General features: G+C 60.3%; 49 protein-coding genes (1 of these 49 running past the window's edge). 19 read left to right on the top strand and 30 right to left on the bottom strand.

The window, feature by feature from the left end:
* Positions 1-77: 77 nt before the first annotated feature.
* On the bottom strand, positions 78-626 hold the full coding sequence (locus DWY03_RS01255) for a hypothetical protein (RefSeq protein ID WP_147330808.1): 549 nt from the start codon (positions 624-626) through the stop codon (positions 78-80).
* Positions 627-1281: 655 nt separating this feature from the next.
* Between DWY03_RS01255 and DWY03_RS01250 the strand changes: the two genes are divergently transcribed.
* Together DWY03_RS01250 and DWY03_RS01245 are read left to right on the top strand one after the other, a co-directional pair.
* Positions 1282-2502, top strand: a complete 1221-nt coding sequence (locus DWY03_RS01250; protein WP_117772996.1) for a M20 family metallopeptidase — start codon at positions 1282-1284, stop codon at positions 2500-2502.
* A gap of 39 nt (positions 2503-2541) precedes the next feature.
* Positions 2542-3231, top strand: coding sequence for a DUF1015 family protein (locus tag DWY03_RS01245; protein ID WP_117563978.1), 690 nt, complete (start codon positions 2542-2544; stop codon positions 3229-3231).
* 129 nt (positions 3232-3360) lie between these two features.
* Here the strand turns inward: DWY03_RS01245 and DWY03_RS01240 are convergent, their stop codons facing one another.
* From DWY03_RS01240 to DWY03_RS01230, 3 genes are all read right to left on the bottom strand, one after another.
* Complete coding sequence (locus DWY03_RS01240) at positions 3361-3996, bottom strand: histidine phosphatase family protein (RefSeq protein WP_117772998.1); 636 nt, start codon at positions 3994-3996, stop codon at positions 3361-3363.
* Between the two features lie 17 nt (positions 3997-4013).
* Complete coding sequence (locus DWY03_RS01235) at positions 4014-4556, bottom strand: histidine phosphatase family protein (RefSeq protein WP_055252053.1); 543 nt, start codon at positions 4554-4556, stop codon at positions 4014-4016.
* Between the two features lie 82 nt (positions 4557-4638).
* Positions 4639-5310 (bottom strand): nitroreductase family protein, encoded by a 672-nt coding sequence (locus DWY03_RS01230; RefSeq protein ID WP_158558592.1) that lies wholly within the window; start codon positions 5308-5310, stop codon positions 4639-4641.
* Positions 5311-5544: 234 nt separating this feature from the next.
* Here DWY03_RS01230 and DWY03_RS01225 point away from each other — a divergent pair, with 234 nt between their 5' ends.
* Both DWY03_RS01225 and DWY03_RS01220 read left to right on the top strand, forming a co-directional pair.
* Positions 5545-6147: an HdeD family acid-resistance protein gene (locus tag DWY03_RS01225; RefSeq protein WP_117839742.1), complete on the top strand. Its 603-nt coding sequence runs from the start codon at positions 5545-5547 to the stop codon at positions 6145-6147.
* Complete coding sequence (locus tag DWY03_RS01220; protein WP_117758351.1) at positions 6148-6630, top strand: DUF188 domain-containing protein; 483 nt, start codon at positions 6148-6150, stop codon at positions 6628-6630.
* Between the two features lie 132 nt (positions 6631-6762).
* On the opposite strand, the gene DWY03_RS01215 is transcribed toward DWY03_RS01220, so the two are convergent.
* Positions 6763-7851: a putative manganese transporter gene (locus DWY03_RS01215; protein ID WP_117759706.1), complete on the bottom strand. Its 1089-nt coding sequence runs from the start codon at positions 7849-7851 to the stop codon at positions 6763-6765.
* A gap of 171 nt (positions 7852-8022) precedes the next feature.
* On the opposite strand from DWY03_RS01215, the gene DWY03_RS01210 reads away from it, so the two are divergent.
* The 5 genes from DWY03_RS01210 (at position 8023) to DWY03_RS01190 (ending at position 13650) form a co-directional block, all read left to right on the top strand.
* Complete coding sequence (locus tag DWY03_RS01210; RefSeq protein ID WP_117786408.1) at positions 8023-8991, top strand: 3'-5' exonuclease; 969 nt, start codon at positions 8023-8025, stop codon at positions 8989-8991.
* A gap of 349 nt (positions 8992-9340) precedes the next feature.
* On the top strand, positions 9341-10531 hold the full coding sequence (locus DWY03_RS01205; RefSeq protein ID WP_147334488.1) for a hypothetical protein: 1191 nt from the start codon (positions 9341-9343) through the stop codon (positions 10529-10531).
* A gap of 419 nt (positions 10532-10950) precedes the next feature.
* Positions 10951-11316, top strand: a complete 366-nt coding sequence (locus DWY03_RS01200) for a helix-turn-helix transcriptional regulator (protein WP_117634970.1) — start codon at positions 10951-10953, stop codon at positions 11314-11316.
* 63 nt (positions 11317-11379) lie between these two features.
* Complete coding sequence (locus DWY03_RS01195; RefSeq protein WP_006235433.1) at positions 11380-11598, top strand: cation transporter; 219 nt, start codon at positions 11380-11382, stop codon at positions 11596-11598.
* Between the two features lie 99 nt (positions 11599-11697).
* Positions 11698-13650, top strand: a complete 1953-nt coding sequence (locus DWY03_RS01190) for a heavy metal translocating P-type ATPase (protein ID WP_055252068.1) — start codon at positions 11698-11700, stop codon at positions 13648-13650.
* A 279-nt stretch (positions 13651-13929) separates the two neighbouring features.
* Here the strand turns inward: DWY03_RS01190 and DWY03_RS01185 are convergent, their stop codons facing one another.
* From DWY03_RS01185 to DWY03_RS01145, 9 genes are all read right to left on the bottom strand, one after another.
* Positions 13930-14319, bottom strand: coding sequence for a metal-dependent transcriptional regulator (locus DWY03_RS01185; protein ID WP_055252669.1), 390 nt, complete (start codon positions 14317-14319; stop codon positions 13930-13932).
* A 209-nt stretch (positions 14320-14528) separates the two neighbouring features.
* Complete coding sequence (locus DWY03_RS01180; protein WP_117839740.1) at positions 14529-15299, bottom strand: Cof-type HAD-IIB family hydrolase; 771 nt, start codon at positions 15297-15299, stop codon at positions 14529-14531.
* A 6-nt stretch (positions 15300-15305) separates the two neighbouring features.
* A complete protein-coding gene (locus tag DWY03_RS01175) occupies positions 15306-17165 on the bottom strand; it encodes an ABC-F family ATP-binding cassette domain-containing protein (RefSeq protein ID WP_117839739.1) in 1860 nt (619 codons plus the stop codon).
* Positions 17166-17370: 205 nt separating this feature from the next.
* The gene (gene pstB / locus DWY03_RS01170) at positions 17371-18246 is read right to left on the bottom strand and encodes a phosphate ABC transporter ATP-binding protein PstB (protein ID WP_117564461.1); all 876 of its coding nucleotides are present in this window, start codon (positions 18244-18246) and stop codon (positions 17371-17373) included.
* Positions 18243-19169: a phosphate ABC transporter permease PstA gene (gene pstA / locus DWY03_RS01165; protein ID WP_117564462.1), complete on the bottom strand. Its 927-nt coding sequence runs from the start codon at positions 19167-19169 to the stop codon at positions 18243-18245. Before pstA ends, pstB begins: the two co-directional genes overlap by 4 nt.
* Positions 19162-20070, bottom strand: a complete 909-nt coding sequence (pstC, locus tag DWY03_RS01160) for a phosphate ABC transporter permease subunit PstC (RefSeq protein ID WP_117839738.1) — start codon at positions 20068-20070, stop codon at positions 19162-19164. Before pstC ends, pstA begins: the two co-directional genes overlap by 8 nt.
* Before the next feature lie 25 nt (positions 20071-20095).
* On the bottom strand, positions 20096-21034 hold the full coding sequence (locus tag DWY03_RS01155) for a phosphate ABC transporter substrate-binding protein (protein WP_117629065.1): 939 nt from the start codon (positions 21032-21034) through the stop codon (positions 20096-20098).
* 319 nt (positions 21035-21353) lie between these two features.
* Positions 21354-22790 (bottom strand): M20 family metallopeptidase, encoded by a 1437-nt coding sequence (locus tag DWY03_RS01150; RefSeq protein WP_117839737.1) that lies wholly within the window; start codon positions 22788-22790, stop codon positions 21354-21356.
* A 54-nt stretch (positions 22791-22844) separates the two neighbouring features.
* Positions 22845-23507, bottom strand: coding sequence for an HAD hydrolase-like protein (locus DWY03_RS01145; protein WP_231500724.1), 663 nt, complete (start codon positions 23505-23507; stop codon positions 22845-22847).
* 155 nt (positions 23508-23662) lie between these two features.
* Between DWY03_RS01145 and DWY03_RS01140 the strand changes: the two genes are divergently transcribed.
* From DWY03_RS01140 to DWY03_RS01130, 3 genes are all read left to right on the top strand, one after another.
* Positions 23663-24523, top strand: coding sequence for a DegV family protein (locus DWY03_RS01140; protein WP_158558591.1), 861 nt, complete (start codon positions 23663-23665; stop codon positions 24521-24523).
* A 375-nt stretch (positions 24524-24898) separates the two neighbouring features.
* A complete protein-coding gene (locus DWY03_RS01135) occupies positions 24899-26218 on the top strand; it encodes an IS256 family transposase (protein WP_231500725.1) in 1320 nt (439 codons plus the stop codon).
* A 560-nt stretch (positions 26219-26778) separates the two neighbouring features.
* Positions 26779-29763 (top strand): DEAD/DEAH box helicase family protein, encoded by a 2985-nt coding sequence (locus DWY03_RS01130; protein WP_158558590.1) that lies wholly within the window; start codon positions 26779-26781, stop codon positions 29761-29763.
* A gap of 64 nt (positions 29764-29827) precedes the next feature.
* On the opposite strand, the gene DWY03_RS01125 is transcribed toward DWY03_RS01130, so the two are convergent.
* The 5 genes from DWY03_RS01125 to DWY03_RS01105 form a co-directional block, all read right to left on the bottom strand.
* The gene (locus tag DWY03_RS01125) at positions 29828-30136 is read right to left on the bottom strand and encodes a type II toxin-antitoxin system YafQ family toxin (protein WP_117758774.1); all 309 of its coding nucleotides are present in this window, start codon (positions 30134-30136) and stop codon (positions 29828-29830) included.
* Positions 30137-30138: 2 nt separating this feature from the next.
* Positions 30139-30438 (bottom strand): type II toxin-antitoxin system RelB/DinJ family antitoxin, encoded by a 300-nt coding sequence (locus tag DWY03_RS01120; protein WP_117758773.1) that lies wholly within the window; start codon positions 30436-30438, stop codon positions 30139-30141.
* 113 nt (positions 30439-30551) lie between these two features.
* Positions 30552-31310 carry a TIGR00730 family Rossman fold protein gene (locus DWY03_RS01115; RefSeq protein ID WP_117839733.1) on the bottom strand — a complete coding sequence of 253 codons (759 nt, stop codon included), beginning with the start codon at positions 31308-31310 and terminating at the stop codon, positions 30552-30554.
* Positions 31311-31523: 213 nt separating this feature from the next.
* Positions 31524-32663, bottom strand: coding sequence for a tRNA guanosine(34) transglycosylase Tgt (gene tgt, locus DWY03_RS01110; RefSeq protein ID WP_055250876.1), 1140 nt, complete (start codon positions 32661-32663; stop codon positions 31524-31526).
* A gap of 436 nt (positions 32664-33099) precedes the next feature.
* Positions 33100-33900: an SDR family NAD(P)-dependent oxidoreductase gene (locus tag DWY03_RS01105; protein ID WP_117839732.1), complete on the bottom strand. Its 801-nt coding sequence runs from the start codon at positions 33898-33900 to the stop codon at positions 33100-33102.
* A gap of 294 nt (positions 33901-34194) precedes the next feature.
* On the opposite strand from DWY03_RS01105, the gene DWY03_RS01100 reads away from it, so the two are divergent.
* On the top strand, positions 34195-35958 hold the full coding sequence (locus DWY03_RS01100) for a hypothetical protein (RefSeq protein WP_117839731.1): 1764 nt from the start codon (positions 34195-34197) through the stop codon (positions 35956-35958).
* Positions 35959-36289: 331 nt separating this feature from the next.
* On the opposite strand, the gene queA is transcribed toward DWY03_RS01100, so the two are convergent.
* From queA to DWY03_RS01085, 3 genes are all read right to left on the bottom strand, one after another.
* On the bottom strand, positions 36290-37501 hold the full coding sequence (gene queA, locus DWY03_RS01095) for a tRNA preQ1(34) S-adenosylmethionine ribosyltransferase-isomerase QueA (RefSeq protein WP_117839730.1): 1212 nt from the start codon (positions 37499-37501) through the stop codon (positions 36290-36292).
* A gap of 70 nt (positions 37502-37571) precedes the next feature.
* Complete coding sequence (locus DWY03_RS01090; protein WP_117839729.1) at positions 37572-38147, bottom strand: epoxyqueuosine reductase QueH; 576 nt, start codon at positions 38145-38147, stop codon at positions 37572-37574.
* 62 nt (positions 38148-38209) lie between these two features.
* Positions 38210-38779, bottom strand: a complete 570-nt coding sequence (locus tag DWY03_RS01085) for a DUF3267 domain-containing protein (protein ID WP_117800466.1) — start codon at positions 38777-38779, stop codon at positions 38210-38212.
* A 132-nt stretch (positions 38780-38911) separates the two neighbouring features.
* Between DWY03_RS01085 and DWY03_RS01080 the strand changes: the two genes are divergently transcribed.
* Together DWY03_RS01080 and DWY03_RS01075 are read left to right on the top strand one after the other, a co-directional pair.
* Positions 38912-41062, top strand: a complete 2151-nt coding sequence (locus DWY03_RS01080) for a methionine--tRNA ligase (RefSeq protein WP_117839728.1) — start codon at positions 38912-38914, stop codon at positions 41060-41062.
* 59 nt (positions 41063-41121) lie between these two features.
* Positions 41122-42225: an RsmB/NOP family class I SAM-dependent RNA methyltransferase gene (locus DWY03_RS01075; protein ID WP_117839727.1), complete on the top strand. Its 1104-nt coding sequence runs from the start codon at positions 41122-41124 to the stop codon at positions 42223-42225.
* A gap of 24 nt (positions 42226-42249) precedes the next feature.
* Here DWY03_RS01075 and DWY03_RS10025 read toward each other — a convergent pair whose 3' ends face one another.
* Complete coding sequence (locus DWY03_RS10025) at positions 42250-42420, bottom strand: hypothetical protein (protein ID WP_156058414.1); 171 nt, start codon at positions 42418-42420, stop codon at positions 42250-42252.
* Between the two features lie 190 nt (positions 42421-42610).
* Between DWY03_RS10025 and DWY03_RS01070 the strand changes: the two genes are divergently transcribed.
* Entirely contained in the window at positions 42611-43702 is a 1092-nt protein-coding gene (locus DWY03_RS01070) for a hypothetical protein (protein WP_117839726.1), read from the top strand.
* An 80-nt stretch (positions 43703-43782) separates the two neighbouring features.
* On the opposite strand, the gene DWY03_RS01065 is transcribed toward DWY03_RS01070, so the two are convergent.
* The gene (locus DWY03_RS01065) at positions 43783-44673 is read right to left on the bottom strand and encodes a DegV family protein (protein WP_117839725.1); all 891 of its coding nucleotides are present in this window, start codon (positions 44671-44673) and stop codon (positions 43783-43785) included.
* Positions 44674-44993: 320 nt separating this feature from the next.
* On the opposite strand from DWY03_RS01065, the gene DWY03_RS01060 reads away from it, so the two are divergent.
* The 3 genes from DWY03_RS01060 (at position 44994) to DWY03_RS01050 (ending at position 48010) form a co-directional block, all read left to right on the top strand.
* Positions 44994-46910, top strand: coding sequence for a fructose-1,6-bisphosphatase (locus DWY03_RS01060; RefSeq protein WP_117839724.1), 1917 nt, complete (start codon positions 44994-44996; stop codon positions 46908-46910).
* Between the two features lie 78 nt (positions 46911-46988).
* Entirely contained in the window at positions 46989-47384 is a 396-nt protein-coding gene (locus DWY03_RS01055; RefSeq protein ID WP_055250892.1) for a GtrA family protein, read from the top strand.
* Between the two features lie 218 nt (positions 47385-47602).
* Positions 47603-48010, top strand: a complete 408-nt coding sequence (locus DWY03_RS01050) for a GtrA family protein (protein ID WP_055250894.1) — start codon at positions 47603-47605, stop codon at positions 48008-48010.
* A 159-nt stretch (positions 48011-48169) separates the two neighbouring features.
* Here the strand turns inward: DWY03_RS01050 and DWY03_RS01045 are convergent, their stop codons facing one another.
* From DWY03_RS01045 to DWY03_RS01000, 6 genes are all read right to left on the bottom strand, one after another.
* A complete protein-coding gene (locus tag DWY03_RS01045) occupies positions 48170-49078 on the bottom strand; it encodes a DUF4430 domain-containing protein (RefSeq protein ID WP_231500726.1) in 909 nt (302 codons plus the stop codon).
* A 9-nt stretch (positions 49079-49087) separates the two neighbouring features.
* On the bottom strand, positions 49088-52879 hold the full coding sequence (locus tag DWY03_RS10020; protein WP_156058416.1) for a DUF4430 domain-containing protein: 3792 nt from the start codon (positions 52877-52879) through the stop codon (positions 49088-49090).
* Between the two features lie 431 nt (positions 52880-53310).
* The gene (locus DWY03_RS01015; RefSeq protein ID WP_117639742.1) at positions 53311-55074 is read right to left on the bottom strand and encodes an AarF/ABC1/UbiB kinase family protein; all 1764 of its coding nucleotides are present in this window, start codon (positions 55072-55074) and stop codon (positions 53311-53313) included.
* Positions 55075-55082: 8 nt separating this feature from the next.
* Complete coding sequence (locus DWY03_RS01010; protein ID WP_117583986.1) at positions 55083-55499, bottom strand: hypothetical protein; 417 nt, start codon at positions 55497-55499, stop codon at positions 55083-55085.
* 99 nt (positions 55500-55598) lie between these two features.
* Positions 55599-57122, bottom strand: coding sequence for a C69 family dipeptidase (locus DWY03_RS01005; RefSeq protein WP_117839723.1), 1524 nt, complete (start codon positions 57120-57122; stop codon positions 55599-55601).
* A gap of 366 nt (positions 57123-57488) precedes the next feature.
* A protein-coding gene (locus tag DWY03_RS01000) for a bifunctional 5,10-methylenetetrahydrofolate dehydrogenase/5,10-methenyltetrahydrofolate cyclohydrolase (protein WP_117839722.1) crosses the window boundary here: on the bottom strand, positions 57489-57671 show its final stretch. It continues 672 nt past the right edge of the window; only the last 183 of its 855 coding nucleotides appear in the window; the start codon falls outside the window, past its right edge — the gene reads right to left on this strand; its stop codon occupies positions 57489-57491.

Raw genomic sequence — 57671 nt, 5'->3', positions numbered from 1 at the left:
AAGGCCCCTCCAAGGCGAAATATAAGTCTTTTTGTGACCAAAACTCTAGTCCGCGCGACCGTTTTCCACCCGCGCGGCTACATTCCTGCCCAATCGATAAAAATCTCCTCACGAAGCCGCCGTTCGAGCTCCTGCTGTCGCGGCGTCTTGTCTTTCAGCGGCACATCGAGATAGGACATGATGAGCTCCATCACCACGCGGAAGGCATCGGAGTCGGCCAGCTGACCATAGGTCATCAGAATGACGGGATATCCCATCGCTTGCAGCGCCGTCGTTCGATCGGAGTCCGAAATCTTGGATTCAATGGATCCGTGAATGGCTTTACCCTGGCATTCAACCAGACACTCTCGGCTGCCGTCCTTATTTGCCAGCAGGATATCGGCATAGCGCCTATCAAGCCCCGAAATCAGGCGGGCGCTGCGCGTCATACGAATCTCAACGTTATTGGTAAGGCTCAGCCCTTCGCCGCCGCGCAACCTCGTAAGGCCAAACAGCATCGAAGCCTGGACCTCGAGCGGCGATGCTGCCACCCCCGTAATGCATTTCGCGGCTCGTATGAACGATTTAGCGCCGCGGAGCCCCCGGACCTTATCGACGAACTCTGTAAGCTCAGAGAGCTCGATCAAGGGAGGTCGTTTCCACAAGTCCGTTGGATTCCCCGAGACATCCTTTACGTTTTCCCAGCCCGACCGTGCGTCACCCCACCGGCCCCCGTATGCCTGCTCAAGTGCCGACTTTACCTGAGGCGCAATCTTGCACACGGCAAAGGTGCCGCACATCTCATACATGCACATGATTAGACGCTCGTTTGAGACCGAGGAAGCCAGGGTCAGCAGGGTAAAGAGTGGGGACGCAACATCGAGGCCAAACTCCGTCTGCCGCACGGAATCAAACGGCCTCTCCCCGTTCCAAACATGCCTGACAATGCGATCGCCCTTACGTCCGCAGCTGCCCTGCGCCAACACGTGTAACGGGGTGCCCAGGAAATGCGTGACGAGCGGATGCTCACATAGGTGCTCCCTGCGCGGATCGTCCGCAGAATCGGGCAGGTCCGGCATTATTGCCAAGACCTGTGGAGGTATCCGGTGATACCGAAAGGCAGATATGTCGCACAGCATGTCGTCCATGAAGGGTACGTACCCGCTGCGTCGCTTGTGAACCCGCCCGGACGGCAAACGCGCTGGCTCGGCCTGCGAACGGTAAATACTGCCACGCCCACGTCGCGGATCTCTCAGGAGGCTTACAATCGGTTTGGAAAGCAAACTGATTGTGAGGTTGCATATGGTTGATGAGGATTTTGCCTGGCGGCTTGCGCAGGAGCTTGTGCGGATCGACAGCTCAGACCCGGGCGCGTATGAGGATGAAATTGAGCGCTTCATTAAGAGGCTCATTGAGCAGCAGCTGGCACAACTTGATAGTTCTGCGCTCGATGCCGTGCAGATTGAGGAGCTCGAAGTGCTGCCCGGGCGCCGCAACCTTAAAGTCACCGTGCCGGGCCAAAGCGACGAGCCGCGGCTGATCTATATCTGCCACATGGATACCGTCACCTTGGGCGATGGCTGGGACGCAGACATCGAACCGCTTGGGGCGGTTGTGCGCGACGATAAACTCTATGGCCGCGGTGCCTGCGATATGAAGGGTGGCCTGGCCTGCGCCATTGCCGCACTGGTCCATACGCTCGAGCGCGTGGCGGCGGATGGCGCGCTGCCACGCCGCGGCTTTTCGCTCATCTGCTCGGTCGACGAGGAAGACTTCATGCGCGGCTCAGAGGCCGCGATCGATGCTGGCTGGGTCAGCTCGCGCGAATGGGTGCTGGACACCGAGCCCACCGACGGACAGATCCAGGTGGCGCACAAGGGGCGTACGTGGTTCGAGATTGAAATGGCTGGCGTGACGGCGCATGCGAGCCAGCCTTGGAAGGGCGCGGATGCCGTCGCCGCCATGGCCGAGGTCGTGTGTTCGCTTCGTCGCGCGTTTGCGGCGCTGCCCGCGCACGATGAGCTGGGGCCTTCGACCATCACGTTTGGCCAAATCGAGGGCGGATATCGCCCCTACGTCGTACCCGACCGCGCCAAAGTCTGGGTCGACATGCGCCTGACCCCGCCGACCGATACGGCCGCCGCAATCAATATGGTCGAGCATGCCATCGCCGTCGCCGAAGCCGCCGTTCCCGGTTGCCATGGCAGCTACACCGTGACGGGCGACCGCCCCGCCATCGAGCGCGACCCGAACTCTCCCCTTCTAGCAGCGCTCAAGCGTGCCGCCGATGACGTAACGGACGCGGACACGACCGTCGGCTTCTTTACCGGCTACACCGATACCGCCGTCATTGCCGGCAAGACAGGCAACCGCAATTGTATGAGCTACGGCCCCGGCTCGTTGGCGCTCGCACACAAGCCCGACGAGTATGTGCCCCATGCCGATATCGTTCGCTGCCAAAACGTGCTCATCGCGCTTGCCGATAACACGCTCTGGGACGCAAGCGGCCAAGTTGGGGCATAATAAGCCGCGAACAAACCGACTCGCGCGTTAGGACCGCCCATGAAAGCACTTCCGTTTCCCTGCATCCGCCCGGCTCAGGACCGTGTGCTCGAGGCGCTGCCTGCGATGGGCGGTATCCTGAGCGGCAACGACGCCCTGCGCGGCGCCATTGCTGACGGCCTAATGCTCAAGGATCCAGGCGCGGCGTATTACGTGTACGAATGCTCGGGCGAGCCGGGTCGCGCGACGGGTGTCGTGGCGATTTGCCCGGTTAACGTACTGACGGGTAGCGACGAGGCTGCCGCCGAGAGCGTCGACGCACTCGCCGCCGCGCGCGCGATCGCCGAGCTTAAGGTGCAGCCGCGCCCCGTGTCGCTCGCCTACGAGGCGTCGCCCGTCATGGATATCATTTTGAGCGCTGCCAAAGAGGGCGCATCGCTCTACGCCGTCACCGATCCCGCGGGCGTCACACATCGCGTGTGGGAGGTCAAGCGCGAGGACGCCGTTGCCGCCATCCGTGCCATGCTCGATCAGGCGCCCGACCCGGTGTTCGCCGGTGACTCCGCCTATGTCGCCGCACTGGCTGGGGCATCGCAGATTCTGGCCGACGAGGCCCGCGCTGCCGGCGCCTACTCTGGCAAAGAGCCGTTCAACTTTGCTGTAGCCGTGCTGTTCCCCGCCGCGCAGGTCAGCGGCAGCGCGCCGCAGGTTCCGACGGGTCTGCTCACTCACCAGGTCTCACGGTTCTAGCGAACTCAAACGCTAAGCTGGAAAACCCAGCATCCAAACAAACAAGGGGCGGAGATGCAGCAAACGCATGCACCTCCGCCCTTTTCGCATCAAACAATTACGCCGGTAAACCGGGCCGCAACGTCAGCGTTATCCACGCTGCGGACCTGCCGCCGCCACGAGCGGCTCTAGCCCCAGCTCGCGCGCGTAGTCTTCCTGCGTAAAGACTTCGACCAGTTCAAACGTATCGGCCGCATCGTCAAACGCAAAATGCAGCACTGAGCAGTTGCCCGGCACGCGTTCGCGCTCGTCGGCCGCCGCGCCCCGCACGTGGTCCAAAAACTCCTTGATAGCTGAGCCATGACTTACCGCGAGCACGCACGTATGGTCCGGACGCCGCATAAGATCGGTCAGCGTCGCCACCATGCGCGTGCGCACCTGGATCTGGCCCTCGCCGCCAAACTGCCGATAGAAGTCGCGCCACGGGCGCTCGGGCATAAGCATCACGCGCTCGGCCTCAAAGTCGCCAAAGAACCACTCACGCAGGCCGTCCAGGCGCTCGTACGCCAAGCCCGGCCACAAGTTGGCGATAGTCTGCTCGGTGCGATGAAGCGTAGAGGTGTAGGCATGATCGGGCTCAATGCCGCGCGCACGTAAAAACATGCCGGCGCGCGCCGCCTGGTCGCAACCCAACTGCGTAAGCGGCGAGTCACTCCACCCCTGAATGATACGCTTAAGGTTGAATATCGTCTGTCCATGACGGACCAGATACAGATCTTTATTCATAGGGGTCCTTTCGTTCGTTACCAACCCAAGAGCGAAAACGCCCCGTCGCAATAGCCAAAATGAAGCACGGCACCGTTGTCGGGTAGCTCTCCCCCGCCAGTCACATACTCAAGAAACTCCTGGCAGGCTGAGCCGTGGGAAACCGCCAGCACGCAGTCGTGCTGCGGCCGGGCCATAATACGGGACAGCGCCGCGACCATGCGCGACTGAAGCTGCACTTCCGACTCGCCGCCAAAGGCCACCGGATAATCGCCCCAGGGCTGCGGCGGCATCTCGCGATTTGATGTGCCCTCCAGCGAGCCAAAATGCCACTCACGCAGGTCATCGACCAGCTCAATGGAACGGCCCTCGCCAACGATAAGCTCGGCCGTATGCCGCGCCCGGCCCAACGGCGAGGAATACACATGATCAAAGGCCACGCCACGCGCCGCAAACGCCGTACGCGCCGTCAGCGCCTGCTCGCGCCCGCGCGCCGTAAGCGGCGAATCGTGCCAGCCCTGCAAAATGCTCTGCACATTGAGCTCAGTCTGCCCATGCCGCACCAAATACAGATCTGCCACACGCTCTCCCCTCGTACCACCACAAAGGGGACAGGCACCTTTGTGGTGGTTTACCGTCTGATCACGCCGCGGTGACGCTCAGCTACACCAGCACGTCGGCGAGCGGGCGCTTGGGTACGTGGTGCACCTGCGCATCGTCACGCCAGTAATTAATTGAGCCGTCGGGGTTGGAATCGATCGCATCGATCATCTGCGTCTCGGCCGGCACGCCAAAAGCCATGATCAGCTTGAGCTCATACTTGTCGTTATCGAGCCCCATAGCATCGATCGCGCGGGGCGTAAAGGCCTTGAACATGCAGGCTGCCACCTCGGGCGTGGCGCTGCGAGCGGCGAGCATCATCGTCTGCGCGGCAATGCCCGTGTCGACCTCGGTGATGGGCGCGGCGGGCTTACCCGGAACAGCGCGCTCGGCAAGAATCGCGATGTAGCCGGTCGGACGCTCGCCCTCGGCAGGACCCGACCAATCCTTAAGCGCGCCGGCCCATGCAAGCTCATCAAATACACGCGCGCAATCCTCGGCACCGCTCACCACATGAAAACGCAGACGCTGAGCATTGGCGCCGCAGGGAGCCAGGTGCGCCAGTTCCGCCAGCTCGAGCAAAAACTCGCGCGGCACGCGCATGGACTCGTCAAAACGGCGGCACGTACGGGCGCGGCGGACCAGCGCGTCAAACGTGTCCAGGCCAAGCTTTTCGCAACCTTGCTTTGCCATCGATTCGACACTCGACGGTGCCTCGGGAACTGCTTCGTTCATAGGGACCCCCAATACAAGCCAATTGTCCTTAGGAAAATCTAACCTAAAACGTAGGCAATAACGAACAGGGCTGCAATGTTCTACACCTGTTGAATAGAAACTCGCGACGTGGGGAACAACGGAAACAATTCGGGGCCTTTGGGTTACGTTTCGCCCTCCCCGACCCATACGTCAGCGCCCTTAGGGGATACTGGTTGTAACGATCAAGGCTTACGCCGCACGGAAAGGAGACTTATGGGCATCTTTAAGAACGATGATCAAAAATCGAGCCAGTTTGGATTTGACGAGAAAAGCATGGCGGGCAAAGCCGTCAAGGCCGTACGCTGGATCTACGCCATCACGGGCGTCTTAGCACTCATTGCTGGTATCGCGCTGCTTTTTGCACCTGCCAAGTCCCTCGTCTTTTTGACGACTGTCCTGGGTTTTTACTTTGTAATCACTGCTGCCATCAGACTATTCACTGCCATTTTTGAGCCGCTGCTGCCCACCGGCTGGCGCGTGACGAGCATCATCTCCAACCTACTCATTATCTTGGGCGGCGTCATAATCCTGCGCAATCAGGCCTTCTCGACCGCGACGCTCACCACGCTTGTAGTGGTCGTCGCCGGCTTTGGCTGGATCGTCGAAGGCGTCATGTCGATTCTGGAATCCGAGCTTTCCGCCAACCGCGCCCTCGCCATCCTGAGCGGCGCACTCTCCATCATCGCGGGCATGTTCGTGTTTATCTATCCGCTGTGGTCGGCCAAGATGCTCGTCATCTTTAGCGGTGCCGCGCTGCTGGTGTTTGGCGTGACGCTCATTGTCCGCGCCATTCAGTTTGGCAAACTGGTGCGCTAGATGCCAAAGACGCTTTTTATTGATGCCGACGCCTGCCCGGTCACGCGCGAGTCGATTGACTGCGCGCGGCGGGCGGGCGTCGCCGTTGTTATCGCCGGCAACAGCACGCAAAACCTGGAACGGCACATTCGCCGCGACGACCCGCGCGATGCCGAGCACGCGCGACGCGGCTTTTGGATCACGACGCTCGACGTGAGCGTGGGCGCCGACAGCGCCGACTTTGCCATTGTCGAACGCCTGCAGGCGGGCGACGTGGTCGTGACGCAGGACATTGGCTTGGCGAGCATGGTGCTCGGGCGCGATGCCGCCGCTATCGGTGTGCGCGGGCGCGTCTACGACAAAGCAACCATCGACATGCAGCTGTTTATTCGCCACGAGGAAAAGAAGGTACGCCGCGCCGGCGGACGCACTCGCGGTCCGGCAGCATTTACCAGCGAAGACCGCGCCCGCTTTAAACGCAACCTCACCGAGTTGCTGCACTAACCAAGGTAGGTTTTTGGGACATGCCTAATAATCTACCTTTTTGTTTTGCCGATTGACGCGCATCCAACGCCCAGGTCATGGCGGTGGAATTTATGGCATGTCCTAGTTTTACGGCATGCCCCAAACATCCACTTAGAACCCAAAGGCGGAAAGGATAAGGCCCCAGCCAGCGCCGATGACGTACATCATGATCAGGAACACGGCATTTTCGCGGGCGCTGCGGTTGGTGCGGAACAGCACCAGATAACCCACGCCGGCGGAAATGAGCGTGCCGGCGAGCATCGGCGCCAGTTGCAGCGCGCCTTCCAGATACAGCTGTGTAATGACCACGCTCGCCGAGCAATTGGGAATCAGCCCGACAAGCGCCGAACCCAGGACAGCGAGTGTCTCGTTGCCGCGCAGGAACTGCTCGATCGCGGACTCGCCGAACGTCTCGAGCACGGCGACCAGAATCAGCGTCACCAGAAAAATGAATACCGAGACCTGCACGGTGTGCGAGATCGCACTGCGGATGATCGACAGGACAGGCGTCCCTTCGTGGGAGTGAGAGTGACCGTGACCATCATGGTGTTCATGTTCGCCCTCATGACCGTGATCGTGGCCATGTCCGTGTTCGTGCTCGTCTTCGTCTTCATCACATCCGCAATGGTCGCGCTCGCACAGCTCGTGGATGTGGTCGGCGCTCACGCCCGCCTCGGCCACCTCGTCGATGATGTCACCGCCGCTGTGGTCGTCGTGCGCGCAGTTCACGTGGGCCGGATTGGCCGCGGTTCCCAGCACGGTACGGCGAATCGCCGCGTGCGCGCGGGCGTTACGGCGCAGGCCGCGAATGGCAGCGTCCACGATAAAACCCGTGACCAGTGCGATAAGCGCTTTCGAAGCCAAAAGCATCGCCATAGTCTGCACGGGAACCTGCTCGGCAAGCAACAGCGGCAGCATCTCGTCGGAGGTCGAAAGGAACACCGCCACCAACGTGCCCAAGGTCACGACACGGCCGGCGTACAGCGTGGCCGCCATGGCCGAAAAGCCGCACTGCGGCACCATGCCCAGCAGCGAGCCAACCACGGGACCCGCAGCGCCGGCGCGCTTGATAGCGCCGTTGACGCGGTCGCCCGCAACGTGCTCAAGTGTCTCGAGAGCAAGATACGTCACCAACAAAAACGGCACCAGCGACAGCGTGTCCTTGCCGGCGTCGAGCAGAATATCAATCAGTAAATCCATGACGGATGGAACCTTTCGTGTCTTTCGGCAGCATTGTAAAAGTCCTAGCGGTCAACTAGGGTATTGTAGTTGTCCCGGGCGCGGTGCCAATAGTTGCCTATGGTAAACTATCATCTCGCCATAACTCAGTAACCTCGAGCCGCACAACGCGGCTCGTCCAAGGAGTAGCATATGAACGTATCGCAAGCACTCGAATACGAGCGCCAGCCGTTTATCCCCATGTTTATCTACGGCGACCACGGCGCCATGGAGTCCGAGCGCCAGAAGGGCGAGGAGGCCCTCAAGGTGCTCGAGACCGAGTACTTTACTGCCGAGGGCGACCCCGGCTTCGACTTTGCCACCGTGCGCGACCTGGCCGACCGCAACCGCGACCTGTGCGACCAGATTGGCGAGGCACGCCTGCGCAACGTGACGCCCGCGACGCTCTCGCGCGGCCTGTCCGACGCCGACACCTGCGCCGCCATCGGCAAGATGCAAAAGCGCACCGCCGCGTCCGTTATGCGCGAGATCCGCGGCGACCGCGACGCACTCGGCGTGGCCTATGCCCGCAAGCCCATCCAGGGCACCGTGCTCGGTATCGACATCGAGACCACCGGTCGCGCGCCCGAGCGCGGCTATATCATCAACGTCGGCTGGGAGATCATGGAACTCACCAGCGACGCCATCCCGCACGACGCCGAGGCGCACTACTGTGGCCTGCCCGACATCTACCGCGGCGAGGATGTGCCGCTGTCGAATATCCACCACATTACCTGGGACGACATCGACGGCAAAACGCCCTTCCGCGAGAACAAGGAGCTGCAAAAGCAGCTGCTCAAGCTTATGAAGAAGTACCCGTACATGGCACACAACGCCGCCTTTGAGGACAGCTGGTTCAAGATCCACCTGGACGGCTACGCCGAGGCACGCCGCGCCGGCAAGATCATCGTCATCGACTCGCGCCAGATCTGCCGCAGCCTGGACGCCGACGTGCGCTCGCTCCCCCGCGAGTCCGCCCCAGCCGCGCTCGAGAACTGGGCGCGCCGCCGTGGAACCCTCGCCGCCGACGCCAACGAGCAGCACCTGGGTCTGGATGACACCGACCTCATGCTCCGCACGGTACAGGCCGAGTTCAACCTCAAGAACCTATTCGCGAAATAGCAACGCCTGCGACAAACACTGCTTGCTCACGAGCGGCCTCGCAGCGGGAAACACCGCAGCGGGGCCGCCCTACGCTCCACAGATAGATCTGCCATCACAAATTCTGAACCCTCATTTTGAACGATTTCGGCCAATTCCCGACACGTAATTCGTTGTCGGATGGTGATGCATTGATATCAAATGTGCAGCAATTGAGTTTTTATATGCTATAGCTAAGCTGCGAGAACATTGATTTTAGGCGTGCCAGCCCATAATCGCGTCAAGCTTTTGGACAGCATTTGGTTAGGCCCCTAAAACGGCTTTCCCACTCAGCGCCATCAACACGGCATTAGCTGACACGATATATACCATGAGTATCGTATTGTCACATACCACTGCAAAAGCGGTCTACCAGGCCGCGCATTCGGCTTCTGCGAAAGACACCGAGCCCTGTAACCCTGCCGCGATTTACGGATCATGTCCCACCGGAACGCTCCTTGACGCAGCCGCAGAATGGCTCACCAAACACGATGTTTCCCTTGACGCAAATGATTGCCTCGAAGTAATGGTGTTTGATCGCAGGAATGCGCGCTATGCAATGAACTGTCAATGCCACGTTTCGTCAAAACGATTCTCGAGCTCACGCTTTATAGAGCTCAAAGATGGCATCTTCATTGTTGGCGTTGAGCTTTGCGCACTTCAGGCCGCCACCTATCTCCCTTTTCGCGAACTGGTGGAGTACTACTTTGAATTGTGCGGCGCTTACTCCCTTGGAACCGACTCTTCCACCTCGTATAACGAGCGTTTCGCGCTCACCTCGACCGAAAGGTTAAAACAGTTCTTTAATTCCATTACCAGATGCGACGGTCTGGCCCTTGCCCGAAAGGCGATCCAATGTGTGCGCGACGGATGCCGGTCTCCTATGGAAACGGCCTTTGTCATGATGCTAACGCTGCCTAAAAGCGAAGGAGGGCTTGGTATTAAGGGAATTGAGACCGATTACGAGGTGCAGGTCACCGCTGCCGCAAAGAATCTCACGAGACGCAAAAAGTTCTTTATGGATGCGTATCTAAAGAAATCTCGCACAGACATTGAATACAACGGGTTTTATCATGACGCGGAAGAAGACCGCGCCATCGATGAGGAGCGCAAGAATGCGCTTGCGTCCATGGGATACGGAATCATCACCGTCAGTCGTTATTCCTTTATGCATGCCAGCGCTTTCGTTAGGGTCATGGAGGCGATCCAACGGAAAGAGGGCATACGTCCCTCGCGTCTGCCAAAAGACTTTCAAATCATGCAAGAGAACCTGAGACAGTTTGTGCTCAGAAGGTTTATAGAAGAGAAAAAGCGAATTCAGAAGCAGCTTCGCCAGGATTCCGAAGATCGTCAACGAATCGACCTCGAAAAAGCAACACTCGAAGGCATCACGCTGGATGACCCGACAATAAATGAAGTTCCGGCAATCGATGACATGCAGACTGTCGAATCCGACAGCCCATCATTTGCCCAAATAAGCAGCCTCGCGCCCGAGGGCAGAATCTTCGGGGCCGGAAGCTAGACCGGCTAACAAGGTGGGTACCCTAGCGATGTGCAAAATTGCGAGTATTCAGCAGGGTCGGCCCTCCAGCACCCACAAGTTAATCCAAATGAAAAACAAAAACGCTATCGAACGGGAACGTTAGGCAACATTTGAGGAAGACCTTGTCTGTTTACCGCCCTTGGATAACTCTTGAGCGGCTTTATTTGGCCTGGAATAGATTAACGGACCCCCTATAGTTGCAGAATACTCCAATTTTTGCACGGCGCGGGGGCACCCACCCCGGCATCGGCTATCAAAACCGCTCAGTCCGGAATCTCGTCCACTATTCCCCATCATTTTATGCGACGAATTACCTGTACGTCATTGACATATGAACATGCGCTCATATAATCGGAAGTAAGTTATATGAGCGCATGTTCATATGAAAGGATATTGCAATGAGCATCCGCGTTGATGAAACGAAACCCGACATCGAGGCCACCGAGCCCGTGATTCCCACCAGCTGCTCGCCCGAGGACCTTCCCGACGAGGAGCTGTTGTACGACCTGGCCGACCTGTTCAAGGTCTTCAGCGACACCACACGCATCAAGATTCTCTATGCCCTCATGGGTCGCGAGCTCTGCGTGGCTGACATCGCCGAAGCGACCGCGACCTCGCAGTCTGCGGTGTCGCACCAGCTGCGCACGCTTAAGCAGTCGCACCTGGTCAAGTTCCGCCGCGACGGCCGCAACATTCTCTACTCGCTCGCCGACGATCATGTCTACACCATGCTCAACCAGGGCATGAGCCATATCTGCGAATAGCAATCAACCACGGTATCAGCGCGGCCGGCACCCAGACCGCTAACACAGGGAAAGGAACCCACCATGAAAAAGCAGTTTAAGCTCGACGAGATCGATTGCGCCAACTGCGCGCGTGAACTTCAGGACGAGCTGGCTAAGCTCGATGGCGTCAAGTCCGTTTCGGTCAACTTTATGACCCAGAAGCTGACGCTCGAGGCCGACGACGCCGAGTTCGACGAGGTCCTGGACCGCGTCGTTGAGTTCACCGCCGACGCCGAGCCGGACTGCGAGATCATTCTCTAACCCGCGCACACGTTGACCTGTAAGGCCGCGCTTGCCGCGGCCTTTGCTCGCGAAATTATATGAGCAAGTGTTCATACACTCAAATGGGAGGTTTGAATCATGGCAGCCGCCGACCCCAAAAAGAAAAAGAAGAAGCGCAAGAAGAAAGAGTCCCTTGAGCACAAGCGCAACCGCATCCTGGTAGCACTGGGCATTTTTGCCGTTGTTTATGCCCTCGACGAGCTCGGCGCCCTCACTATCGCATTTGGGGAGCCCGGCAACATCTACGCCAGCTTCGCGCTGTTCCTCGTGCCGTTTTTGATTGCCGGCTACGACGTACTGCAAAAGGCATTCAATAACATCCGCCGCGGCAAGGCCTTCGACGAGAGCTTCCTCATGGCCGTCGCGACCATCGGCGCGTTTGCCATGGTGCTCTTCCCCGACACCGACCCGCACATGGCCGAAGGCGCCGCCGTCATGCTGTTCTACCAGGTCGGCGAGTTGTTCCAGGCATACGCCGTGGGCAAGAGCCGCAAGTCGATCAGTGCCATGATGGACATCGCGCCCGACTACGCTAACGTCGAGCAAGCCGACGGCACACTCGAACAGGTCTTTCCCGATGACATCGCCGTCGGCACCGTGATCGTGGTCAAGCCCGGCGAGCGCGTGCCTATCGACGGCGTCATCGTCGAGGGCGAAACCCAGCTCGACACCGCCGCGCTCACGGGCGAGTCAGTCCCCCGCCCCGCCAAGACCGGCGACGATATCATCAGCGGCTGCATCAACATGACGGGCCTCATCCACGTGCGCACCACCAAGCCCTTTGGCGAGTCAACCGTCGCGCGTGTTCTGGAGCTCGTGGAGAATGCCAGCGAAAAGAAGGCGCGCACCGAGAACTTCATCACGCGCTTTGCCCGCGTCTACACCCCCGCCGTCACTGGCGCTGCCGCGGTGCTCGCGCTTGGCGGCGGCCTGGTGACTGGCGCTTGGTCCGATTGGATCCTGCGCGGCCTGACCTTCCTGGTCGTCAGCTGCCCGTGCGCCCTCGTGATCAGCGTACCGTTGAGTTTCTTTGGCGGCATCGGCGGCGCGTCCAAGCTGGGCGTTCTCATCAAGGGCTCCAACTACCTCGAGACGCTCGCCGACGTGGACACCATCGTCTTCGACAAAACGGGCACCCTCACCAACGGCACGTTCTCAGTCGTCGCGGTGCACCCCGAGGCTGGCTATACCGAGCAGTCGCTGCTCGAAGTCGCAGCCCTTGCTGAGTCGTTCTTCGATCACCCCATCGCGCAGTCCGTGCGCGACGCCTACCAGGGCGAGGTCGACCCCAAGCGCGTGAGCGACTCCGCCAACGACGCGGGCCACGGCGTGACGGCAACCATCGACGGCAAGCACGTCGTCGTTGGCAACGCCAAGATGCTCGCCGCGGCCGGCGTTGAAGCACCGGACTGTGAGGTTGTCGGCACGATCCTCCACGTGCTCGTTGACGGCGTGTACGCCGGCCACATCGTGATTGCAGACACCGTTAAGGCCGATGCGGAGCAAACGATTCGCGACCTGCATGCCGCCGGTATCAACCGCACCGTCATGCTCACGGGCGACCGCGAGGAGGTTGCAGCGTCTGTGGCCAAGCAACTCGGTCTCGACGAGTTCCACGCGCAGCTCCTGCCGGGCGACAAGGTCGAGCGCGTTGAGGCGCTACTCGCGGCCGAAAGTGGCAAGGGCAAGCTCGCCTTTGTCGGCGACGGTATCAACGACGCTCCTGTGCTTACGCGCGCCGATGTGGGCATTGCCATGGGCGCCATGGGCTCCGACGCCGCGATCGAGGCCGCCGACGTGGTGCTGATGGACGACAAGCCGTCCAACATTTCCCGCGCGATCCGCGTGGCGCGCAAGACCATGTCGATTGTTTGGCAGAACATAATCTTTGCGCTGGGCATTAAGCTGCTGATCCTTGTGCTGGCAGCGCTGGGTATCGCCAATATGTGGCTTGCCGTCTTTGGCGACGTAGGCGTGGCGATCATCGCCATCCTGAACGCCATGCGCGCGATGGGTGTCAAGAACCTGTAGCGCTCGTGGTCCCTCCGGCCGGGGCCGGGCTTGGTTTTGAAAACGTCCTCGCGCATGAGGCCCGTCTTTCTTGCTCCTGCGGAGCAACGGAAAGGCGGGCCTCGCGCTGCGGAGTGTTTTCAAAACCAAGCCCGGCCCCGGCCTGCATTGACACAGCTGGCGGTTCTTGGGCATCGCTTGCTGGCGGGGTTCCTTTGCTGAAATGGACTTGGCCGAAAGGGCCGCTGGTCCCGGTCGCTGGTTCGCGCTTTGCGTGAACTCCGCGCTACTGTGGGTCAGTTAGGCTTCTGTTGTTGGACCCGCTACATCTTCCCGTCTCAGCATCGATCTTAGCTTCTCGAAGCTCTCCTCGCTCAGGCAGTGCTCCATGTGGCAGCCCTCTTGCGACGCGACCTCGGGCGTTACGCCTGCGTCCTCTAGCAGACCTACAAAAAAGCAGTGGCGCTCCCACATTTGACGGGCAACCTCAAGACCGCGTTCCGTCAGATGCACGTCGCGTTTGCCCATCTCCACGTAGCCGGTGCTCTCCAAGGCCGCCATGGCTTTAGAGACGCTTGCTTTGGTTACGCCCAAGTATTCGGCAACGTCGATCGAGCGCACGATGCCCTGACGTTCCGATAGAACGTAGATCGATTCGAGATAGTCTTCTCCGGATTCACGCAGGGCCATGGGCCGCCTTTCGCGATGGCTTCTAGTTAGCCTTTGGATACTTTTGCTTGATTTACTTTACCGCAAAAGTTGCCCATGTCTTACTACTTTGCCTAAAAGTTAGCCGTGTTTCACAAAACATGCGGGACGAAAACAAAATGGGGACGCCCCGCAAGGAGTGTCCCCAACTGCCGGCAGAAAAGGAACGTCCCCAAGTGCCGAATCCGCAGCTACACCAGCCCGAAGTGCTTTGCGGCGTTGTAGATGCCGTCGTCGTCTACGGCGGTCGTTACGTAGGTCGCTGCGGCCTTCACAGTATCCTGCGCGTTGCCCATGGCAACACTGGTGCCCACGGCTCCAAACATCGACAGGTCGTTCTCGCCATCGCCAAAGGCAATCGCTTCGCTCACGTCGACGCCCAGGCGCTCCAGCGTCGCCGCAACGCCCAGATCCTTGCCGCCGTTGGCAGGGATAATGTCGCAGAACAGATCGCACCAGCGCGTCGTGAGCGAATGCGACACCGCATCGGTCACGATATGCTCGTCGGCCGGATCCACAAACGCGCAAAACTGGTAGACCGGCGCGTCGAAGGCGTGGTCAAACGGCTCCTCGTGGTAGACGATTCCCGCGTTGTTGCCGGCCGCCACCACGCGCTCGGACAGGCGGTTCACAAACGAGTTCTCGCCCTGCATGCACAGCGAGTCGTAGCGCCCCTGAGCCACCTGGTCCACGATCACCGCAACATCGTCCGGATCGATCGGGCAGCTGCGGTAAACACCACTGGCATCAAAGCAATGCTGACCCGAAAGCGTAATGTACGCATCCCAGCCAAGGTCGAACAGCCAGTCCGGCATCTGGTAGGTCGGACGGCCCGTAGCGATCACGCACGCAATCCCCTGCTCGTGAAAGCTGTCGAGCACCTGCTGCGCCGACGCCGGAATCCGGTGGGTCTTAAAGCTCAGCAGCGTGCCGTCGATATCGAAAAACGCGGCCCCGATCATCCTCGTCTACTCCTCGCCCTCGAGCTTTTCGCTCGCCTCGAGCCACGCCATCTCCAGCTCGTCCATGGCGGCGTGGGCCTCGTCGATCTTTGCCTGCTGCTCGCCCAGCGCCGTGTAGTTGGTGGGATCGACCTGGGCCATGGCGGCCTCGGCCTCCTCCACGCGAGCGCGCTGCGTCTCCATCTTGCGCTCGAGCGAACTCACCTCGCGGCGAAGCTTCTGGCGTTCGGCGTTGGAAAGGCCATTGGGCTGCCCGCTCGTCTTGGGCTTTTCGGCCGCAACCGCTGCGGCGCCGGTGTCGAACGTGCCGGTCTTGGCGCTCGGCGCGCCCACGGGCTCGCCTTCGGCGGTGGCGTTGCACAGGCGCAGGTACTGATCCACGCCGCCGGGCATATGCGTCAGGTGGCCGTCGAGCAGCGCCCACTGCTGGTCGGTCACGCGCTCCATGAGGAAACGGTCGTGCGTCACTAGGATCAGCGTGCCAGGCCAGCCGTCGAGCAGATCCTCGACAATCGCCAGCATGTCGGTATCGAGGTCGTTGCCGGGCTCGTCCAGGATGAGCACGTTGGGCTCGTCCAGGATTGTCAGCAGCAGCGACAGGCGACGGCGCTGGCCGCCCGAAAGATCGCCGATGCGGCTCCAGAGCTGCTGCGTCGTAAAGCCCAGACGCTCGCAGAGCTTCTCGGGCGAAGTCTCCTTGCCGTCGATGACGTAGTACTTCTTATAGTTGCTGAGCACCTCGCGGATCGTGTCGCCCATGTAGGGCTCGAGCTCTTCGAGCTGCTGCGACAGCACGCCAAAGCGCACCGTCTGGCCAATCTTCACGCGACCGCGCAGGGGCGCGATCTTGCCCTGGATCACGTCGAGCAGCGTCGACTTGCCGGCGCCGTTCTCGCCCAAAAGACCATAGCGGTCGCCCGCACCAATGAGCCAGGTCACGTCGGAGAGCACCTGCTTGGGCGCGCCGTCGGTATCCGCATAGCCGGCGTCCACGTCGACCACGTCGATAACCTGCTTGCCCAGACGGCTCACCGCCAGGCGCTTGAGCTCCAGCTCGTCGCGCACAGGCGGCACGTCGGCAATCAGCTCGCGAGCGGCATCCACGCGAAACTTGGGCTTGGTGGAACGCGCCTGGGCGCCGCGGCTCAGCCACGCGAGCTCCTTGCGCGCCATGTTGCGACGGCGCTCCTCGGTAACCGCGGCCATGCGATCGCGCTCCACGCGCTGCAGGATGTAGGCCGAGTAGCCGCCCTCGAAGGGGTCGACTTGGCCGTCGTGGACCTCCCACATGCTGGTGCAGACCTCGTCCAAGAACCAGCGGTCATGCGTGACCACGAGCATGGCGCCCTGACCGCGCTGCCAGCGGGCCTTTAAGTGACGCGCAAGCCAGTTGATGGTACGCATGTCCAGGTGGTTGGTGGGCTCGTCGAGCATGAGCACGTCGTAGTTGCCGATCAGCAGGCGCGCAAGGTCCACGCGACGGCGCTGACCGCCCGAAAGCTCGCCCACTGTGCCTTCCCAGGGCACATCGCTGATGAGGCCGGCCAGAATCTGGCGCGTACGCGGACTCGACGCCCACTCATACTCGGGCGCGTCGCCCACGACGGCATGATGCACGGTGTCGGTATCGACCAGGTTGTCCTTTTGGCCGAGCAGTCCGATCGTGGTGCCGCGGCGGTGCGTCACGCGTCCGTCGTCGGGTTCCAGCGTGCCGGCGAGCACGCTCAGCAGCGTCGACTTGCCGTCGCCGTTTTTACCGACAATACCAATGCGGTCGCCCTCGCCCACGCCGAGCGTCACGCTATCGAAAATATGCTTGGTGGGAAACTCTAGGCTGATGGAATCGCATCCCAAAAGAATCGCCATATGCCCTGCTCCTTCGTAGAAATTCAACGTTGTCCATGATAGCAGCGAGCCCCACCCCAAACCACCACGAAGGTGCCTGTCCCCTTTGTGGTGGTCGTTTCGGTCGCAGAGCAAAAAGGCGGGCCATCTCGCAAAAGAGATGACCCGCCTCTCCAATCAGTCCCGCGACAACCGTGGCCGCCGCGGGCCTCAAGCATGTCCCGGACTAGGAGAACATGCCGGTGAGGTAATCATTCAGCCGCTTATCCTTGGGCCGTTGGAAAATCTCGTCGGTCTCGTCGTACTCGACCATATCGCCCATGTAGAAGAACGCCGTGCGGTTGGACACGCGCGACGCCTGCTCCATGTTGTGCGTCACGATGACGATGGCACGGTCGGCAACGATCGACGACATCAGGTCCTCGATCGCCAACGTCGAGATGGGGTCGAGCGCCGAGCAGGGCTCGTCGAACAGGATCACGTCGGGGTTGAGCGCCAGCGTGCGCGCAATGCACAGACGCTGCTGCTGACCGCCCGAAAGCGCGTAGGCGCTCTTGTCGAGCTTGTCTTTGACCTCGTCCCACAGCGCGGCACCGCGCAGACTTTCCTCGACCATGCGGTCGAGCTCGTCACGGTCGGTGATGCCGTGGCGCTTGGGCGCAAAGGTGATGTTGTCGCGAATGGACTTGCGGAAGGGGTTGGGCTGCTGGAACACCATGCCGATGGAGCGACGCAGCTCGTACGTGTTCTCGGTCTTGGTGTTCACGTTGCGCCCGCGGTAGTTGATCTCGCCCTCCACGCGACAGCGGCGAATCTCGCGATTCATCAGGTTGAGGCTACGCAAGAAGGTCGACTTGCCGCAGCCCGAAGGCCCGATGAGCGCCGTGATCTCACCCTTGTGGAAGTCGAGCGACGTATTGTGCAGCGCATGGTGGTCGCCATAGTACACGTTGACGTCCTTGGCGGAGAGCACGACCTCGTCGCTCACGGCCTTGCCGCTCACGCGCACGCGCCTCTCGCTCTCCCCCACGCTCGACAGAAAGTCCTGGGGGGTGTCGGACGTGGCCGCCTCGGTTGCGGGCGTTGCATTCATATCGCTCATTCGGCCGTCATCTTCCTTGCCAGTTGCTTGCCCACGATACGGGCGACTACGTTAAACAGCAGCACGCAAATCATCAGCAGTGCCGCGGTGCCCCAGACGATCTGCTGGGCCTCGGGGCTGCCCTCGCCATAGATCTTGTAGATGTGCACGGCCAGCGACTCGCCGGGACGGAACACGTTCCAGGCGCAGGTGGGGCTCGACAGGTTAAAGCTCAAGAAGTTGAGGCGGACCGGCGAGCTCATGCCCGAGGTAAAGAGCAGCGCCGCGGCCTCGCCAAACACGCGGCCGGCCGAAAGCACGATGCCGGTCACGATGGCGGGCATGGCCTCGGGAATCAGGATGTGCAGTGTGGCCTCCCAGCGAGTGAGGCCCATGGCCAGGCACGCATCGCGCTGGGCCTGCGGCACGTCCTCGAGCGCCTGCTGAATCACGCGCACCAGGATGGGGATGTTGAACATGGTGAGCGCGACGGCGCCGGAGATGATGGAGTACTTCCAGCCCAGCTGCACCGAGAACACCAGAAAGCCGAACATGCCGACGACGATGGAGGGCAGCGAAGACAACGTCTCGATGGCGGTCGAGGCGATGTCGCGAATGGGACCGTCGGGCGCGTATTCAACTAGGAAGACCGCGCCGCCCAGGCTGATGGGCACCGAGATGATCAGGGTAATCAGCAGCAGATAGAACGAGTCGAACAGCTGGTAGAGCACGCCGCCCTGCGTTCCGTTGGCGCGTGCGGGCTGTGTGAGAAAGCCCGGCTGGAACAGCGTCGAGATACCCTCGAACAGGATGTAGGCCACCATGGAGACGACGATAAGCATGACGATGGCGACAATCGCCGTCAGCACGCCCGTGGCGATACGGTCTTGCCTTTGGACACGCCCGAGTCTCGCCTCGTCGATATGGATGCGCGTGCTAGCCACGAGCCTTCGCCCCCTTGCGGCCAATGAGATGGATGATCAGGATAAAGATGAGGCTCATGCCCATCAGCAGAAGACCGAGCGCCCACAGGATGTCGTCCTGGGCCGAGCCCTCGGCATAGACCGCCATGGACGTGGTGAGCGTGGTGGTGATGGTAGACGCCGGCGACAGCAGCGACGTCGGCATGGCCTCGATGCCGCCAATGACCATGCGCACGGCGAGCGTCTCGCCAAAGGCGCGGGTCATGCCAAGGATGACTGCGGTCATGAGCGAGGGCATGGCGGACTTGAGCACCACGTGCCAGATGGTCTGCCAGCGGGTGTAGCCCAGCGCGAGCGAACCCTGGCGGTAGCTATCGGGCACGGCGCGCAGGCCATCGACCGAAAGCGTGGTCATCGTCGGCAGAATCATGACGGCCAGCACGATAGCGCCGGGCAAGATACCCAGACCCGTGCTCACGTGGAAAACGCTCTTCATAAGGCCGACGACCACGTGAAAACCGATCAGGCCAAAGACGACCGAGGGAATACCGGTCAAAAGCTCAATGAGCGGCTGAAAAACCTTGGAGCCAAACTTAGGCTGAATCTCGACCGCAAAGATGGCAGAGCCGATGGCGATGGGCAGTGCGATGAGCGTGGAGAGCACCATGACCGCAAACGAGGTGACGATCAGGGGCAGGGCGCCAGTGTAGGGCAGGCCGTTTTCGGCCGTGTTGGCCAGGTCCCACTTGGTACCGATAAAAAACTCGATGATCGAGACGCCGTCCTTGAAAAAAGCCGAGAGGCCCTTTTGGGCGACCATAAAGATGAGCGCGGCAACGACAAGCGTCACGAGCGCTACGCACGCACCCGTGACGCCCAGGCCCACGTTCTCAAGCTCGCGCTTTGGCAGCTGTTTTGCCATTGCAAACCTTTCCGGGGGCGATTACTTATTTAGCGGAGACCTTGCCACTGGCGTCCTTGACGACCTTCATGGCAGAAACGGGAATAAAGCCCTGCTCCTCGACGAGCTTGCCCTGGACGTCGTCGGAAAGCATGAACTCCAGGAAGGCCTTGGTGGCCTCGTCGGCGTCCTTAGCACAGTACATGTGCTCGGTCGCCCAGATCTTGAAGGAGTCGTCGGTGACGTTTGTGCTCTTGGGCTCGACGCCCTCGACCATGATGGCGTTGAACTTGGAGTCATCGAAGTGCGAGAAGTCAAGGTAGGAGATGGCGTTGTCGGTGCTGCCCATCTGAGTCTGGACATCGCCGGACTTGTCGAGCTCGGCGTCGCCCTTAAAGTCGACGGCCTCGTCGCCAAAGACGGCGGCCTCGAAGGTGGCGCGGGTGCCGGAGCCGGCCTTGCGGTTGAGAACGACGATCTTGGCGTCGTCGCCGCCGACCTCCTTCCAGTTGGTGATCTGGCCGGAGAAGATGCCCTTGAGCTGCTCGAGGGTCAGGTCGTCGACTGTCACGTTCTTGGAGACGACGGGGCCCATGCCCACGACGGCGACCTCGTGATCGACGAGGTTCTTGACCTGATCGGCTTCGAGCTTGGTCTCGGCGAAGACATCGGAATTACCGATGGTGACGGTGCCGGCGGCGACAGCGGTCAGGCCCTTGCCCGAACCGTTGCCCGAACCGGAGACGGAGACGTCGGGGTTGGCATCCATAAACTTCTCGGCAGCAGCCTCGACGAGAGCCTGGAACGAGGAGGCGCCGTCGTAGGTTACCTCGCCCGAGACGGACTCGGCAGCAGCGGCGCTACCCTTGTCGGCGGCGTCGGTTGCGCCTGCGCCGCCGCAACCAACGAGACCGAGGCCGACGATGCTGGCAAGACCACCAGCGAGGCCGAGGAACTGACGACGAGAATAAGCCTGATCGAGCATGATCTTCCTTTCATACAAGCGACTCGCGGGCACCCTGCCCGCTTTGCTGTTTGGAAAGATACGGTCTCGATCGGGCAGCGCCCGCGTCAGCTGCGCTTTATTACGGGCATCTGATAGACCCTTACCGCAAGCGCGGCTCGGCTTTACAAACGAATAACAAACCCGCCACCAAGCATGACCCGCCTTTTACACCAATAAAAACAAAGTTGCGGTGAAATAGTTCCTGCTTGGCCATCAAATGGCCCATTCTAGGAACTATTCCACCGCAACTTAAAAAGCCCGGACGAAAGGGGTGCTAAGTTGTTAAAACGCCGCAGCCTTAAAGCTCAAGCTCGTTCAAACGTAAGATCGCCACGATATAAATCTTGAGCGCCTGCTTGAGCTGTTCCTCGTTGGCGCACTCGTTGGGACCGTGCATCTGGCCGCCCCACTCGGGCAGCTCCAGACCGGTCTCCTCGGGGCCAAACGAGACGGCGCGGGCAAAGTTGCGCGCGTACGTGCCGCCGCCCATGGCAAAGGGCTCAGCATGCTTGCCCGTAAACTCGTTATAGGTATCGATAAGCGCCTTCACGGCCGGATCGTCGGCAGAGACCGAGAACGGCACCTTGGCACGGCCCACGCGATACGTCACACCAAAGCGGCCCACGAGCGGCTCGAGCTGCTCGCAGATGGTATCGACACTGGTGCTATCGGGGAAGCGCACGTCGATGACCTGCTCAATATGCCCGTCCGCCACGCGGATGACGCCGGGGTTGCACGTGAGCGGGCCAAACGCCGCGCTCGTCGCATCGATTCCCAGACCGCGACCATAGGCGTCCGCATGCACAAAGGCCAAGAACTTGACGAACTCGTGCTCGGCAGGCGTCAGCAGGCGCTCGTCGCGCGCACCAAACGCGTCCTCGGCCTCACGCAGATACGCCACGATGAGGCCGACGGCATTGATCGTTCCCTCGGGCATCGAGGCATGACCGCCAATGCCGTGGGCAAAAATCTGCGCATGCCCGTTATCGAGTGCCGTGATCTCCAGGCGGTCGGCGTTCTCAACGGGCGCCGGCAGCTCATCGGCGGCAATCGCGAGCTCGCAGATAGACTGCGACGGAATGGCGTTGCTCGCCTCGGCACCGCTCCAGGACACAATGCGCCCGCCGTCGATCTTGGAGCTCACAAATGTCGCCCCAAACTGGCCCTTCTCGGCATTGCAGACCGGGAACTCGGCATCGGGCGTAAACAGAAAGTCGGGGTTCGCGTAGTTCTCTAGATAATGGTGAACGTCGGACATGCCCACTTCCTCATCGCAGCCCAGCAGCGCGCGGAAGGTGTAGCGCGGCACAATGCCGTGCTTGAGCAGGTACGCGCCGGCGTAGAGCGACAGCACCGCCGGGCCCTTGTCGTCGATCACGCCACGGCCGAGCAGCCAGCCCTCGCGACGCTCCATCGCAAACGGGTCGGTGTTCCAGCCAGGGCCGGCGGGCACCACGTCCACATGGCAAATGGTCGCGAGCTGCTTATCGCCGCGGCCCGGGATATCGGCGATGCCCACATAGCCCTCGTCGTCGCTCGTCTGGTAGCCGAGCTTTTGCGCGATGCCGAGCGCGCAATCGAGCGCATCACGGACCGGGCGACCAAACGGCGCACTGGGCTCCGCATTGGCAGCAATAGCCACAGACGGATAGCTCACCAACTGCTCGATATCGGCAACGACATCTTCCCAGACCTCGTCGACATACTCAGTAACGCTCTGCTCCACCTGATTCATGGACGACCTCCTTAGCAATGAGCGACGGGCACGCCCGCCCCTCACATCACGTCATTAGATAGCGAAAAGTTTAGCAAGCTCGGCCACCGAGTGCACCACCGCATCGGCACCCGCCGCCTCGTGCTCGCCCGGCGCCGCCGCGCCCGAATAGATGCCGATGCACGGCACGCCCATCGCGTGCGCGCCCTCCACATCGTTAAAGCGATCGCCGATCATCACGGCATCGTCGGCCGTCGCGCCGAGCGCCGCCAGGGCATCGCGGACCGAATCGGCCTTGGTCTCGCGTCCCTGCGGCGGATTCATGCCAATCACCGCCTCAAACTGAGAGAGCCCGAGCTCACGCACCATGTCGATGCACTTGGCCTCCATGCGCGACGTCGCCACGGCCATACGTTTACCCCGGGCGGCTAACCCATCCAGCAGCACGGGGATCCCATCGAACACGGGGTACTCCTCCGGTCCCAGCTCATCAAAAAAAGCGCGGTACTCGTCGGCCACCACAAGCGACTCCTCGCGGGAAAAACCGTAAAAGTCGTGAAAGCTCTTCCACAGGGGCGGCCCGATCATGCGGCGCAGGTCACCCATCTGCGCCTCAGAAAACCCGCGCGCAGCCAGCGCCTTGCGCGTCGAGGTCATCACCGCCCGGCCCGTATCTGCCACCGTGCCGTCGAAATCGAACAGCACGACCGGCCGCCTGCATATCTCCAGTGCCTCCATCGGCATTCCTCTTCCCCAGTTGACGATTTCCACACCGACACTTCAAACTGTTGACTATTCAACAATTGAACCTAGTAATGTGGAACGACTCTACTATACTTGTCGCACTTTGCTCTCAGAAGGCGGCGCGCAGCGCCCCAACGAAAGGTGCAATTATGTCTTTTGCCATCATAACCGACTCCACGTCGGACATCTCCCCCACCCGCGCCCAAGAGCTCGGCATTTACGTGATTCCGCTGCATGTGATTATCGAGGGCGAGGACCTGCTCGACCAGGTGCAGATTACCGCCCAGGAGTACGTCGCGCGCATGGCCGGTTCCGAGCAACTGCCGCACACCTCGCAGCCGAGCGCCGGCGAGTTCAAGGCACTCTTTGACCGCGTGCTCGCCGACGGCCACGATAGCGCCATCTTCATCTCGCTGTGCAGCGAGTGGTCCGCCTGCTATGCCAACGCCAGCCTGACGGCCGAAACGCACGAGCTCGACGTGCGCTGCATCGACTCGCGCACCGGCTCGGGTGCCGAGGGCCTGCTGGTGGAGTACGCGCTGGCTATGCGCGAGGACGGCCGCAGCCTGGACGAGACCGAGGCGCAGATCCGCGCGGCCCTGCCCGACGCCCACCTGCTGCTGATTCCCCGCACGCTCGAGAACCTCGTTAAGAACGGCCGCGCGCCCAAACTCGCCGGCCAGCTCACGCAGATGCTCAACATTCGCCTGGCCGTTTCGCCGGAGTGGAAATCGGGCGAGATCAAGGCCATCAAAAAGGGCCGCGGCGCCAAGCGCATCGTTGCCAACACCATGGCCGATTGCCTCGCATTTTTGACCGAGCATCCGGGCTCCAGTGTGCGCGTGCTCACGACCGGCGCCGCCGAGGAGCAGGATCTCGTCAACCAAGCGCTCGCAGGCCAGAACTACGTAGACGCCGGCACCGGCCCCATCGGCTGCACCATCGCCACCCACGTAGGCGTCGACGCCATCGCCATCAGCTACTGTCCCCGCTACCAACCTGCCAATTAGGGACAGGTTTATTTTGGCAGGTTTTATCTGGGCAAACGTTAAACGGTAACAAAGGCTTGCCTGGCAAGATCGGACATGCCAAAGCCGTCGAACAACCGAAGTACACCCAGCCACAACAAAGCCATCACGCCGACGCGCCGCAACTCAAGGCGCGCCGGCGTCTTTTTAGGAGTCGCGGCGGAAAAGGGGCCGTTTTAGCCAAAAGGCCGCGAAACGCTTCCCATTACGCCGCAACTTCATTGCCGCCCAGGTAGCGCGCAGAGATGTGGTGTAAGAGGCGGGGAATGCCCCGCCTCCGCCCTTTCTTGAAAGGGAGGGGACACCGCCTAGAATTCGTCGTTGGAGTAATGAAGGTGACGAATGGAAGGAAAGGCGATGCCCCAAGAAGAGAGTGTACTGCGCCTCGGCCGCGACGAGGCCCTCGAGGCGGCGAGGCTTTGGCAGGAGTGCGGCGACGCGCGCGAGTTCGCGTGCAGGGTGCTGGGCAGCGTGATGAACGCGCTGATGGACTCCGAGGCCCAGCAGATGTGCGGCGCGAGCCGCAACGAGCGCAGCGACGGCAGGGAGAACAGCCGCAACGGCTACCGCCCCAGGTCGCTCAAGACCGCCGTGGGCGACGTGGAGCTCGAGATACCCAAGCTCAGGCACGGCACCTACTACCCCGAGGGCATGCTCGCGCGATGGTCGCGCGTCGACACCTCGGTGGCCGCCATCGTGCAGGAGATGTACGTATGCGGCGTGTCCACCCGCAAGGTCGAGCGCGTGGCGTCCAAGCTGGGCATATCCTCGCTGTCGAGCTCGGAGGTCTCGAGCCTCTGCTCCGACCTCGACGCCGAGGTGGCGGAGTTCCGCCGCCGCGACCTGTCGGGCACGCCGTGCTGCTACCTGTGGCTCGACGCTACCTACATGAGCTGCAGGGTCGGCTCGTCGGTCGTCTCGCAGGGCGTCGTGACCGCGATCGGGCTGGGCGCCGACGGGCGCAAGCACTTCCTGGGCTGCGACGTGGTCGACACCGAGAGCGAGGACTCCTGGGCGGCATTCCTCGGCGGGCTGCGCGAGCGCGGGCTGGCCGGCGTTCGCCTCGTGGTCTCCGACAGCCACGCCGGGCTCGTGGCCGCCGTCTCGCGCCTGTTCCAGGGCTGCGCCTGGCAGCGCTGCGTGACGCACCTGCAGCGCAACCTCCAGAGCGCCTGCTCGGGCAGGCCCGAGGACTCCAAGGCGGCCGTCAGGGACCTCGTGCACGCCGCGGTCTACCAGGACGACCCCGACCTCGCGCGCTGCGTGTGGGCCGAGGCGGCGCCCTGGGTGGCGTCGGTGTCCGCCAGGGCCGGCGAGGTCTTCGAGCAGGCCGAGGACTCCGCGCTGGCGTTCACGGCCTTCCCCAGGGCGCACTGGGCCAAGCTCCGCACCAACAACGTCCAGGAGCGCGCCAACCGCGAGATCAAGCGCCGCTACAGGGTCGTGCAGTCCTTCCCCTCGAGGGAGTCGATGCTGCGCCTGACGTGCGCGAGCCTCATGGAGACCGAGGGACAGTGGTCCCAGCAGCGCGTGTTCTCCGAGGCCTCGGCCGCCGAGGGCTTCGCCGAGCCCGCGGACAGGCCGGCCCCGACAGAGGGGAGGCGCCGCGCGCTCGGGCGGCGCGCCAGGGAGACAGTGGACGAGATAGTCGAGAGGCGCGGTCTCAAGAAGGAGTAATATCGGGACTTGCAGCGACGGACCTCGGGACGCTCTTACACCACGTCTGCGCGCGCCACCGCCGCCCAACCAGCCAATCGAGAAATTGGCGGCGATCGATGCTTTGTCCAACCCCCTTGCGATACCCTCTGGGCAAAAAATGGCAAATATGAGTACTGTTACCAGTTTAGTAACAGCGAAATCTGGCTGAATTTGCCATCTTCCGCCAATTCCGAGCGTCATAAAGTCCCGAATCGCCATGTTTAGAGGGTTGATTATATCCAACCCGAATCGATTGGTCTTAAATACTTTCCAGATGATATGTTACTGCTCAAACCACAGTACTCATATTTGCCATTTTTTGCCCACAGGGTCTATTCGAGGATAGTTTCCTGCGCCTCCAGCCCACCTCATGGCCGCCAAAACCCATTCAGCAACAGCTACCGCACATTTTGACATCAGCCAAACACCACTCACGGAGCTGTACTCCGCTATCACCGAACCAAAATCAGAGTCGAGTCCCTTAAAAATCAAAATAACGTACCCTCATTTCAATGAACTCCGACAAGAACGGCATTTACATGAGCACCGTCACGCATCAATACGCCCTCATCGGGGGTACGCTATTCCAATTCAAGAAAACCGTCGCCCATGTATCGGAGCCGCACAGCCAAATCGTCATCTGCGGCAACGGTCCAGACATCCGTTACGCAACACTGGAAGAATGGGAGAAAGCTGGCGAATCTTTCGATAGACGGGCACAGGTCGAAGGAATCGTCACCAGTGCGAGCCCAGCGCGCGACAAACTGGAACTCTTTCGCAATCTCTTTACTGGCCGCAAAGATGTTTACGCTCATGGGTACCGCAGAAAAGACGGGGGCATCGGCTATACACCCGCCTGCGCAAATGAATGGAAGGCAAGCATTTGCCCCAAAGTAAATCGTCAGAAAACCAAATGCGCGGAATGCGGCAACCGCATCTTCCCCAAGCTGAGCGATGCCGCGATCATCGCCCATTTCAAAGGCAACGACGACAGGCTCCGAGACGTCATAGGTCAATACGTTCTCGATAGTGACAGTAACACAAAAGTCCTGGTCATCGACTTTGACGGAGCCGATTGGAAAGAAGCGACAAACGCCATTCGGCTTGTCGCAAAAAACCATGGGATCGATGCTGCAGTCGAGCGATCGAGATCAGGTAACGGCGCACATGTCTGGTTTTTCTTCCTAGAGCTCACCAGCGCAAAGATCGCACGAGAATTTGGAAGCAGCCTTATCACCGAAGCGGCGGCGCTCAACAAGACAATCACCTTTGAAGCTTTTGACCGGATGCTGCCCGCGCAGTCCACCATTCCTGAGGGCGGCTTCGGAAATCTCATAGCACTGCCTTTTCAAGGAAAAGCGCAGCGAAAAGGGAACAGTGTATTTGTTGACGAGCAATTTGAGCCCTTTCCCGATCAATGGCTTTACCTTTCACAAATTCAGCTGGTTCCACATGCAACGGTGCAAAATCTAATCGAAAGCATCGACAATAAACCGCATGGAATATCAGCTGCAGTGGCGGGAAACACCGCCGCGCCACATTCTCAGAGGCCGCGAAAGCGGCTTCCGCTCACGCTGCAGGACTTCCCGTCATCGCTACCCGTCACGCAAGCCGATATGCTCTACATAACCGAAAGATCTCTGAGCCCGGCCGCCCAGATGGAGGTTCGCAGGCTTGCAACATTTGCCAACCCGGAATTCTTCCGTGCCCAATCAATGCACCAATCAGTATTTGGCAAACCGCGGTACATAGACCTCAGTGAACTTAGAGATGGCTGCGTTGCGATTCCCAGAGGCTGTAAAGCTCAACTCGAGCGGCTGCTTCAAGAAGCCGGCGCTTCTGCTCACTATTCAGACAAGCGCATGTCGGGCAATCCAATTGTGATGACATTTAAAGGGGCTCTTCGCCCTGAACAGCAAATTGCCGCCGAACAGATGCTCAACTATGAAGACGGGATCATGTCCGCGCCGACGGGTTTCGGGAAAACCGTCATTGGGGCCTATCTTATTGCTGCCATCGGTCTTCCAACGCTTGTCATCGTTCCCAAGACTGCGCTCATTGCCCAATGGAAATCCCAGCTCGAACGGTTTATCGACATTACGGATAACAGAAAGCCAGTTCGAACCCCAAAAGGACGAATCAGTAAAAGGCAGCCTCCGCTCATTGGCCAAATCGGAGGAGGCAAAACCACCATAAGCCATCTCATCGACATTGCTTCATTCCAGTCTCTGTCCAGCAAGGACCCCCAGACCGGAGAACCAATAGCCAAGGAGTTCGTTCGTGATTACGGCCTCATCATCTGTGATGAATGTCACCATGCAGCCGCACCACAGCTTGAGCTCGTCCTCAAATCCGCTCCAGCCAAATATGTATACGGCCTTTCCGCGACGCCCGAACGCTCGGACGGACTCACGCGAGCACTCTCAATGCTCTGCGGCCCGCTTCGCCATGTCATTGATCCAAAAACGCAAGCAATCCAACAGGGAATTCAGCGCGTTGTTAGGCCGCGTTTTACCGGAGTTCGACTACCCGCCTACGAACCAGGGGCGTCCTTTAATCAAGTTCTCGATCTCCTGTGTGCGCACACAGCGAGAAACGAAGCAATTGTCGACGATGCCCTCGAGACCGCGTCAAACGGTCGACATCCGCTTGTGCTATCCAAAAGGAAAAAACATGCCGAAGAGCTATGTAGGCTGCTTCAAAGCCGCGGACACGAACCTATACTCTTAACCGGAGAAATCGACGCCAAAGAAAGAAAGGCAATACTGAACAGCCTTCCCGGCTTCGAGCATGAGCATCGAATTATCATCGCAACCGAAGGCCTTCTGGGCGAGGGTTTCGACCTGTCTTACCTTGACACTCTGCTCATTGCCACACCGATATCTTGGGACGGCAGCATAACGCAGCAGGCAGGCAGGCTACATAGAAGTCACGAGGGCAAGCAGCAGGTTGAGATATTCGACTATGTTGATTTGTCGATACCCATGCTCGCGCGCATGTACCAGAAGAGACTCAAGACCTACGCCAAGCTGGGGTATGAAGTCTTTGCAGCAAATGACAACAAACGGGCCGATCAAAACATCCTCGTTAGGCCGGCAAGGGCCGTGGAGGCCTTAGCAGATGACATCGCGCGCGCAACGAAAAGCATTTTTATTGCCGCGCCCTACGCATCCGCTGCATGCCTCGCAAAGCTCACTGCCGTACTCACAGGCGCCGCCGCCCGTGGGATTGCCCTTGAGATTTCAATTGCTTCGACTCCGCGCGATGACGTGAAAGCGATTTTTGCCGAGATGAACGTCAGTTATCTCATCAAAGCCGAAGGACGCCTGTGCGCATCAGTGATTGACGAGGAAACTGTCTGGTACGGAACTATTCCATTACTGGCCTTTCCTAAGAAAGAGGACTGCAGCATCCGTTTCAAAAGCAGCGAAGTTGCAGCCGAGCTTTTAAGCGAAATCCAGCGAAGAGGAGAACCGGAGGTCGCAGCCGCGAACGGGACGTCTCCAACAGTTACGGTGGAATAGGGGCCGTTTTTGGCCAATCGGCCGCGAATCAATCCCTATTCCCCCGCGAAACATAAGCGAGCAATCAGCCCTGCGGGCCCTGAAATAACTCCTCATGCGAGCCCATTCTCACCAGTCGGATCACCGGATTAGTCTTATGCGGCAGATAGAGAACGACCACATCGACCATGCCATCGGATAGATGAAAGTCGATATGGCCGTTGTAATTGCCGCCTGGGTTTGAGAGCTCGTGGACGCCATATTCCGTAGGAAGCGAGCCGTGAGCCGCCAGCTCTGCGACCGCCGCCTTAAACTCGGATTTTAGCTGCGGATGAATGCGCATCGTTCGCTTGTAATCCGTCTTAAACTGAGCCTCGACCTTAATCTCAAACATCGCTAGTCCTCATCAAGGAACGACATCAGATTATTCACGTTATCGAACGCCGGGCTGTCGTCTGGCAGAATCCCCAGCTCGTGGGCCTCGGCGATCACCATGGCGCGCCTCGTCACCTCGTTGGGAACTTCGGATCGACCCACAATTTCAAACGGAATCTTCCGCTGATTTACAAGCTGCCGAACAGCAAGGTTGAGATACGAATTGAGACTCAGACCAACCGAATCCAAAAACTCAGTCGCCTGTTCCTTGAGCCCCTCTTCGATGCGAACCGTCGTAGGCTTAACCGTTGCAGTAGACATACGCGACCTCCTCGCCTCGTCTTTTGCATCAGTATACCCAGTTTAGATGGCAGAGTGATGTTAAATAGCATCAGTCTGCCGTTCTCATTACTACAACAACAGGCACGCTCGCCCTACTTCAGCCCGCTCAGGGCGATGTCGACTGCCTCGTCGAGGTCGTCGGTAATGTGCACCAGCTCCGGATCGAGCGGGCTGATCATACCGGCGTCCATCACCGGGCCGTTGAGCCAGTCGAACAGGCCCTGCCAGTACTCACTGCCTACCAGCACAAGCGGCATGCGCTTGACCTTGTGCGTCTGCACCAGCGTGAGCACCTCGAACATCTCGTCGAGCGTGCCAAAGCCGCCGGGAAATACGATGGCGCCCGAGCTGTACTTAACGAACATGGTTTTGCGCACAAAGAAGTAGCGGAAGTCCATGCCGAGGTTCACGTATTTGTTGAGCCCGTGCTCGTGCGGCAATTCAATGCCTAGGCCAACTGACTTGCCGTTGACACTCGCCGCTCCCCTGTTGGCCGCCTCCATGATGCCGGGACCGCCGCCGGTGATAACCGCCACGCCGCGCTGGGCGATTTTGCGCCCGACGGTGCGCGCCGCCTTGTAAAGCGGATCGGTCTTGGGCGTGCGGGCGCTACCGAAGATGGTCACCGCAGGACCAAGCTCGGCAAGCGCGCCGAAGCCATCGACAAACTCGGCCTGAATGCGCAGCACGCGCCACGGATCGGCATGCAACCAGTCGGTCGACTCCTCGGGCGCCAGCAGGTTGGCGTAGGTGTTGTCCTTAGGAATCATGGGGCCGCGCATGACCACGGGGCCGCGGCGGTACGTCTCGTCGTAGACAGGCTCGCCCTCGACGTTCTCATTCTTAATCATGGGTACTCCTATCGAGAAAAAGTAAAACGGGCGGGGTCGACGCTGTGCGCCAAACACCCGCCCGAACATCAACTATTCGGTATGGTACCCACGATGCATCAAGTGCTTGCAAGCTATCGGTCATCGGTCGCGCAAGCGGTGTTAGCAAACGTGATGACCGGCCGGCGCTCGCCCCTTGCCGTTGCCCGCGCTCTGCAAGCGCCCGTGCTGCTCTTAGTAATCCACCGCCGCAGGGCTGTTCATCCAGTCGCTCACGAACGCGCCGTAGCGGCCCTCGATAATGGCCTGGCGGGCCCGCTGCATAAGGTTGAGCAGGTAGTAGATGTTGTGCATCGAAAGCAGAATGCCGCCGAGCATCTCCTTCTGCGTGACCATGTGACGGATGAGCGCACGGCTGTAACCGCCCGTGCACACCGGGCAGGTGCAGGTGGGATCGATGGGACCGTCGTCGTGCGCAAAGCGAGCGTTGCGGAAGTTGAGGCGACCCTCGCTGGAGAATGCCGTGCCCATACGGCCGGTGCGCGTCGGCAGCACGCAGTCAAACATGTCGATGCCCACGCCAACGCCGCGCACGAGCGTGGTCGGGTTGCCGACACCCATCAGGTAGCGCGGCTTATGCTTGGGCATGTACTCACTCACGAGCGGCGCCAGGGTCTCGAACATGGTCTCGTGATCCTCGCCCACCGAATAGCCACCGATACCATAGCCCGGGAAGTCGCCGCACTCCTCCAGATGGCGCAGCGAACGCAGGCGCAGATCCAGGTGCATGCCGCCCTGAACGATGCCAAAGAGCGCCTGGTCATCGCGGGTATGCGCCTTATAGCAGCGCTCGGCCCACATGCTCGACAGCTCAACGGCGCGCTCAACGTAGGCGCGCGTGGCGGGATAGCCCGGGCACTGGTCGAGCTGCATGCAGATATCGGAGCCGAGTTTCATGGCGATTTCCATGTTGTCCTCGGGCGTCCAAAACACGTGGCGGCCGTCGTAATCGTTGACGATAAAGCGCACGCCCTCATCGGTGAGCTTGACGGCATCGTTGTGGCTGAAGACCTGGAAACCGCCCGAGTCGGTGAGGATGGGGCCGTGCCAGTTCATGAACTTGTGCAGGCCGCCCAGCTCGGCGATGGTATCCTCGCCGGGACGCATGGACAGATGATAGGTATTGGCGAGCACGATCTGGGCGCCGAGCTTCTTGACAGTCTCGGTAGGAATGCCCTTGACGTTTGCCTTGGTGCCCACGGGCATAAAAATCGGCGTCTCGATGTCGCCGTGCGGGGTGTGCAGTACGCCGGCACGCGCGTGCGTCGTAGGGTCCTCGGCGATCAGGTCGAATTTAAACAGGTTTTGATCCATAAACTGGAACTCCTTGGTTGCGGCTCATACGCAAACCATTATACGAGCAACCCGCAAGAAGCACCGACTCGACAGAAACTGGCGCGAGGAGGATACGGCAGGGACACGGCAAATGAGCGTGGATTTTTGGACGCTTACCGGATGAGCGTGGATAATCTCCCACTTTTGCCCAAAGCACAGCCCAAAAACGGGAGATTATCCACTTTCATTCTGCGGGCACTCATTTAAGTACGTCCCCGATGAGTGGAGCTATTTACCAGCCACGGCAACGCCGATATTTTGGCAACGTCAGCGAGCGGGTCGCATTTGAGACAAGGTGCCGTGAAATGAAAGGGCGCTGACCTTCTGGTCGCGCCCTTGAAATTGAACGGCAGATTGTCCAAATGCGGCCCGCGCAGCGTCGGCCGGTCCGCCGTTCGGTAGAACGGCGGAACCCCTAAGGACGCTGGCCCATGCCACCCTCGAGGGTGACGGTCTCGCCGTTCATATACTTAAAGTCGGGACCGCAGAGCTGAACGACAACGCGGCCGATTTCCTTCTCGACGTCGCCGTAGTGGCCAGCCGGCGGCATGTGGACGTTGGCCTTGAACGCCTCAGGATAGGCATCCTGGAAGTTCTCGAGCGCAGCGGTCCAAGCAAGCGGGCAAACGATATTGACGTTGATGCCGTCCTTGCCCCACTCGTTGGCAGCGACGCGGGTCAGACCGCGGATGCCCTCCTTGGCAGCGGCGTAGCTGCACTGGCCATAGTTGCCAAACAGGCCGGCGCCCGAAGCAAAGTTGACCACGGAGCCCTTGGTCTCCTTCAGGTGCGGGTAGGCCTTCTGCATGTACAGGTAGGTGGCATACAGACCGGAGTAAATGGCGAGGTTGAACTGGTCCATGGTGTGATCGGCGATCGTCACGCCCGAGGCGCTGGCCTGAGCGTTGTTGACTACGGCGTCGATGCGGCCGAACTCCTCAATGGCCTTGTCGATGACGTTCTGGACGACAGCCTCGTTGTCCTGACTAGCCGAAACATCGGCCTGAACAGGCAGAACCTTGACACCGTACTCGGCCTCGAGGGATTCCTTGGCGGCCTCGAGCTTGGCAACGTTGCGACCGGTAATGACGAGGTTTGCGCCCTCCTTGGCAAAAGCGATATCGATACCGTAGCCGATGGAGCCAGCGGAGCCGTCCTTGAGCGTGGCCTTGCCACCGCCGGTGACGATCACGGTCTTACCAGTGAAAAGTCCCATATAAAGTCCTTTCAAATCGCGACGGGCCTGCCCGTCGACTGCGCGCATCCAACTTCACGCGCCAAAAGCTGAAATGCAACTTTAGCGGGTTCAAGTGAAAAATAAAGCCCATGGCAGGCGAACGGCGCAACGTCTTTCGGCGAAGGGATTGTCAAGTTAAAACTGGATAAAGTGGGCGAGTTTTTGCTATCGACGCGAGCCATCGAACACGTTTTAAAACTTTGCTGCGGCGCGCGGGAAGTCGGCGCGAGACTTTATCATAGGGTGACAAACAACGATGAGGAGCACATACCTATGACAGACGAGCTGGACCCCCAGACTCAACAGCATATTGATGATTCCGCAGACGTCACCGCAGATGCTGACGCTGTGACCTGCGATGATATTGGCCTCGACGACCCCATCTTAGACGAAAGCGCTACGGCGGAAACCCCTGGCGCCGAAGATGCAGACGAGCAAAACGACGATGCGCCCGCTCAGGACGACCACCCCGTACAGGATGCTGCTCCGCAAGCTGCGGGCCCTATCGAGGTTTCTTCGGAAGAAGAGCTCGACGCCGTCATGGACTCCATGATGGATGCCGTCAAAGCGATGAAAGACGCCGTGGCCGACGCTGACGTTGACGCCGAGGAAGAGGAGGCCGCCGAGGCAGCCTCGACCTTCGTACCCGGCGAGACTCCGGTTGCCGACCAGGGCAGCACCATGCCCTCGTTTCTGCAGCTCGAGCATCCCACGATTGGCACCGATGCGGTCGACCCGCACGCAGCAGGCTTTTCTGTGATCGAAGGCGGTACCGGCAATATCGCCGTGCCGCAGACTGCCGATGCGGACGCTGCCGACACCGCTCGCCCGACTGCCCCGCACTCCCCCGCCGCGAGCCGCGATCTGGGGACCGCTGTCTCGAACACTGCGAACGCCGTGGGCACCTTTATCGCCCAGGGCGCCTCGGCCATGCGCGAGATGAACGCCGCGAAAAAGGCACTTGCCGATGCCCGCGCCCACCTGGCCGAACTTGAGCAGCGCATTGCCGATCAGGCCGAGGAACTCGAGACGCGCCAGGATATCGCAGGCCGCTACGACCAGATCGTCGCCGACCAGCGCCAGGCGATTGCCACGGCCCAAAAGACTGCAGCGGCCGCCGAGATTGACCGTGATGCCCACGCCTCCAAAGCGACAGAGCTCAAGGGTCAGCTCGAACAAATGAAGACAGAGGATGACGCGACTGAGCTCCGCCTGAAGGCCGCGCTCGACGCCGTGGAGGCCCGCGAGGCGAGCTCACGCGAGACCGGCAACCGCCTCGTTCGACGTCTTGAGGATTCCAAGCGCATCCGCGACAAGGTGAAGGCAGAGCGAGACGCCGGCATTGCCGCCGCGCAACAAACCGTCGACGCCACGCGCGCCCAGCTCGAGACGCTGCGTCATGAGTATGCCGAGCTGCAACGCAATCCCTCGGCAAATCCCGCCAACTATACGGTGCGCACCAGCGAGCTCTCGATGCAGATTTCCGACACAGCAGATGCCCTGCGTAAAGCCGAAGAAGATGTCCCGCGCATCACCGCCGACCTTGAGCATTCACTTGCCGCAGCCGAGCAGGCAGTCGAGCAGGCTCAAACCCCTATCGCCGACGCAAAACGCGCGCACCAAGCCGTGACGACCGAAGCCGATGCCGCGCGCGACGAGTTGCAGACGGCGAAGACTGCCGCCGCGACTCGTCAGCGCGAACTGCGCGAGAAGATCGCCGCGGAGGACAAGGCACGCCGCGAGCAGGAGCAGACCATCGCCAACGCCCAAGCAGATGCCGCACATGCGCAGTCGATCATCGAACAGGCGACCGAGGTGCACGACCACCCAGAGATCACCGAGTCGCTTGCAGGGTCCTTGGCCCGAGACAAAGCCGAACACACCGAGACCGAGCGAGAAGTCGCCCAGCTCGAGGCCACCGAGGACGCGGTGCGCGAGCGTACCCGCGACTCACGCATCAAATTCACCGGCGCCATCGTCTGCATCGTCGCCGCAATCCTGGTAATCATCCTAGTCTGGCTGTTCGCAAGCAAGTAGTCATTGGGGACGTTCTTAAACGACTAGTCAAACAAGAACGTCCCCAACGACTAGCCCAATGACGAGAGTGGATAATCTCCCACTTTGAGCCCCCAAGCAGGCCAAAAACGGGAGATTATCCACTCTCATTCTGCAGGCACTCATTTAAGTACGTCCCCAATGAGTACCTGCCGATGCTTTGGCAAAGTCAGCGAAAACGCCCCTAAGCGAGCAAGGTGACGTGAAAGAGGAGGGCATTGACCTTCTGGTCATGCCCGACGATTGAACATCAGATTGCCGCTTAGGGGCGTTTGCAGCGTCAACTGGTTACGCGGTTCGTAGAACCGCGTAACTAACAAATGAGCATCGCGTCGCCGAAGCTGAAGAAGCGGTAGCGCTCCTCGATGGCGGCGGCATAGGCATCCATGATCTGGTCGCGGGTGGCAAGCGCGCTTACGAGCATCATGAGCGTGGAGCGCGGCACGTGGAAGTTCGTGATCAGCGCGTCGACCACGTGATAGGTCGAGCCGGGCATGAGGTAAAGCTGCGTCGTGGCGTTCTCGCGCGCCACGATGTCGCCGCGGCCGAGCGTGTCGGCACCGTCCTCGCGGCCTTCAAAATAGCGCGCCGTCACAGCCGGATTGGACACCGGCGCGTCCGCGTCAAACGCACTCTCGAGCGAGCGCACCGCGGTGGTGCCGACGGCGATCACGCGGTGCCCCTCGGCCTTCGCCTTATGCACGGCGTCGACAACCTCCTGCGACACGTGGTAGCGCTCGGTGTGCATCACGTGCTGCGTGGGGTCGTCCTCCTCCACCAGACGGAAGGTATCGATACCCACCTCGAGCTCGACGGCGGCAAACTTCGCACCCTTGGCCTCGATAGCGGCCATAAGCTCGGGCGTAAAATGCAGACCCGCCGTAGGAGCGGCAGCCGAGTGCTCCTCCTTCATGGCGTAGACGGTCTGGTACTTCTCGGGATCGCCCTCGTAATCGGTAATGTAAGGCGGCAGCGGCACGTGGCCGGCAGCATGGATGGCCTCGTCGAGCGTGCGCGGGTCTCCGGCGGCATTGCAACCGGCCGGCTCAAAACGCACCAGACGACCGCCGCGGCTATCGGTGACAAAGTCGATGACCTCGGCCATCAGCACCACGGGAGCCCCCTCGGGCGCATGGGCGCCACCGGCGCGATACTCAATCTGAGCACCGGGCTTCAGGCGCTTGCCCGGCTTGACCAGGCACTCCCAAACGTGACCCAGCGGGTCAACATCCTCGCGGCGCTTGAGCAGCAGCGTCTCGACCACACCGCCCGAGCCAGCCTTGCGACCGATAAGACGGGCCGGCATCACGCGCGTCTGGTTGATGACGAGCACATCGCCCGGCTCGATATAGTCGATGATGTCGCGGAAGATGCGGTGCTCAACGGTACCGCCATGCTCTAGCGGCGTTCCTGTCTCGGAGCCTTTGCGATCAACCACCAGCAGGCGGCAGGAGTCGCGCGGCTCGGCAGGAGCCTGGGCAATCAGTTCCTCAGGAAGGTTGTAGTCAAAATCATCGGTACGCATAGACACGTCGGATACTCCTTATATAGCTAAAGTCCGCTCTACATCCTAGCAGGCTGACGTCCCAAACGAACTACTTTTTGGCGGCTTTGCGCTCGTCGCGGATGCGGGCGCGGTCCATGGCCGCCTCGACAGCAGAAAAGCGGCAACCACAGTAGTTCTGCCGATACATGCCCAGCTCGCGCGAACGGCGTGTCGCCTCGGGGTAATACGGGCGAAAATCGCGAATGACCGGAGTGAGACCGCGGGCGGCAGCCAAGCGCTCAAGCACATCATTGCAGGTATCGAACAGCTGATACGGCGAGACGGCGAGCGTCGTACCCACATATTCGAACCCGCGCTCCTGGGCCACACGGCATGCCTCGGCCAGACGCAGGGCATAGCACGCACGACAGCGACGGGGTCGATCGGCGCTCAACGGGGCCACACCGGCCTCCCAGCGCTCGCGGTCCTCGCCTGTCTCGATAAGCTCGATGTCGCCATCGGCACACCACCGGCGCAGTTCGTCCAGGCGGCGCTGCCATTCATCGCGCGGTTGAATATTGGGGTTGGTCCAGCAAATCGTGGGCTCAAACCCCTCCTCGCGCAGCAGGCGGACCGGCTCAAGCGAGCACGGCGCACAGCAGGCGTGCAGCAGCAACGGCTTCATCAGCATCTCCTCCTCTGCAATGATTTTTTAATCCCCGTCCCAGAAAAATCATCCCAAAAAGACTACCTTGCGAAAAATCGCACGCCAAAGGATGTGTCCTCGCAGGCGACAATGCGGCGGTCGCGCAGGATGGTCCGAACGTAATACCAATCGCCCACGCAGCCCGACAAGTGCAGACCAGCCGCCAGGTAGCACAGCAGCGGATAGCCCGAAAACGCAAACCCCAGGGCAAGCGTTGTCGTCACAACAACCGTCGGCGCCAGACAAACCGCCATGTACCGCCGGCGCGAATACACAACGCCCTCGGCGCAGGCATAGATCATCGCCGTCTCGCGATTCGCCCCAAAGGTCACCTGCGCGCCCGCAGGCGCCAGCAGCTTAAAAAACACCGCATGCACCAGCTCGTGCACGGCAAACGATGCCATTGAGACCGCAGCCAAGCCGACTATCCAGCCCACGACAGCCATCCAGCCGCCCGCCTCAGCCGCGTCCAAGTCCGCAGGCCCGCCCAACAGCATAAACACCGGCACCAGGCACACGGCAAACACCGCGATCACGGCCATCCCCCACACGAAGCAAGCGTGTAGAAAATCCTCGTCCTCAAACGCATGTATGTTGGAAATCTCATTCATAGCATCTTAGGATAGCGCCCCTGCCACGTACCCGTCCGCATGTGCGATAATGTCGAACGATATGCACGAATTGACCACCGCATCGCCAGGCCTTGCGCCCGGCCGCGCTCTTACCATATGCGAAGGAGTCCCATGGCATCCAAATACTCCATGAACGACCGTCCCAGCTGGCCTCGCCGCGCCATCGTTACCGCCGGCGAGCCCTACGGCAACAAGGGCCTTCACTTTGGCCACGTCGGTGGCGTCTTTGTCCCGGCCGACTTCTTCGCCCGCTTCCTGCGCGACCGCCTGGGCCGCGAGAACGTCATCTTCACCTCGGGCACCGACTGCTACGGCTCGCCCATCATGGAGAGCTACCGCAAGCTCAAGGAGAATGAAGGCTACGATAAGTCCATCGGCGAGTATGTCGAGTCCAATCACTCCCGCCAGGCCGCGACCCTCAACAACTACAACATCAGCTGTGACATCTACGGCGGCTCGGGCCTTGAGCCGGCTGCGCAGATTCACAACGAGGTGACCGCGGAGATTATCGAGCGTCTGCACGAGCAGGGCACCATCTCCAAGCGCTCCACGCTGCAGTTCTACGATGCCAAGGCCGGCACGTTCCTCAACGGCCGCCAGGTCATCGGCCGCTGCCCCATCCAGGGCTGCAAGTCCGAGAAGGCTTATGCCGACGAGTGCGATCTGGGCCACCAGTTTGAGCCCGAGGAGCTCATCGCGCCCAAGAGCCAGCTCACCGGCGAGGTGCCCGAGCTGCGCCCGGTCGACAATCTCTACTTTGATCTGCCGGCCTACCTCGACTTTATGAAGACCTATACCGCCAAGCTCGCCCAGAACCCGCAGGTTCGCTCCGTGGTCTCCAAGACCATGGAGGAGTGGCTGCTGCCGGCTCAGCTCTACATCCAGAACAAGTTCCGCGAGGCCTTCGATGCCGTCGAGGACCAGCTCCCCGAGCACACCGTGCTGGAGCCCGAGGGCAACAAGAGCAGCTTTACCGTCACCTTCCCCAGCTGGAAGGAGCGCGACGACGCCCACGCGGTGCTCGCCAACGGTGGCGTGCGCTTCCGCAGCGGCAAGGCACTCGTGCCCTTCCGCATCACCGGCAACATCGACTGGGGCGTTCCGGTGCCCGAGGTCGATGGCGTCTCCGACGTCACCTGCTGGTGCTGGCCCGAGAGCCTGTGGGCGCCCATCAGCTATACGCGTACCGTGCTCGCGCGCGATGCCAAGGCCGCCGGCGTGACCGAGGGCGTCGCCGCCCAGGATGCCGCCCTCATGGGCGAGCCCGCCGACGACTCCACGCAGGTGCCCGCACCCACCTACCAGCACAGCTCGCTCGACTGGCGCGACTGGTGGTGCTCTGACGACGCTCAGATTTACCAGTTCATCGGTCAGGACAACATCTATTTCTACTGCATCGCGCAGACCGCCATGTGGGAGGCCCTGGGCTGGGACCTCACGCAGAGCACCGTCAGCGCCTGCTACCACCTGCTCTACATGGGCAAAAAGGCCAGCTCGTCCTCGCAGACGCCTCCCCCGCCGGCAGACGACCTGCTCAACCACTACACCTGCGAGCAGATGCGCGCGCACTGGCTGTCGCTCGGCCTGTCCGAGAAGCCGGTGAGCTTTAGCCCCAAGGCATACGACACGCGTGTGACCGGCAAGGACAAGGACGGCAACGAGGTACGCGCCTGCGACGACAAGCGCGTTATCGACCCGGCCCTTAAGGAGAGCGCGCTGCTGACCGGCGTGTTCAACCGTCTGGCCCGCAGCTGCTTCTACGGCGTCGCCGTCAAGGAAGGCGACGAGAGCCCCTACCGCAACGGCTGCATCCCCGCCGGTGCCGCTTCTGACACCGTGGTCGAAGCCGCCCAGCAGGCAGCCCTCGCCTTTGAGCAGGCCATGTACAAGTTCGAGACGCACCGCGCGCTTGCCGTGTGCGACGACTACCTGCGCGCCGCCAACAAGCGCTGGAGCGACGCCTCCAAGGCCGCCAACAAGCTCGAGGGCGAGCCGGCCAATGCCGCGATGACGCAGGCCCTTGTCGACGCCTTTACCGAGCTGCGCGTGGCGACCGTCCTGATGCACGGTATTGTGCCGGCCGGCTGCGAGCTCATCTGCGAGTACTTCGACGTCGACCCGGTCGCTTTCTTTAGCTGGGATAACATCTTTGCCTCCACGGACGAGTTCGTGGAGATCCTGGGCGAGAAGCCCGGCGAGCACCGCGTGAAGCCGCTGCCCCCGCGCTTCGACTTCTTTAGCAAGCACGAGAGCCAGTACTAAAGCACGCCAGCAGCGGCGTGTCCGGAAAGTAGTCAATTTGGGATGGGAAGGAAAGACGGATGTCCAAGCCGCGTCGTCGTAAGCAAAAAAAGCCGGTTAAGCCCGAGCTCAAGCTTAGGCAGTTTGCTGCTACTGAGCTTTCTGACCAGCTTGCCGCCCTTCCCTGCGCTGCCGACCTGCCACGCTTTATGGTCGACACGGTCGCCGGCGCCTATGCGCCCGCCGATGCCGAGCTCATGATCGAGGGCTTCGGCGCCGCGGCCACACGCCCGGTCACACTGCGCGCCAACACGCTCAGGGCGACCGCCGAGGACATCGCTGCGGCGCTCGATGCCGCCGGCATCGCCCACAACCCCGTCGCCTGGTACCCAGACGCCTTTATCCTGCCCGAGGCCCAGGTTTCCGATCTGTGGGACCTCGACATCTACCGCGACGGCAAGATCTACCTGCAGAGCTTGTCGTCCATGATGCCGCCGCTGGTCCTGGGCGCACAGGCAGGCGAGGACATCCTGGACATGTGCGCAGCCCCTGGCGGCAAGACGACGCAGATCGCCGCCCTCACGCAGGGACAGGCGCACCTTACCGCCTGCGAGATGAGCATTCCCCGCGCCGAGAAGCTCGAAGCCAACCTCCACCGCCAAGGCGCAAAAAACGTGCCCGTCATGCGCACCGACGCACGCGAGCTCGACGAGTTCTTCCGCTTTGACCGCATCCTGCTCGACGCTCCCTGCACCGGCACGGGCACCGTCATCAGCGGCAACGAGAAAAGCCTGCGCGGCCTGACCGAGCAGCTGCTCGTCAAATGCGCCCGCTCGCAGCGTGCGCTTCTGGACCGCGCCATGGGAGCCCTCAAACCGGGCGGCACGCTCGTCTATTCGACTTGTTCGATCTTGCCGCAGGAAAACGAGGACGCCCTGCAAGAAGCCCTCGACAAGCATATGGACTGCGAGCTCATCCCCCTCGACGGCACGCCAAGCGAAAGTGAGGCACGCCGTGCCCAGGAAGCTGGTGAGGAGCCGCGCATCGAGTCCAACGCCCTGACCGAGGCCATTGCCGCGGGTCAGGTATCGGCCATCGCCAACGGCCTGCCCGGCACGCTCACCATTCCGCCCAGCCGCGAATTTGAGGGCTTCTACATTGCCCTGATCCGAAAACGCAGCTAGCGCACGGATCCAAAACTCAACAAGCTATCTCTGTGCGCGTTTGCCCTGCTGGTCGCGATGCTGTTTAAGCATCGTGCGCTCCTTGCGTTCGGCCCTTTTGCCCTTAATGGCCGTGACCACAAAGTAGATGACCGCGGCGGCTACGATTGCGCCCACGCATAGGCCAATCGAGCCCAACATTGCCGAAAATTCCATACCGCGTCACCTCTCTTTTAAACGGGACTTTCAAGATAGCACCTCGATCACCGCCACCACAGCTCCTTCACGTTCGCCGCCCTTCGGTCTAACGGAGGACGCGGCGGGGAAAAATCAACTCGTCAAACGATTTAGCAAGCACAACGCTGCCGGCACCCTGCCGGCCGTCATCACATAGAATCGAGCCTCCATGGATACCCTCAACGATCTAAACGAGCGCGTCGACGCCTTCGTCGGCACCAGCTCCTTCGACACGCCTGCCGCGGCAAACGACCAAGCTCCCATCGATGTGCCCGCCGAGGTTCACGAGGACATCGTCGCCTCGGTCGATTTCTCCGAGGTCGAGCTCGCAGACGAGTTCACCGAGCCCCAGGTAGCCGTCACGCCCAACGGCCTGCTCCCTATGGAGCCCCTGCCCATCGACGGGCGTTTGCGCAAGGCGGCCCTCCGCATGCCCAACGAGATCGAGGAGGCCAGCGGCTTCACGCTCTTCGGCCGCCGCATCAAGTCGCTCATTTACACCACTGATGTCGCGGTTATCCGCAACTCCAACGCCGATGCCGTCTTTGCGGTCTACCCTTTCACGCCGCAGCCCGCCATTACGCAGGCGCTGCTGACCGTCGCCGAGTGCCCGGTCTTCGTAGGCGTGGGCGGTGGCACCACCACCGGCAAGCGCTCCGTTCAGATGGCAGCCGTCTCCGAGATGCAGGGTGCGGCGGGCTGTGTGGTCAACTCCCCCGCCACCGCCGAGATGGTCGAGCACATCACCAACATCGCCGACATCCCCGTCATCGCCACGGTCGTACGTTGCGACGACGATGCTCACGCCAAGGTGCGCGCCGGCGCCAAGATTCTTAACATCGCCGCTGGCAAGAACACGCCCCAGGTCCTACGCGAGCTGCGCGAGCACTATCCCAACCTGCCGCTCATCGCGCCGGGCGGCAAGACGCCCGAGAGCATCCGCGAGACCATCGCCGCCGGTGCCAACGCCATCATCTGGACACCGCCTTCGGCCCAGCAGCTACAGACCGACATGATGCAGCGCTACCGCAAGATGAAAGAAGACGCCACGCCTGTCATCTCGCACGACGATGTGCCCATTATCGACCAGGTCGCCGCCGCCGAGGTCAGCCAGGTCGAGAACATGAATCCCGACGTGCCGATTCCCGACGAGGTTATCGAGCGCGTCGCTTCGATCCACGATCATATCGAGGAGCGTCGCGCCAACCGCGGCCTCAAGCCGTCACTGCACGGCTTCTTCTTCCGCGGAAAGAAACGCTAGCAAAACATCTTGGCCCGCCCCACAAACGTGAGGCGGGCCGTTTTCGTTTGAGCAATCATGCAGCGATGTAATGGGGCAAATTAATCCACGCGCTTGTCGCCCATAAAGAAGAGCGCCACCGTGCCAGGTCCGGTATGCGAGCCAATCAGAGTACCGATGTTATTGATCTCAATCTTGCCTTTAAGCTGCGGAATCTGTTCCTCGATCAGCGCCGCAACTGCCTCGGCATCCTCGCGGCACGCCGAGTGCGACATGACGCACTTACCCGAATAATCCGCACCGTCCTGCACGTGTGCCATCATGGTCTTAGCCATCTCGGAAATCGCGCGCTTCTTAGTGCGAATCTTCTCACGTGGCGACAGCCCACCTTCGCAATCGACCGTCATAAGCGGGCAAATCTTAAGCGCCGTGCCGATGATCGCGCTCGCGGCCGAAATGCGACCGCCGCGCAGGTAGCTCGACAGATCGGTCGAGAAGAACCAGTGGTGCAGGTTGAGCTTGTGCTCCTCGATCCAAGCGGCCGTCTCGTCGAGTGACGCCCCGCTATCGCGCACGTCGGCGGCATATTCCAGCAACAGGCCAAAGCCCGAAGACGCCGCCAGCGAATCGATGACGCGCACCTTGCCGCCCTGGGGATAGCGATCCGCGAGCATCTGCGCCGCAACGCAGGCCGATCCATACGTGCCCGAAATACCCGATGACAACGTCAGGTGCAGCACGTCTTTGCCCTCGGCAACAAACGGCTCCCAAAACTCCTCGTACTCACCCACGCTCACCTGAGACGTCTTGGGCATGGCGCCCGCGGCAATCTGGGCAAAAAACTTGTCCGGCGTAATCGACTGATACAGATCGTCCGTATAGACAACATCGTCGATCTCGTAATGAAAACACACGACAGGGATATTGCGCGACGCAAAGAACTCACGGGTTCGGTCGGCGGCGGATTCACAGGTCAGGACAAAATCACTCATATGAGGCTCCTTACTCATTGCTGCGCAAATTATCGCACAGTGAGCCTACATACGGTACATATGTCCACTATTTACCAAATCGAACCAAAAATAGCGAACATCTTTACCACCATCGTCTCCACCGGCCCCACGCATAAATATCTGAGAAAACACCCTCTGTCGTCTCCACTCAACCGCCATATCTACCTCCACTAAATCGATTTACCAAACCGTTCGGCTAACAATTCGGCTGCCCATCCCCAATCGAAACAAAAGCGGTGCATACTGATAAACGTTTTACGCTGTTTATCAGTTTTACCAGCCCTATCGGAAGGTGTTTCATGGTCGCATTCGATCGCAATCCGCAAGACTTCAAGTATCTGCGTCTGCTGTCGAAACAATTTCCCACCGAGCAATCCGCGTTTACCGAGATCATCAATCTCTCGGCCATCCTCAACCTGCCAAAGGGCACCGAGCATTTTATGAGCGACGTGCATGGCGAGTACGAAGCCTTTATGCACATCCTCAACAACTGCTCGGGCGTCGTGCGCGAGCATGTCGACGAGATTTTTGGCGACACGCTCACCTTTGACGAAAAGGGCGAGCTGTGCACGCTCATCTACTACCCGCACGAGAAGATCGAGCTGGTCCGCAGCCAGCGCGAGGACTCGCCCACCTGGTACAAAACGATGCTTGACCAGCTCATCATGGTCGCTCGTTCGCTTTCAAGCCGCTACACCCGCTCCAAGGTTCGTAAGGCCATCCCGCGCGATTACGCCTACATCATCGACGAGCTGCTACACACGCATCCAGACGAGAACAACTACCGTGTGCGCTATCACGAGCGCATCGTGGAGTCCATCCTGGAGACCGCAAGCGCCGACGACTTTATCGAGTCGCTCGCCTCGCTCATCAAGCGCCTGGCCGTCGACCACCTGCACCTGGTGGGCGACATCTTCGACCGCGGCGGCGGCGCGGCCAAGATTATGGACCGTCTGCTCACCTACCATTCACTCGACATCCAGTGGGGCAACCACGACCTGCTGTGGATGGGCGCTGCGGCCGGTGAGCCCGCCTGCATCGCCACGGTGCTGCGCAACAACCTACGCTACGACAATTACGAGATTCTGGAGAACGACTACGGCATCTCGCTACGTGAGCTTGTCGCCTTTGCAGATGCCACCTACACCGCCGGTGAGTCCATCACCCCGCTGATCAAGGCCATCAACGTGCTGCTCTTTAAGCTCGAGGGTCAGATTATCCAGCGCCATCCCGAGTTCGACATGACCGACCGCCTGTTACTCGACAAGATCGACCACGACACCGGCACGGTCACGCTCGCCGACGGCAGCGTGTGGCCGCTCACGACCAACGACTTCCCCACCGTCGACCCGACGGACCCCTATACGCTCACGCCCCAGGAGCAGCACATCATCGACAAGCTCGTGTCCGAGTTTGTCACCGCCGATCACCTGCATCGCCATATCGATTTCCTCTATTCCCACGGCTCGATATACAAGGTCGCCAACGGCAACCTGCTGTTCCATGGCTGCGTGCCGCTCAACGAAGACGGCACCTTTAGCAGCATGAACTGCCTGGGCACCTGGCACGCTGGCCGCGATTATCTCGATTTTTGCGACCACATCGCCCGCCGCGCCTGGCGCGTGGGCGACCGCGACGCTCTCGACTGGATGTGGTACCTGTGGATTGGCTTTAACTCACCCGCCAGCGGACGCCTGGTGCGCACCTTTGAGCGCGCCTATATCGCCGATAAGAGCACCTGGGTCGAGCCGATGGACCCGTACTTTACGCTTACCAAGTCGCCCTCGGTCTGCAATGACATCATGCGCGAGTTTGGCGTCGCGCCCATGGCATGCTCACCGACCGGTCACATCATCAACGGCCACACGCCCGTCAAGACCACCAAGGGCGAGCAGCCCATCCGCGCCGAGGGCAAGCTGCTGGTCATCGATGGCGGCTTCTGCCGCGCCTACCACCCCAAGACGGGTATCGCCGGCTATACGCTCATCTCGAGCTCGCGCGGCTGCCGCCTCAAGTCGCACCGGGCCTTTACGACGGTTGCCGAGGCACTCACGCGCAACGTGGACATCGAAAGCGAGACCAACCGTTTTGACCAAGCAGACCGTCGCCGCATGGTGAGCGACACCGATTCCGGAGCCAAGATCCGCAGCCAGATCCAAGACCTGCGCCAGCTGCTCGATGCATATAGAAACGGTGCTATCGAGGAGCGCGCCTAGCACCACCCGTGGGGATTGGCTAAACTTGCTGAGTTTATCATCCCCACGGCGTCCCGGCGCCACCCTAAGGCAGGTACCATGCAGAAGCTCCTTGCGCAGATCATGAAGTTTGGCGTCGTCGGCATCGTCGCCACGGTCATCGACTTTGGCATCATGAATCTGCTCCACTACGGTCTGGGCCTTAACATCCTAATCGCCAACACCAGCGGCTTTATCATCTCACTCATCTTTAATTACGTCGCCAGCATGAAGTACGTGTTTGCGCACAAGGAAGGCATGAGCCGCCGCCGCGAGTTCATTATCTTTGTCGTGCTGTCCGTGATCGGCCTGGCACTCAACGACGGTATCGTGTTGACACTCAACGCCGGCCTGGGACTCGAGGCCAATATCGCCAAGATCTGCGCCACCGCGCTTGTCATGGTCTACAACTTTGTGACCCGAAAGATCTTCCTGGAAGGCGATGAGACCAAGTAACTCGCAACCTTACAGCTTTACAATGCCCACGGATGACGCGCGTCAAGCGCTGTGTTGTTCGTGGGCTTTGCTCGTTTACGGGCAAATTTTCAACGTTTGCGGATTAGCTCTTGAAAATTTGGCGAGTTCGTATAGTTCTTGGCAAAGACCTTACGCTTCCCTTGCAAAAGCTCTAAAGTATCCTCTGCTCGATTCATCAACGCATTGGATGTGATTACGTGCGCAAGGCACTGGCACAACCTCATACCAAGCAGTTCCTCAAGTTCGCTGTCGTGGGTCTTATCTCCTTTGGCATCGACTGGGGTATGCTCATTGCGCTTGTCGAGCTGTTTCACCTCGACTTTTTGATGAGCACCACGGTCTCGTTTACCACGTCCGTCGTGGTCAACTACTGGCTCAGCATGAAGTACGTGTTCGACCACCGCGAGGGCATGAGCCGCAAGCGCGAGTTCACGATCTTCACCATCCTGTCGGTGATCGGCCTGGGCCTCAACGACCTATACATGTTTGTGGGCGTCACGTTTTTGAGCATCGGCTACCAGGCCATGAAGGCCATCGCCACGTTCCTCGTCACCTGGTACAACTACTTCAGCCGCCGCTTCTTCCTCGAGGGCGCACGGTCGTAGTCGATTCATTATTTGCTTGAATGTATAACCGGTTGGAATTCCCGTTCCAACCGGTTTTTTGTTTGCCGAGAGACCCGGCGACCCAATCCCATTCGCATGAAAAACGGGCGGCCCGGATGTTTGTCCGAACCGCCCGTCTGGCGCGCTATGTCGAGGCCTCTAGCCTGTAACGTAATACCAGACCACGTTGTCGCCGTTGGAGAGAACGTAGTTGCTGCAGGCCGTCATGGGCGTTGTGCCGTTGACGGAGTACATCCAGCCGCTCGTACCGCCGTACTGTTTCTCGGCCAAACCACCAATCGCGGAGACATACGTGCCGTACGACGAGCCATGTGCGTTGACAGAAAGGCCCAGCGCGCACAGGGCATCGTAGACGGTAGCGCCTTCGTTAAAGGTAAAGGTGCCACCAGAAGACACAGGATTGCCCACAGCGCTCGATGTGACCGAAACCGTCACTGTTACGTAGCTGGACTCCTGCGAGCCGCTCTGGCCGCCCGAGGAGGCGTTTCCACCATTAGAGGATGAAACTCCATCAGACGACTGGCCACCGCCCGAAGAAGCACCGCCAGACGCATTGGAAGTATCACCGGCTCCCGTATTTTGGGCAGCGGATTTATCGCCAGACTTCTTGCCGTCCTGGTCCTCGGACTTCTTGTTATCCGAGTTCTTGTCCGATTCCTTGTTTGAAGACTCGGAATCGTCCTTGGACTTGGACTCATCAGAATGCTTGGACTCATCTTTTGCGTCATTCGATGACTTGGAATCCTTGGAACTGGCCTCGCCCGAAGCGGCAGACGAGCCAGACGCCTTGGTGTCCTTGGTGACGACGCTCTCCCCCGTCACGGCCTGAATGATCCAGTCGATAGACCAGGCACCGCTTGCGGAAGGATGGACGAAACCCAGCGAGACGACGATCAGAATGGTGCACGCGGCAGTCAGAACGCCGAGGAGCGCCTTGCGGCGAGGGGCGGACGCCGCCGAAGCGGCGCCCTTTTGCTTTGCATCGTCAAGCTGGATAAACGAGGAATCTGGTTGCTTGGGGTCAGCGTCCTTGGATTTATTGGACACAGCCCTCACCTACCGACGTTTGGTGAACACGAACACGCCGACGATGGCGAGACCGATGACGCCGGCGGCGATGCCAACGATGGCGAGCGGGTTGGTGCCAGTCTCCTGCTCGGAAGCACTAGAGGACTTCTTAGCAGTGGTCGTGGAAGCAGCACCCGTATCGGACTTGGAATCGGACTTCTTGTCGGACTTGCTGTCCTTCTTGTCAGACTTCTTCTCGTCCTTCTTATCGGACTTATCGGAGTCCTTCTTGTCGGACTTGTTGTCCTTGGTCTCGGTCTTGGTCGACACCGTCGTCTTGGTCACCGGCTTCTGACCCGGGGCGATAGCGCCGCCGGCCTGCTGGCCCTTCGTGCCGGAGCCGGAACCCGTGCCAGTGCCAGTGCCAGTGCCAGCGCCAGCGCCGGAACCGTTGCCAGCGCCACCGTTGCCACCATTAGTGCCAGAACCGCCATTGCCGCCAGGGTTAACGGCATTCTTGGTCCACTTGGCATACAGCGTCAGATCGGCCGTCACCGGCGTACTGAAGTCATACGCCTGCGTGCAAGCCTCATCGGTGAACCAACCGCCGAAAGTGTAGCCATCGCGCGTCGGATCGGCCGGCTTGACCAGCTTGCCGTCGGCCGTAGCCACAAACTTAGTGTCGCAAGCAGACCCGCCGTTGGAATTAAAGGCAACCGTCCAAGACTCAACAGCCCCGAGCTTGAACAGCATGCCCGAATCATTGATGTAGTAGAGGTTGCCAGAAGCATCGGCAATGACCGGAGAGTCACAGTATTGGTAATGGCCGGCCGCATCATAAATCTGCGTCGCCTCTGCGTCGCCGAGCGTATAGCGATACACGCCACCACCAGCAGAGTAGTTGACGTAATCCTTGCTATCCGCGCTGTTCACGGTGAAGTACACGTAGGTCTTGCCGCCCTGAACACTCACCAGCGGAGTAGCAGCAATACCGTTGAGGCCAGCCGGCAGCGCCTTGCCGTCGGCAGCAGCGACCATCGTGGTCTTACCCGTCTTCAGGTTATAGAGAACCAGAGCAGAGCCCTTAGCCGTCTGTCCGCCGACAATCAGATTGTCACCAGACACCGCAGGGGCGCTCAGATTATTCGTAAGGCCCAGATCAACCGTCTTCTGTTCACTCAGCACGCCCTTTGCCGAAAGCGAAATCACATGGAGCATTCCGTCGTGCGTCATCTGATAGAAGGTCGAACCATTGGACGGATCGGCAATGCAATCGGCATTTGCGACAGCGCCGAGCTTCATGGTCGAAACGACATCGCCCGTCGTCTTATCAATGCACTTAAGCGTGCCCGCGCTCGTAGGAACAATGGTGTACTTATCCGTCAGCGCAGCACCAGTCCAATAATAGCCCTCGGAAGGGTCAATGTTCTGCCAAGAGACTTCGCCCGTGGCAATCTTGATACGCTTCAGGGAGCCGTTGCCGTAGGTCGCGTTGTAGTTCTCGTCATACGAAATATCGACCGTACCAACATAGATGTACTCGCCATCCGAAACCACGGTGCAGGAGCTCTGCGTCAAGTCCGTCAAACCAGGCGTCAGCCACTTGCAGATCAGCTTGTCCGCAGTAATCGCCTGGACCGCACCGCCGTTGAGCGGAACGATGATAAGGCCATTGGCATAGATCGGACGAGAGGTATAGCTCACCTTGGAGGCAAGCGGCGCAGAGGCAACCTTTTTACCCGTGGACGAATCGATCTTAATGAGCTCGTTCTCGGTCGCGATGTACACAAAACCGTTAGCAATGACAGGCTCGCTGCAGTTGGCATACTGCTGGCCAGACTCGGCCTTCCAATCGAAGGCCCACTTAAGACCAGCGGCCTGCGCAGGCGTCTTGGCATCCGTTACGGTCGAACCGTTGCCACTGTTACCGTAGCCGGCCCACTCGGCATCCCAATCAGGAGTCGTCGCACTCGGGTCCACGACAATCTTGTCAGGATCGGGCATGGGCGAATCGTCGGTGGTATAGGCAAGCGTAACCTTATCGTCGCTCTTGAGCGTAATCTGATTGGCGCAGAGTAAGGAGGGCTCTCCATTGATATACAGATGCCAATATTTATTGGTCGCAGCATCCCAGACATACGGCTTGTGATCGAACGGCGAAGTAATGGAATTCAGGAACCAGTATGCACCGCTCTGGGAGGCTTTGTAATCAACGCTTTTCGCCTTCAGAACCGTCTCAATAAGGTCCTGGGCCGTAGAGCCTTCGGGCAGAGAAACATTGCTTGCCGAGCCCCAGCGAGTATTGTTGCCGTTGACATCGGGACCGATAACATCGACGGACCCAAGAACCTGACCGGGGAGGGCATCGGCGCCAGCACCATACATAAAGGTGACGGCGTCACCCTCCTGGAGCTTGTAGGCACCGGCGCCAACGTCGGCGAACTTGCCATTTACGTAGAAGCGCCAATAGCTATTGGTCGCAGCATCCCAGCCATAGGACTTACCATCGAACGGCGAAGTAATGCCGTTGAGGAACCAGCCCCAAGACGATTCGCCAGCATCGAGAGTAAGGCCGGTCTGCTCAAGGAGATCCTTGGCAGTAGAACCCGCCTTGAGACTCGTCTGGCCCGTCGAAGCCCAAACCTGCTGCTTGCCGTTCTTGTCCTTACCGAGGACCTGAACGGAAGCATGGACGGAATCGGACGGCAACTGGTCGCCCCAGCCACCGTAGAACCACGTAACGGTATCGCCAGCATGAATGGTGACATTGTCTGCCGTGTAGTCGCTCGACTTGCCGTTAATGAACAGCTGCCAATGGGTCGAATAATCGAGCGGCGTACCCAGCTCAACGCCGTTGTACTTAAGGCTCAGAATGAAGGAGCCCGCAGCAACGGCGTCGATGTCATTCGCCTCGAGCGCGACCTTCGTAAGGTCAAGTGCGCTCGAGCCGGACGTCACCACATACTGCGCGTTATCGACCCAAGTCTGAGTCTTGCCCTGGGCATCGCGACCAATGACGGTCACATTCGCAGCAAGCTGGTCCTTAACGACAGGGGACGAGCTACCAGCCGTATAGGCAAACTCAATCTTCTGCCCCTGGGTGAGCTTGACGCTGCTCGCGCCAACCGAGGAAGACGCGCCATCAACAAAGAGCTGCCAGAAGGCACCAGTTGTCGCGTCGTAGGCAAGCGTGCGGCTATCCGTCGGGGACGTAATGCTCTTGAGGTAGAACCCGTATGCCGTGTTTGCATCGTAGTCCGCCTTGAAGCCCGTCTTCTGCTGCAGCTTAACGAAGGCGTCCGCAGCCGTCGCGCCCTCGTCGAGCTTGAGTTGCGTAGGTGCCACCCAGGTCTGAGCCTTGCCGTCGGCATCGGTGCCGACAATCGAGAACGAGACCTCGACTTGCTTCTTGGCGACATCGCCGGTTTCTGTCGGGTTCTCTGTCTGGACGGCAGTCGCGGCGGCAGATCCTGCTTGGCCAGCGGATGCCATCGAAGACTGCACGCTCGTGGCAGGGCTCTCCCCCGTCGCCGAGCCTTCGTCGCCAGTTGCCGCCTCTGTAGTGGCGGCACTAGCTGCAGGCGCGCCCTCGGAATCCGAAACCTCGGCCTTACCCTGGTCGGCAGCACCATCCGCAGGCGCTGCACCCTCGTCCGGCGTCGCAGCCTGAGCCACAGCCTCGGCAATGCCCTCGGCGCCCTCGGCCCACAGCTGAGCCGGCGTGGTGCCAAAGGCCATCGCGAAGGCCAGGAATGCCACCAGGCCGCGCTTAGCTACACCGCGCGCAATCGCGCCACGGCGATGCGAGACGCGCTGGCGCTCGTCCACAAACATATCCATTTGTCTCCTACTGTCTGTACTTGGAGCGTTGCCTTGAGGCTGCCCCACGTCATCGCGCATGTTGCGCTCGAGTTCCCCCATCGGGGTCCCCCTTCCCTCCAGAGCCCTATGCACACCGGCGGCATACGCCGCAGCCGCATGCAAGATGGGAGGCGATCCGACTTAACCTTAACGACTCGGGCACGTCGTCCGATCTGCGACGCGAACATCCCGAGCCAAGAGGAATTACGGTTACTGGTACAGCCGGGGACTTGCACCCCAATTCTCCCAAACGCGCAGGTAAACCGCGCATTCATGCGTCTCCGCACCACCATCTAGGCCATCGATTATTACCGTCAAAATGGTATCACGCAAAAGGGCCTCGCACGCAGGCGAAGCCCAAGGTAAAAGCTATTGTTTGCGATAGGAAAATGCGGTGACGGTCGCGGCCTCTAGTGCTTGCCGCCGTGACTGTTGAGCCAGATATTGCGGCCCAGCATAAGCGCCAGCACCAGTGCGCTGACGTAGCCCATAAAGCCAATGACCGGAATACCAAACACAACCGGCTCGATGCGCGCGTAGTACACCACCGACGAACCGATAAACAGGCCAGCAATCACAATTGCCATCGACATACGGTCGATAATTCCGCCCAGCTGTCGCAGCGCCTTATCGCTGCTCATGATCTGCGTGTTCACCTTAAGCTGGCCGCGCGTGAGCATGCGCGAAGCCAGGCCAAGATACTCGGCCGCCTCGAGCGAGCCCTTCGCCGCGCGATAGCTGCTCGCGGCAAGATCGCGCCCCATGTCGCGCACGCGCGCATAGGTGCTTTTCTCGTTTTTAATGTGCGTTTGGATGATCTGGATCATGTTGACGTTGGGCATGTACTCGGTCAGCAAACCCTCGAGCGTCACCATGCCGCGCGCGAACATCGTCACCACGCTCGGCAGCTCAACGTCATTTTTGCGCGCCAGGTTTAACAGCGAGGTCAAAAACTCGCCGATATCCAGATCCTTCAGGTCGAGGCCCGCAAAGTCTGCGACGATAAAGTCCAAATCGGACAAAAAGGCCGAATGATCGAGCTCTGCCGAATCGCCACGCGTCACGGCGAAGCGCATGAGCGAATCCTTGAGCTTGGGCACGTCACCCTCGGCCACGGCGAAAATCATGTCCTTGACGATACCGCGATCGTGACTCGACATGCGTCCGACCATGCCCAAGTCGATAAAGTAAACGATGCCGTCCTTGAGAATAATGTTTCCCGCATGCGGGTCGGCATGGAAAAAGCCGTCATCGAGCACCTGCGTCGAGTAGTCCTCGACGATTGCGGCACCGATCTTTTCCAAGTCATAGCCCTCGGCCACCAAGCGTTCAGGATCGGCGATCGAAATGCCGTCGACGTAGTCCATAACCACCACGTGCTCGGTGCACAGGTCCAGATAGGATTTAGGGCACGTCACGCCATGAACACTCTTATGGAACTCGTAGAAGTCGTTGAGGTTTTTGGCCTCGGCCAAAAAGTTGGTCTCCTCGCGAAACGAGGTCCACAACTCCTCGACTACGCCGTGCAGGTCAACGAATTGATCGGTGTTGACGAACTTGGAAACGATACGCACCACCGAGCGGATGATATCGATGTCCTGTGCCATAACCTGCTGCGCACCGGGGCGCTGCACCTTGACGGCCACGTCCTCGCCCGTCACCAGACGAGCGCGGTGCACCTGCGCGAGCGATGCGCTACCAAGCGGATTGGGGTCGATCGCATCGAACATCTCCCCCAGGCGCAGGCCGTATTCTTCTTCCAGACAACTGAGTACGACCTCGTACGGCACCGGCTCCACGTCGGAGCGCAGACGACGCAGCTCGTCGCAAAACCGCTGCGGCAGAATCTCGGACCGGTTGGCCAGAATCTGCCCCATCTTGACGAACATGGGGCCGAGTTCCTCGAGCAGGCGGCGCAAACGAACCGGCGTGAGGTTATCCCACACGCGGTACTTTTTGACCAGGCGAACAATCTGCCCGATGCGTTCGCGACGACCCGCCGGCGTGAGCTGGTATTCCTCGTCCGGCGCCATCGCGTCGGGCTCCTCGGGGACCATATCGACAGCGCGCGGCTTCTTGCGAGCGCCCGAGACGGCGGCGTCGACCTCATCGACAACCGCCGCCTCGTCACCCAAGGGATCTAGATTGTTGTAATCGGTGGTGGAATCTGCCATCTGCGCTGCTACTCGGCCTCTTCGGTATCCTTCGCATCGTCGGGCTCAACGGACTCGACGGGCACCGAGGTCACGTTGTCCTCGACCGAATCGACGATGTCGCGCACATGGGCCAGGAAGGCCGTGCGCTCGGGGGCGGTCATGACGCGGACGCGGGCCAGGATGAGCTCGTCGAGCACGCGCTGGGCCGCGGTCTCGCCCTGCATGCCCAAGCGCTCGGTCAGATCGGAGATGGTGCCACCGGCCTGCTCAAACATGTCGGACACACTGCGGGCGATATCGGGGGTGGCGGTGTCCTTGCGAACCTGTTCGCCCTTGGTATTAAGGTCGTCGAGGACCTTTTTGCCGCCTTCGACGGCAACGGCGGCAGCGCCAAAGCCAACGTTGATGGCGCCGTTAACAAGCTGATCGAGTTTCATAACCATGGTTGTCTCCAATCATAAACAACTGCATTGGCGTTCTTGTACCCAAGATCGAGTGAAAGCGACAAAGCGTTTTAGCGCTATTCGATCGCCGGGAAATCCCTACCTCACGTTGTCGTTCATCGCGAAGGAGTTCTTCATGGCACAGCTCGTGGTGTAGAGCACCTTGCCCAAAAGAGCATCGGTCTCCACGCGCACGCGCTCGGCAAACTCCTCGTTGGCGCGGGCGAGCTCGGCAGGCACCTCGGCCTTGGGCAGCGCGGCTACGATAGCGTCAACGTCGTGAATCTGCTTGTGGCCCATGCCGCCGACCTTCTCCTGATAATCCTCGACCGCGCGACCGCACTCATGAAAGCGAACATCGGCCAAGGCACCAATCAGGCGATTTGCCCAATAGAAATTCTCGGACGTCACGCGAGCCTGCGTGCCGGCATAGTACTCGGGCATGGTCTCGACATTGGCGTACAGCGGCACGAGCGCGTTAAACGAGTTGGAGCCAAAGGCCATCCACTGCACGGCGCGATACGCCGGCTGCGCATAGGGGCGCAGCTGCAGCACGGCGAGTTGGCTGTTGCGGTTGATGCCGATGGGACGATAGGCGCTGCGCGTGGCAGGCGTGCCCTTGCTGCCGTAGCAATCGTACTCCGTGCCCTGGTAGTGGCTCGAAAGCACGTACTTAATGTCCTCGAGGGTCACCTTGCGCTCGGGCACGCGGCTCCAGGGGATGTCGTCGCTCTCGGGCGTGTAGTCGGCGTCGGGACCGTCCCACACATCGCTGGGGTTGAGACAGCGCTGCATGTACCAGGCGCGCGGCGTGTTGTAGACATGGTCGCTGTCACTGTGCGAGCCAAAGGCCTCGCGCGGGTTGAAGACCGCGGCGGGACCGTCGCCCTTAACACCCAGCGTCAGGTCCAGATGCCACTCGGCCATCCAGGAGCGCAGGTCGGCGGAGCACATGTGGTCGGCCTGCGCGCCCTCAGCATCGTCCAGGTCAAAGCTGTCGATACCCAGCTGGTTGGGCATGGTCACATAGGCGTCATCGGGCACGCGCTTGGCGATCCAGTGGTGGCCGCCGATGGTCTCGAGCCACCAGATCTCGTCCACATCGCTAAAAGCAATGCCGTTGTTCTCGTAGGTGCCATAGCGCTCGAGCAGGTCACCAAGGATGCGTACGCCGTCACGGGCGGACTTGGCGTACGGCAGTACCAGGGTCACCATGTCTTCCTCGCCCAGACCGCCGGGCTGCGCCGGAACATAGCCGTCCTCGCCCTCGTTGCCCTTGGCGGGCACATAGTCCACGAGCGGATCGGCGCCGCGGACGCGCTCATTGGTGGTGAGCGTCTCGGTTGCGGACATGCCAACGTTGAGCTCGTTGAAGCCGGCCTCGGCCCAAATGCCGTGACCGGGGATGACGTCGGGGACGCTTGTGTAACGCATGGGATTGTCGGGCAGTTCAACGGTCAGGTGGCTCAAGACACTCGTGTAGACACGCGGCTGCTCGTCGGGGTGCACAACACGCATGCGCTTGGGCTCAAACACCCCGTTGGACGAATCCTCGTTGCGGGCAACCAGCGTCGACCCGTCGTAGCTCGCGTTCTTACCAACCAAAATCGTTGTGCACGGCATGCGCATCCTCCTTGAGCGAAGAAATCAAACGGCAACAGTGTATCGCTTCGGCGCAAAAAGGGCGAAACCGCGGCCCCTCGGAACCCCCTCGGGACCTCTGTGTGCAAAAAATGCCAAATATGAGTACTGTCACCAATTTAGTAGCAGCAAATTTCCTTGCAATGAGTGCCGAAAATCCCTATTTGTCCAAAAGCAAGACAACGTTATTCCCCATAGGTTCAATAAAATGAGCTTCCTAACGATAATGGATATCACTAGGAAGCCCAAATGTCATAAAACATATGTGACTATCTTTGCAACAGTACTCATATTTGGCGTTTTTTACACAGTGGGTATATAACTGACCCTCTATACAGCCTAAAACGCCTATTTCGATGCGCACTCCGCCGCTTCAATCACGTGTTTGGCGAGAACCGCCGTCGTTACAGCGCCCACGCCACCCGGCACGGGAGTAATTGCGCCAACGATCGGCTCCACAGCATCAAAATCGACATCGCCGACCAGCTTGCCAGCGGCCTCGTCCCAATTAATGCCAACATCGATGATCGT

Source organism: Collinsella sp. AF23-2 (assembly GCF_003459245.1).
In the GTDB taxonomy this organism is placed as follows: domain Bacteria; phylum Actinomycetota; class Coriobacteriia; order Coriobacteriales; family Coriobacteriaceae; genus Collinsella.
This window is presented reverse-complemented; position numbering and strand designations above follow the sequence as displayed.

Bases quoted from the DNA above. Each gene is read 5' to 3' on its own strand.
- DWY03_RS01005 (WP_117839723.1), bottom strand. From the start codon at position 57,122: ATGCCGTGCACAACGATTTTGGTTGGTAAGAACGCGAGCTACGACGGG.
- pstC (WP_117839738.1), bottom strand. From the start codon at position 20,070: ATGGCAAAACAGCTGCCAAAGCGCGAGCTTGAGAACGTGGGCCTGGGC.
- DWY03_RS01175 (WP_117839739.1), bottom strand. From the start codon at position 17,165: ATGGCGATTCTTTTGGGATGCGATTCCATCAGCCTAGAGTTTCCCACC.
- DWY03_RS01250 (WP_117772996.1), top strand. From the start codon at position 1,282: ATGGTTGATGAGGATTTTGCCTGGCGGCTTGCGCAGGAGCTTGTGCGG.
- DWY03_RS01065 (WP_117839725.1), bottom strand. From the start codon at position 44,673: ATGAGTGATTTTGTCCTGACCTGTGAATCCGCCGCCGACCGAACCCGT.
- DWY03_RS10025 (WP_156058414.1), bottom strand. From the start codon at position 42,420: ATGGAATTTTCGGCAATGTTGGGCTCGATTGGCCTATGCGTGGGCGCA.
- DWY03_RS01215 (WP_117759706.1), bottom strand. From the start codon at position 7,851: ATGGATTTACTGATTGATATTCTGCTCGACGCCGGCAAGGACACGCTG.
- DWY03_RS01100 (WP_117839731.1), top strand. From the start codon at position 34,195: ATGACAGACGAGCTGGACCCCCAGACTCAACAGCATATTGATGATTCC.
- DWY03_RS01145 (WP_231500724.1), bottom strand. From the start codon at position 23,507: ATGGAGGCACTGGAGATATGCAGGCGGCCGGTCGTGCTGTTCGATTTC.
- DWY03_RS01120 (WP_117758773.1), bottom strand. From the start codon at position 30,438: ATGTCTACTGCAACGGTTAAGCCTACGACGGTTCGCATCGAAGAGGGG.
- DWY03_RS01230 (WP_158558592.1), bottom strand. From the start codon at position 5,310: ATGAACGAAGCAGTTCCCGAGGCACCGTCGAGTGTCGAATCGATGGCA.
- DWY03_RS01015 (WP_117639742.1), bottom strand. From the start codon at position 55,074: ATGGCAGATTCCACCACCGATTACAACAATCTAGATCCCTTGGGTGAC.
- tgt (WP_055250876.1), bottom strand. From the start codon at position 32,663: ATGGATCAAAACCTGTTTAAATTCGACCTGATCGCCGAGGACCCTACG.
- DWY03_RS01220 (WP_117758351.1), top strand. From the start codon at position 6,148: ATGCCAAAGACGCTTTTTATTGATGCCGACGCCTGCCCGGTCACGCGC.
- DWY03_RS01080 (WP_117839728.1), top strand. From the start codon at position 38,912: ATGGCATCCAAATACTCCATGAACGACCGTCCCAGCTGGCCTCGCCGC.
- DWY03_RS01130 (WP_158558590.1), top strand. From the start codon at position 26,779: ATGAGCACCGTCACGCATCAATACGCCCTCATCGGGGGTACGCTATTC.
- DWY03_RS01105 (WP_117839732.1), bottom strand. From the start codon at position 33,900: ATGGGACTTTTCACTGGTAAGACCGTGATCGTCACCGGCGGTGGCAAG.
- DWY03_RS01075 (WP_117839727.1), top strand. From the start codon at position 41,122: ATGTCCAAGCCGCGTCGTCGTAAGCAAAAAAAGCCGGTTAAGCCCGAG.
- DWY03_RS01010 (WP_117583986.1), bottom strand. From the start codon at position 55,499: ATGGTTATGAAACTCGATCAGCTTGTTAACGGCGCCATCAACGTTGGC.
- DWY03_RS01140 (WP_158558591.1), top strand. From the start codon at position 23,663: ATGTCTTTTGCCATCATAACCGACTCCACGTCGGACATCTCCCCCACC.
- DWY03_RS10020 (WP_156058416.1), bottom strand. From the start codon at position 52,879: ATGGATATGTTTGTGGACGAGCGCCAGCGCGTCTCGCATCGCCGTGGC.
- DWY03_RS01055 (WP_055250892.1), top strand. From the start codon at position 46,989: ATGCAGAAGCTCCTTGCGCAGATCATGAAGTTTGGCGTCGTCGGCATC.
- DWY03_RS01150 (WP_117839737.1), bottom strand. From the start codon at position 22,790: ATGAATCAGGTGGAGCAGAGCGTTACTGAGTATGTCGACGAGGTCTGG.
- DWY03_RS01070 (WP_117839726.1), top strand. From the start codon at position 42,611: ATGGATACCCTCAACGATCTAAACGAGCGCGTCGACGCCTTCGTCGGC.
- DWY03_RS01195 (WP_006235433.1), top strand. From the start codon at position 11,380: ATGAAAAAGCAGTTTAAGCTCGACGAGATCGATTGCGCCAACTGCGCG.
- DWY03_RS01240 (WP_117772998.1), bottom strand. From the start codon at position 3,996: ATGAATAAAGATCTGTATCTGGTCCGTCATGGACAGACGATATTCAAC.
- DWY03_RS01115 (WP_117839733.1), bottom strand. From the start codon at position 31,310: ATGATTAAGAATGAGAACGTCGAGGGCGAGCCTGTCTACGACGAGACG.
- pstB (WP_117564461.1), bottom strand. From the start codon at position 18,246: ATGAGCGATATGAATGCAACGCCCGCAACCGAGGCGGCCACGTCCGAC.
- DWY03_RS01200 (WP_117634970.1), top strand. From the start codon at position 10,951: ATGAGCATCCGCGTTGATGAAACGAAACCCGACATCGAGGCCACCGAG.
- queA (WP_117839730.1), bottom strand. From the start codon at position 37,501: ATGCGTACCGATGATTTTGACTACAACCTTCCTGAGGAACTGATTGCC.
- DWY03_RS01245 (WP_117563978.1), top strand. From the start codon at position 2,542: ATGAAAGCACTTCCGTTTCCCTGCATCCGCCCGGCTCAGGACCGTGTG.
- DWY03_RS01060 (WP_117839724.1), top strand. From the start codon at position 44,994: ATGGTCGCATTCGATCGCAATCCGCAAGACTTCAAGTATCTGCGTCTG.
- DWY03_RS01155 (WP_117629065.1), bottom strand. From the start codon at position 21,034: ATGCTCGATCAGGCTTATTCTCGTCGTCAGTTCCTCGGCCTCGCTGGT.
- DWY03_RS01090 (WP_117839729.1), bottom strand. From the start codon at position 38,147: ATGAAGCCGTTGCTGCTGCACGCCTGCTGTGCGCCGTGCTCGCTTGAG.
- DWY03_RS01225 (WP_117839742.1), top strand. From the start codon at position 5,545: ATGGGCATCTTTAAGAACGATGATCAAAAATCGAGCCAGTTTGGATTT.
- DWY03_RS01085 (WP_117800466.1), bottom strand. From the start codon at position 38,779: ATGAATGAGATTTCCAACATACATGCGTTTGAGGACGAGGATTTTCTA.
- DWY03_RS01185 (WP_055252669.1), bottom strand. From the start codon at position 14,319: ATGGCCCTGCGTGAATCCGGAGAAGACTATCTCGAATCGATCTACGTT.
- DWY03_RS01190 (WP_055252068.1), top strand. From the start codon at position 11,698: ATGGCAGCCGCCGACCCCAAAAAGAAAAAGAAGAAGCGCAAGAAGAAA.
- DWY03_RS01205 (WP_147334488.1), top strand. From the start codon at position 9,341: ATGAGTATCGTATTGTCACATACCACTGCAAAAGCGGTCTACCAGGCC.
- DWY03_RS01210 (WP_117786408.1), top strand. From the start codon at position 8,023: ATGAACGTATCGCAAGCACTCGAATACGAGCGCCAGCCGTTTATCCCC.
- DWY03_RS01180 (WP_117839740.1), bottom strand. From the start codon at position 15,299: ATGATCGGGGCCGCGTTTTTCGATATCGACGGCACGCTGCTGAGCTTT.
- DWY03_RS01135 (WP_231500725.1), top strand. From the start codon at position 24,899: ATGCCCCAAGAAGAGAGTGTACTGCGCCTCGGCCGCGACGAGGCCCTC.
- DWY03_RS01125 (WP_117758774.1), bottom strand. From the start codon at position 30,136: ATGTTTGAGATTAAGGTCGAGGCTCAGTTTAAGACGGATTACAAGCGA.